The organism is Parafannyhessea umbonata (assembly GCF_900111255.1).
Lineage (GTDB): Bacteria > Actinomycetota > Coriobacteriia > Coriobacteriales > Atopobiaceae > Olsenella_J > Olsenella_J umbonata_A.
On record NZ_FOGP01000002.1, the window covers coordinates 287,731 to 345,401 of the forward strand.

Below are 57,671 nucleotides of genomic sequence, written 5' to 3' on the forward strand. Positions count from 1 at the left end.
AACCTGCGCATGAACGCCCTGCACAACCAGCTGGTCGCCTCGGCCAAGCTCGTCAAGTACGCGCACGAGGCGCACCCCGGCACCATGATGGGCAACATGGACTGCTTCATCCTGAGCTACCCCGAGACCTGCGACCCGGCCGACCAGTGGGCCAACCTCGAGGGCATGCGCTACTTCAACTGGTACTCCTCCGACGTCCAGGCGCGCGGCGCCTACCCCACGTGGGCGAGGCGCATGTGGGCCGAGCGCGGCATCGAGATCGAGATGCAGCCCGGCGACGAGGAGCTGCTGCGCGAGGGCACGATCGACTTCTACACGCTCTCGTACTACATGAGCAACGTCGTGGGCACTCACGACACGCTTGAGGAGTCGGCCGGCAACATGACCCAGGGTGGCAAGAACCCCTACCTCGAGAGCTCCGAGTGGGGTTGGCAGATCGACCCGACGGGCCTGCGCATCGCCCTCAACGAGATCTGGGACCGCTACCAGCTGCCGATCATGGTGGTGGAGAACGGCTTCGGCGCCAAGGACGAGGTCGAGCCCGACGGCTCGATCCACGACGACTACCGCATCAGCTACCTGCGCAAGCACGTGGCCGCCATGCACGAGGCCGTCGACGACGGCGTGGGGCTCATCGGCTACACCTGGTGGGGCCCGATCGACGTGGTGAGCGCAGGAACCGGCGAGATGCGCAAGCGCTACGGCTTCATCTACGTCGACAAGCACGACGACGGCACGGGCACGCTGGCCCGCAGCCGCAAGGATAGCTTCTTCTACTACCAGAAGGTCATCGCGCGCAACGGCGAGGACCTGGACTAGCGTCGCCGAGAAGAGCGCGCGCCCATGCTGGGGGCCGGCCCGTGGGTCGGCCCCCTATCTCATGCGTCAAGCGCATTAGACCGTGACGTGTGCAAATAAGCTCGAGTTATTTGGCAATTCAGCCCTTGCTTCTCAAATGAAACAAATGCATTACTGATATCATCAAAGATGACACGATTCGCTGAGACAAAGCAGTGATGGAGGCTCCAGAATCAGCAATAATGCTCACATCCACAGACTGAAATGGTCAAGCTGATCGACCAATGAGATGTAACGATTTCTTCTGAGGCTATTCTTAGCTCTCAATCTCATGGATAGATGAAAGGCTCAACATGTGTTCTCTGGATAAGTCTTACATGGGCAATCGAATCTATCCGAAGCAACTCATTAAGCTTGATGAATTGCAGGGCAACGAGAATGCATTCTGCACCAAGCTCTTTGAGACACTAAAGAATGACGTTGATGTAAGCGATATCGCAATTGAACAGCGATGTGCTGACTATCGCACCGTTGTCTATGGGGACTGGAACAACGATTTCTTACGATATCACTTCGGAGATGACGGCTTTTGGATCTCCGTGAGGATGTATCCCGGCATTATTGCTGACTACGAATTCAGTCCGCTGTTCCGAGCCCAGGCAAATAAGCGCCAATTACACTGGAGAGCGTCGATCGAGCCAAATGAAATCGGCAAGCTCCATGATGCGCTGGTTAGATCCTGTAAAGCATTCTTTGGTGGGCCCGATTGTAAAAAGCAAAAGTCATCAACCGATGCGGAACTGCCGAAGCGCAGGATGACCATGCGAATTAAAGAACTTGCCGAGACGTCAAGCGATCTCACTGAGGTTCTTAAAGATCGATATACCCTGCTTTCGCAACGAGATGTCATACTAGCTGGCTCAAATTACCATCCTGCTTCGGAAAAGCTACGGGATGGCAGCGTGCTGACATGCGTGCATGAGAAAGACAATCCATATGACGCAGATGCTGTCGCTTTATTCGATATGAATCAGGAAATAGTTGGCTATCTACCCAAAAACAATAAGTCAAAGAATGCGGTATTGAAGGCCGTTGACAGTGGCATGCCAGTGAAAGCAGTAGTCATTAATAATGGAACCGATGGAGGCACGAGACGAAAGCGCAAACGAATACATCTGGCTTTAGTTTGCCGCGAGCCCAACAAATAGAGTGTGACAATAGCACCACGGAAAAAAGGAGCGAATTATGGGAACGTGTGAAGACTGCATCTTTTGGAAGAAACACCACACCATCGAGATAACGTCTAACGGCTGTTGCATTTGGCACTTTATCCAGAATGAAAATAGTGTCCCTGAAGGCTACGAATTTGGCTCCAAGGGCAACAGTTGCAGTCACTATGTATTCGATGACGGAAGTCACGCCCACTCTCCGCGGTGCTTTGACTGCACAAACTGGGAAGGAGACAGGTCAACGATCCTGGTCGATTGTGGTTGCGGCTGTTGGAGTAGCGTCGAAGCGTTGCTAGAGCGAATCGATTCTTTGGACAAACTGCTGCAGCACCATACATTTAGCGGCAACAGTCTTGCCAACGAAGAAAACGAAGTATGCCCACTGTTCAAATATGCAGACTAATCACTGAGAGAAAGCTCGCATAACGCCTTCCTAAAAGAGGACGGCGGCGCCACCGGGAGGAAGGTGGCGCCGCCGAGAGGTGGAGGGCGATATTGTGAGCGCGGTCGTGCCAGACGCTATGGTCGCTACTGCGACCTGCGCTGGAGGCCGCACCACTGCCAGACGGTGACGGGGCGACCGTCGACCATGACGCGCGAGCCGTCGAGTTCGGTCTTGGGATAGTCGTCGTAGAGCGGAACCCAGACCATGTGCCCCATATGGCGCAGGTGGCAGCCGTCGTCGTCGGTGTAGCGGCCGGAGAGGTCCTCGACGTGGTCGTAGTAGGTGAGGTGGACGTCAGTCGCGCCGGCGGCCTTGAGGCGGTGGTAGATGGGAAGGGCCGTCTGCGTGGGATCGACGATCTCGTCGTCGTCGCTGTGGACGAACCAGATGTGCTGGCCCTTGAGGCGGTCGAGGTACTCGTCGGTGACGTTGCGGCTGTAGAACGGCGAGCACGCGGGCACGGCCGCGGCGTAGAAGTCCGGGTAGTCGATGATCTGGCGCATGGTCATGAAGCCGCCGTTGGAGTCGCCGCCGACGTAGATGCGGTCGGGGTCGATGTCGTGCGAGGCCACCACCGCGTCGACGCAGGCCTTGACCGCCTTGGTGTAGATGGAAACGTTCGTCTGGGCGATGGGCGTCACGCCGTCGTCCATCCAGTACGTGGGACAGGTCGGCGCCAGCACGTAGGCGGCCCCGCCCATGACGTCCTGCACGTGCTCGGACGAGAGGCCCGTGACCTTGTTGCCGCAGATGGTGACGAACGGGTCGTCGCCACCCTCCCCCGCGCCGTGAAGCCACACGATGAGCGGGAGCTTCTGGGGAAGCGGCTCCTTGGCGCCGAAGGGCGAGGCCGTGCGACGCGCGTTGACCTTCTGCACGTCGGGCGAGAAGAGCGCGTAGTGCATGTCGATGCCGTCGAAGGTGCCGAAGCCGGTGGTATCCCAGCCTTCGAGCTCGGGGAAGATGTCGCCCGCGCACTCGTCGAACACGAGACCGACGACCTTCTCGCCGGGCTCGCTTCCCGGCAGGGCCTTGAGCTGCGTGATGCGGTAGTTGGCAATCCTGCGCTTGGTGCCCATCACGTTGCCGTCGAAGCGCTTGGAGAGGCGCTCCTCGATCAGGTCGAAGGCCACGTGCGAACCCCTGTCCGCGGGCCTTCCCGCCTCGTCGCACACGTAGGCGGCCTCGACGGTGGGATATCCCTTGGAGGGTCGGGCCACCGGGTCGCCGTGATGCTCCCTCGAGAGGGCGACCTCGCCGGTCTCGGGGTCGATGCGCTCCACGTAGACCCCGAAGCTCGCGTCGTCGACGTCGTTCGCGCCGACCTCGACGGGCAGGTCGACGATGACCTTCCTGATCCACGCACCCATGTCTCCCGCAACGCTCAGCGTCTTGTATGTCGCGCCCATGCATGCCTCCGTATCCGCGCGCCTTGGCGGCGCCCGCTCGATGTGACCCTTTAGGAACAGCCCCTACACTACGGGAAGGAAAGCCCTTCTCAAGCGTCTGCTTAAGTTAAGACTGCATTTTAGTAAACGTCGTAGTGACACGTGCGGGATGTTCGGCGCAGTATCGCGTGCGCGGGGTGCGAGCCACCGGAAGTGCCCTAAACTGTTGTCCCTAAGACAACACCGGCCTTACGGCCGCACACGATAGGACCAGCATGAACCTCGCACAGGCACTCGAACACGCAAACGCCCTCGCCTTCCCCGGCTTCCTCATGGATGACGGCGCGCTCACCGACGAGCGCAGGAAGAACGAAGAGGCCATCACCGCGCTTCTGGACGCCTGGTGGAGCGCGCCAGCGGGACAGGAGCCCTTCTCGTTCGACATCGTCCAGAACCTCGCAGACCAGAACCGCATCATCTGCGACAAGTACGGCGCCAGCCGCCTGCGTGACACCAACGGCTCGAACCTCGCCCGCAAGCTCTCCGACGAGGACCTCATCCGCTCCGTGGCGACCATGCAGCACCGCAGCATGGATGAGGTCGCCGCGACCGCCGGCCCCATGGTGCAGGACCTCGGCATCGCCTACACCGAGGCGCCCGTCTCGGGAACCATCATGGGCATCGACATCGAGACCACCGACCGCTACCCCGACCGCGGCTACATCATCAACCTGGGCATGGAGTTCATGGACCTCACCCCCAAGGCAAAGCCGCACGACGGCCACACGGCCTACTTCGGCATTCCCGCCCAGTACGAGCAGGAGGGCGTGCCCCTGTCCGACATCCACCAGATCACCTGGTCGGACCTCAAGGGCAAGCGGCCCTTCCGCGAAGCCAAGCGCGAGCAGGAGGCGCTTCTCACCGCGTTCAAGGCGTTCCCCATCATGGCGCACAACGCCGCGTTCGAGGACTCCTGGCTCTGCATGCACCTCAACGGCTACGCAGAGGCGCGCAAGTCCGGCCAGATCGTGATCATCGACTCACGTGACATCTGCCGCCGCTGCGACCCCGAGTACAAGACCCTGCCTCACGACTCCCGACCGGCGGCGCTCGAGAGCTGGGCCAAGAGGCGCGGCGTCCTGGGAGCCGACGAGGCCGAGCGCCACTTGGGCCTTGACGACGTCGACCTCATGTTCAAGACGGTACAGGCCGAGTTCAAGGAGAGGAACATGTTCCTCTAGGGTCAGGCATCCTCCGATACCAGAGAGAACCGCAGCTTGAGGGCGATTATGCGGCGCACGGACTCGTCCAGGCGCTCCTGCGAGAGCTCGCCCGAGTCAAGAGCGTCGAGCACGCCCCGGTAGGCCTCGTCGAAGTCGACAGGGGTCAGGATGAGGTCACATCCCGCCGCCAGCGCGGCTACGCCCTGGCAGTCCTTCCTGACCCACGTCGCAACGGCACCCATGTCGAGCGAGTCGGTAATGACGACGCCCTCGTATCCCATCTGGGACCTCAGGAGGCCCTGCACCATGACCGAAGAGAGCGATGCGGGCGTCTTGTCCCCCACGACCGCGGGACAGCTGAGGTGGCCCACCATCACCATGGGGACGTCGCTCTCGATGGCGGCGGCGAACGGCCTCAGCTCGAGCGCCTTGAGCTCGTCGAGGTCCTTGTCCAAGGAGATCATCTGCTCGTGGGAGTCGCCCTGGGCGTTGCCGATGCCGGGAAAGTGCTTGGCGCAGCAGCAGATGCCACCCTCGCAGAAGGCCTCGATCTGCGCCGAGGCCATCGCCGACACCACGTCCGGGTCCGACCCGAAGGAGCGCAGCGCCATGCTCGAGTTCGCCGGGTCACTCACCACGTCACACACCGGGGCGAAGTCGACCCCGAAGCCGTAGCCGCCCAGGTAGGCGGCGATCGTGGCCGCCGCGTCGCGCGCGCGGGCGGGATCTCCCGTCTGCCCGACGTCGCTCATGTTGCCGACGTTGGCGATGTCGAAGGCCGGGTTCGAGGCAACGCGTGAGACCGTGCCTCCCTCCTCGTCCACGGCGACGAGCGGCACCAGACCGGCGGCAGCCTCGCGCCCCAGGGACTTGAGGCGCGCGACCAACTCCTCGGTCTGTGCGGGATCGACAAGGTTCGAGGCCGAGAGAATCAGGCCTCCCACGGGATGGGCGCCCAGTGCCTCGCGCGTCGCGTCGCCGGCGGAGGTCTGCGTGCCCACGCCCGTGAGCGCCTCGGGATGGACCACGAACAGCTGCGCGACCTTCTGCTCGCGCGAGAGAGAAGAGAGGAGCCGCCCGACCTTCTGGTCGAGAGGCTCCCCCACCTCGCCGCCCTCACGGGCGTCCTCGGCGTCATTCGCATTCTGTCCGCAGGCGCTCAGACCGCAGGTCGCAGCCGTGGACGCAGCAAGCGCGGATGCCGCCACGAAGCTCCTGCGGGATAGTGACCATGACGTGGCGCTGTACTGCATGACCTGCCTCCTGACGGACGCGGCGGCCCGTCCGGCCGCCACGACCACCAGTCTAGCAAACGATCTTCGCCCTACATGAGCTCGCTGACCTCGCGCGCGAACTCGACGGGGTCGTCAATCGGCATGCCCTCGACCAGCAGCGCCTGGTTGTAGAGGATGTCGCCGTAGAGCTTGAGGCGGTTCTCGTCGCCCGCGTCCTTGGCGGCGACGAGCTTGCCGAAGACGGGGTGAGCGGCGTTGAGCTCGAGCACGCGCTGGGCCTTGGGAGCCTTGCCGGCATCGGGACCCTGCTCGAGGACGCGCTCCATCTCGAGCGAGACGGGGCCCTCGGACGAGATGCGGGCGGGCGCGTCGCCCAGCTGGGCGGCAACCTTGACGCTGGAGACCTTGTCCCCCAGGTCCTTGGCCATCTGCTCGAAGAGGTCCTTGTTCTTCTCGCTGGCCTCCTCGGCCTCCTTCTTCTCCTCGTCGGTCGCGAGGTCGAGGTCCGCGGCGCTCACGTTGGCGAACTCGACGTCACGGGCGTCGGTGCCCTTGTTCTCGGAGTCGCCGGCGACGGCGTCCACGTGGTAGCTGCGCATGAACTGGAACATGAACTCGTCCACGTCCTGTGTGCACAGCAGGACGTCGTAGCCGTGGTCGAGCGCGGTCTTGACGATGGGCATCTTCGAGAGGCGCTCGCGGTCGTCGCCGGCGGCGTAGTAGACCTTGTCCTGGCCGTCTGCCATGGCGGCGGCGTACTCCTTGAGCGTCACCATCTTCTGCTTGCGCGCGGACCAGAAGAGAAGCAGGTCGGCAAGGTCAGACGCCTTCGAGCCGTAGCTGCTGTAGATGCCGAACTTGAGGCCGCGACCGAAGTTGTCAAAGAACTTCTCGTATGCCTCGCGGTCGTTGTCGCGCATGGACTCGAGCTCGGAGTGGATCTTCTTCTCGACGCGACGGGCGATGGCACGCAGCTGGGAGTTCTGCTGCAGGGTCTCGCGGCTGATGTTGAGGGTCACGTCGGGGCTGTCAACGATGCCGCGGACGAAGTTGTAGTAGTCGGGCAGGAGGTCTGCGCACCTCTCCTGGATCAGGACGTTGGAGGTGTAGAGCGCCAGGCCCTTCTCGTAGTCCTTGCTGTAGAGGTCGAACGGGGCCTCGGACGGGATGAAGAGCAGCGCGTCATAGCTCAGCGCGCCCTCGGCGTGGAACGAGACCGTGCGCGCGGGGTCGCTCCACTCGTGGAAGGTCGACTTGTAGAACTCGTTGTAGTCCTTCTGCTCGACGTCGGAGGAGCGCTTCTTCCAGATCGGGGTCATCGAGTTGATGGTCTCGAGTTCCTCGTAGCTCTCGTACTGGGGCTTGTAGTCGTCGCCGGCATCCTCGGGCTTGGGCAGCTCGCGGGACTTCTGGACCATCATCTGGACCGGGTAGCGCACGTAGTTGGAGTACTGCTTGACCAGCTCGCGGAGCTTCCACTCGCTCAGGTACTGGTCGGTGTCGTCCTCGTCGGTCGACAGACGCAGATACAGGGTGATGACGGTGCCGTGGGCACCCTCGCCGGAGAGGTCCTCGGGCAGCTGGTCGGCAGCAACCTCCTCGATGGTGTAGCCCTTCACGCCGTCAGACTCCCAAGCGTGGGCGACGTCCTCGCCATAGGCGCGGCTGACGACGCGCACCTTGTCGGCGACCATGAAGCTGGAGTAGAAGCCGACGCCGAACTGGCCGATGATGTCGACGTCCTCGCCCTGGTGGTCGGAGTTCTCCTCCTTGAACTGCTCAGATCCGGAGTGCGCGATGGTGCCCAGGTTCTTGTCGAGCTCGGCCTCGGTCATGCCGATGCCGTTGTCGCTCACGCTGATGGTGCGGGCGTCCTTGTCAAACGCCAGGCGCACGGCCAGCTCACCCTCGACGTTGACGTCCTTCTGGGTGAGGCTCTCGAACGAGAGCTTGTCCAGCGCGTCGGACGCGTTGGAGATGAGCTCCCTCAGGAAGATCTCCTTGTTGGTGTAGATCGAGTTGATCATGAGGTCGAGGAGCTTCTTGCTCTCGGTCTTGAACTGCTTCATGCCGCACTACTTCCCTTCAACAGCGATTCCAAGTACGCGCAGCCCCTGGCATGGGCGGCGCGAGGCGTATACGCAATGACAAATACCCCACTTGGAAAATCGTATACAGAGGAGAAGATAAAATCTATGTCACTTGCACTTAGGTCTGCAACGCGCGAGCGTCGGGCACGCGGTCGCGAGGCGCGGGCTGCGACCTAGCGCGGCAGGACGGGAGGACGACGCAGATCCTCGGGGGCAAGCCCGATCATCTTGAGGAAGGCCGCGCCGCTGACGATGGCGGTGCCGTACTGGCGCGCCTTGCGGACCTTCGCGCTCTCGCGGCCCTCGAGGTCAACCAGGAGGGTCACGCGCTTGGTCACGCCGTTGTGCAGCTTGCCGCCGTGCTCGAGGGCCAATATCTCGCAGTCGCGCTTGGGAAACTCGAAGGTGTTGCCCGTGAAGCAGAGCAGCTGCCCGTCGAGCTCGTGGGCTATGGGCTCGGCCGAGAGGTCGCGCGCGTCGACGGAGCGCGAGGCCGCGTCGCGGATGATTGCCTGGTAGCAGTCGCTGGTGGCGCGGGCGTCGGCCCACGCGCGGTGCGCCTCCTCGTTCTGGATGCCGTAGTACGCGCAGATGGCGTTGAGGTTTGAGGGCCGTCCCACGAGCCTTCGGTAGAGCACCATGGTGTCATGCGAGCCGTTCTGGGTCACGCGCGGCATGCCCAGGCGCTCGGCCGCGCGGTCCATGAACGGGTTGTCGAACGAGACGATGTTCTGCCCCACGAGAGGAAGCTCGCCCACGAAGTCCAGAAACGCCGCGTACACCTCGGCTTCCGTCGGGGCGCCCACGAGCATCTGGTCCGAGATGTGGTTGACGGCGTAGGCGCCCGGGGATACGCACATGCCCTCGGGCAGCGCCACGAAGCTCGAGAAGACCTCGTCCTCGTAGCCGTCGATCACGCGGACCGCGCCGACCTCGATGATGCGGCAGTCCGAGCCGAGTCCCGTGGTCTCGAGGTCATAGCAGACGTACGAGCGCGGAAGCGAGCGCGCGTTGACGGTCTCGTACCGTCGGATGCTGTAGGGCATGGGACTCCTCCTGTCGTCTTCTGGGCACATTCTGCCACAAGGGGCCGACATAAAAGGAGTGCGCCCGTGCGGGGTGTTGGCACGGGCGCAAGCGATGCTAGTTTACGGCGCGCTTCAACGACGGAATCGGACAATTCCTTTAGGCGGCAGAACATGCCCCTTACGCGGCAACGTGACGCGGCGAGTGGCAGGCCCCTATAATGCAACAGGAACCACGACCCGAAAGGACATTAATATGGCAACCATCGAAGACGTATACGACTTCCTCAGGAACGAGTCCCCCACCTACTTCCTGGCAACCGCCGACGGCTCGCAGCCGCGCGTGCGTCCCTTTGGCACGGTCGACCTGTTTGAGGGGCACCTGTACATCCAGACCGGCAAGTCCAAGGACGTCTACAAGCAGATCCTCGCGAACCCCAAGGTCGAGCTCTGCGCCTGGAAGGGCCCCAAGTGGCTGCGCGTCTCGGGCGAGCTCGTGCCCGACGACCGCGTAGCGGCCAAGCGCCACATGCTCGACGCCTACCCCAGCCTGCGCGACATGTACGACGAGAACGACGAGAACACCATCGTCCTGTACTTCAAGGACGCGTGTGCGACTTTCAGCACGTTCGGCCCCGAGCCGAACGAGGTCGCAAGGTTCTAGCCTCGCGATCCACGGACGCGAACGGACGACGGGGGCGGCTCTCGCAAGGAGCCGTCCCCGTCTTGCTTGCACGGGGCATGCGAGGGGATGCTTCCCCAAGAGGCGCGACCGTCCTGGCCCGCGCTAGGCGACGCCCTCCACGCAGATCCAGTCGGTCCCGGGCCTCACGTGTACAGTGACGTCGGAGAACCCGGCGGCCACGAACAGGTCGCGATACTCCTGAGGCGTCAGCACGGTAAGGTGGTACTTCTCGATGTTGTCGAGCACCTGGCGGGACAGGCCCTCCTTGCGGTAGACGTCCGCGACCAGCATGAAGCTTCCCTCCCGCTTGAGCACGCGGCGCACCTCGCGGAGGCTCTCGAGGGGGTCAGGCCAGAAATAGAAGCTCTCGACGGTCGTGATGAGGTCGAAGCTCGCGTCGTCGAATGGCAGGTCCTCGACGGAGGCCTGGACCACGCGCATGCTGCCCGCCTCGATCATGTCCGCGTTGAGGCGGCGGGACTCCTCGCAGGAGACCTCGCTGTAGTCGACGCCCACGACGACCCCGCTGCCCGGCCCCATCCTGTCGAGGATGCGGCGCATGGTGGCGCCACCGCCGCAGCCGATGTCCAGGGCGGTCGCGCTCGAGTCGAAGTCGAGGTAGTCAAGGGCCCAGTTGGTCACGTCCGCATGGCTCCTGTTCATGCGCTGGAGCATCATCGAGCCGCTCTCCCCCGTGGGGCGGGCGGGGTTGCCCTCGTCGGTAACGCGACGTTCCTCGGCGGTGCGAAGCGCGTCGAGCTCGGCGGATCCCGCCCGCTTGCGGGCCTCGGGTTCCTGTGAAGTCATCTGGGTCATGCCACTCCTTTCAGGGTAGACAACGTGATTCTATACGACGCGCCATCCCAAGTCGCCAGCATTCGCAGGGAAGGCGCGAAGCCGCCGAGGTCCACGACGGAACCCGCGTCGCCTTGCAGGCAGCCCTCCGCGACGGCCTCGCGCCAGACTGGCGCCCCAGTTTTGAGAGCAACCCACAAGGTCACCGTGCAAGAATCACCTCTCCGCAACGACGAAGGGAGCAGAGATGATTCTGTACAAGAGCGAGCAGCGAGTGCTGGGCAGGAGCGACTGCCTGCAAATTCTTTCGCAAGCCGAGAAGGACCATCCCGACGCCTTCGAGCGTGCTCGTGACCACTTCGTGGCCTTCGTCGACCCCGCGGCGTACTACAAGCCCTACCCCACCGTCGCGGAGATAAACGCCGTGAACTCCGCCTTCACCGAATGGGTTCTGTTCGACTTCGACTTCGCGCAGGCCACAGCCGCTGAGCGCGCGGGCGAGCCTCTCCCGGAGGCGCCCCAGACGCTCGTCGAGGCGTACGCGCAGGGCGACGCCACGGTGGAGGAGCTGGCCAGGACGCAGTTCTTCTCGACGTTCTGGGTCATCGCCCAAGACCCCAAGCGCAAGCTGAGCGTCATGAGGGAGACGCGGACCTGCCGCGACTTCGAGGTCTCGTGCGACCTGATCTCGACGAGGCGCAACTGGACCTCGGGGACGGTCAACGCCCGCATCGCCAGCGTGGGAGGGCGCTGGGTCTCGTGCGGGCGCTGCCTCTCGCACGACAGCGCCCCCTCCGAGCCGCAGCCGGCGTGCATGACGCAGACCGATCCCGAGCGCGAAAGCTCGCGCTTCATCGAGCTCGTGCGGGAGCTCGAGGGCGTGAACGGCCGATTCGTGGCAACGGCGCGCGCAGAGTCCTTCTGGCCCGCTTAACGCGCGGCACGAAAGGGCCCGGCGGCCGCCGCGGGGCGTACCGTCGGGCCTGGGACCCTGCCTATGTCAGCGTGTCCGCCTGGGGACGCCCCTACAGGTTGCCCGCGTTCACCACGGGCTGAGCCTCGGACTCGCCGCAGAGGACGACCATGAGGTTGGTCACGAACTGCGCCCTGCGCTCGTTGTCGAGCTCGACGACGCTCTCCTCAGACAGCCTCTCGATGGCCATGTCGACCATGGAGACGGCGCCCTCGACAATCTTCTTGCGCGCGGCGATGACGGCCTCGGCCTGCTGGCGGCGCAGCATGGCCTGGGCGATCTCGGGCGCGTAGGCAAGGTGCGTCAGGCGGGCGTCGTCGACGGCGACGCCCGCGGGGGCGAAGCGGATGCTCAGCTCCTCCTTGAGTGCGGCGGAGACCTCCTCGATGTTGCTCCTCAGCGTGATGGAGTCGGCGTTCTCGTCGTCGTCCTCCATGTGGTCGTAGGCGTACACGCTGGCGACGTGGCGAAGGGCCGTCTCGGTCTGCATCGCAACGAAGCTCTCGTAGTCGTCGACGTCGAACAGGGCCTTGGCAGTGTCCTGGACGCGCCAGACCACGACGGTCGCGATCTCGATGGGGTTGCCCATCTTGTCGTTTACCTTGAGGGGCTCGCCGTTGAGCGTGCGGGCGCGCGTCGAGACCTTGGAGCTCCCGTTTGCGCCCAGGCTCTTGGCGTAGAACGGGTTGGCCCAGCGCAAGCCCTCGTCACGCACGGTGCCCACGTACTCGCCAAACAGGACGCAGGCGCGCGCCTGGCCAGGCTGCAGCGTGAAGAAGCCGTTCGACACCAGGAAGGACGCAACGAGGAACGCCAGGAATAACAGGAGGTAGAGGAAGTCGTCCCCGTCCGAGGCGATGAACCTGAGGAAGCTCACCACCGTCGCGAGGAACAGGACGACGTTCGCGAAGAGCATGAGCCATCCGCTCTCGCTGTCGAGGTGCCTTTCATTACTCATGTCAAATCACTCCTTTTGGCCGGCTCCCGAACCGCCTCGTGCGGAGGGGCGACCGGCTTAGGTCAGACAAGGATTCTAGCGAAGCGGCAATCCGCGCGCCATATGACTTTTGTCACAGAAGCCTTCCGGGCTCCCGCACGCCCACCGGCTCGCCCGTGTTAGTCGGCGGGAAAGACGATACCGGCCGACTGGCGCGCCCTGGTCTGCACCCTGCTGACCGCAAGCGAGAGCTCAAGAGCCTCGCGCGAGCGAGAAAGGCCCGCATTCCCGGCCGCGTAGTCTTCCGCGAATTCGAGGAACTCCGACTCCCACTGGATCTGGGGGTTGCGGTCGACGGTCTCCTCGCGGCCGTCGTTGAGGCGCAGCGTCACGGGGCCCACCTGGCTGGGAGGCGTCCGGAGGCTCAGGTAGCCGTCGTCGCCCTGGATGGTCTGGACGAGCGGGGCGGCGCTGTCCTTCGCGCAGGCGCAGACCGCCTTGAAATCACCGTAGTCGAGCAGCGCAACGCCCGAGGTGTCTATCCCCCGCTGGACGTTGGCTTCGTAGCAAACGCCAGATGGCTCGCCGAACAGCCCTACGGCAAACGCGAGGCAGTACAGTCCCAGGTCCATCAGCGCACCGCCGGACTTCTTCGGGTCGAAGACGGGAAGCACTTCTCCCCTGCGGAAGGCGTCGTAGCGGCTGGAGTACTGGCTGTAGTTCAGGAGGGCCAGGCGCACGCTGCCGATGCGTGGGAGCAGCTCGCGCAGCGCCTTGAAGTTGGGCTGGTGGTAGACGGTGGTCGCCTCCCACAGGAAGAGCCCGCGCTCGCGGGCCTCGCGGGCGAGGTCCTCGGCCTCCCGGGCGTTGGACGCGAGAGGCTTCTCGACGATGACGCTCTTGCCAGCGCGCAGGCAGCGAAGGACGTGCTCGTGGTGAAGGTGGTTGGGCGTGGCCACGTAGACGACCTCGGCGCAGGTCAGCGCGAGCATCCGTCCGAGGTCGACGTGCGGCTCTCCCCCGAGCTCCTGGGTGACCGCCTGCGCCTTTTGGAGGGACGTGCCCGCGACGTCGGACACCTCCCATCCCCACGAGGCCAGGTGCGGCCCGACCATGCGGACGATCATTCCCGTTCCTACGACGGCGACCTTCATGGGGACTCCTCTCGACTGAGCTGCGTGGTGATCATGCGACGATTATCCCATGGCCGGCGGCGCGACAAAGCAAGAAGGACACGGAAGAGCGGCCCCGGCGGCAACTGGAATGAATTCGCCGCCGGGGCCGTGGATGCCTCGCGCCGAGCTGCGGCACGAGGCGAAGAAAGAGGGGGCTCTCTCTAGAACTCCAGGTTTGTTCCGCTTTGCTTGTCGAAGAGGTGAATGGCGTTGCCGGAGAACGCGTAGTTGACGGACTCGCCCACGTTGTGGCGATGCGCGACGGTGGGGTCGGTCGCGTCCATGGTGTTGACCACGGCGACGACGTCCTGTCCGAGCGAGGACATGTGCAGGTGCACCGAGGAGCCCATCATCTCGGACACGTCGACGGTACCGGTGAGCGAGGGCATGTCGGGCGTGGCGAGCGTGATGTGCTCGGGACGCACGCCCAGGGTAACCTTCTGGGAGCCGACGCCCTTGGCCCTGAGATTGCCCTGCTTCTCCTCGCTGGGCGCGACCTCGAAGCCACCGAGCCTGACGACATAGGAGTCGCCCGTGCGGACCAGGTCCGCGTCGAAGAAGTTCATCTGCGGGACGCCGATAAAGCCTGCGACGAAGAGGTTCGCGGGGTGGTCGAACACCTCGTGCGGGGTGCCGATCTGCTGGGCAATGCCGTCCTTCATGATGACGATGCGGTCGCCCAGGGTCATGGCCTCGGTCTGGTCGTGCGTGACGTAGATGAAGGTGGTGTCGATCTTCTGGCGCAGCTTGATGATCTCGGCGCGCATCTGGTTGCGCAGCTTGGCGTCGAGGTTCGAGAGCGGCTCGTCCATCAGCAGGACCTTGGGCTCGCGGACGATGGCGCGGCCGATGGCGACGCGCTGGCGCTGGCCGCCCGAGAGCGCCTTGGGCTTGCGATCGAGGTACTCGGTGATGCCCAGGGTCTCCGCCGCCTCGCGCACCTTGCGGTCGATCTCGTCCTTGGGGAGCTTGCGCAGCTTGAGTGGGAACGCCATGTTCTCGTAGACGGACATGTGGGGATAGAGGGCATAGCTCTGGAAGACCATGGCAATGTCGCGGTCCTTGGGGGCGATGTCGTTCACGACCTTGCCGCCAATGGCGATCTCGCCCGCCGTGATGTCCTCCAGGCCGGCGATCATGCGCAGCGTGGTCGACTTGCCGCAGCCGGAAGGTCCGACCAGCACGATGAACTCGCGGTCGGCGACGTCCAGGTTGAAGTCCTTGACGACCAGGACGCCCTCGTCGGTGACGTTCGCGGGCCTCTCGGCCTTGGCGCCCCTGCCCTTGCGGCTCTTGCGCTCGTTGTTCGGATAGACCTTCTTGATGTGCTTGAAGCTCACCTCTGCCATGGCTAGCTCGCGCTCCTTCCATACATGCGAGTCATCGAGGCAATGCGCTCGCTGAGCTCTGACGTTATCTGACCCGGCAGCAGTCTCCACTGCCAGTTTCCCCCAAGCGTGCCGGGGGTGTTGGTTCTGGCCTCGGTGCCAAGACCGAGGTAGTCCTGCATCTGCGCGACGAAGAGCGTGGCGACGCTCGACATGCCGCCCCTCACGAAGCCCCAGACAAAGCCCTCTTCGGCGTTGAGCCCCAGATACCTCTGGGCACGCTCGACGTCGGCGGGGTCGGCCTCCTCCCTCCAGCCCATGAGCGTCTGGTTGTCGTGCGTGCCGACATAGCAGGTGCTGTTGCGCTCGTAGCTGTGGGGAAGAAAGAGGCTCTGGTCGCGCGAGTCGAAGGCGAACTCGAGCACCTTCATGCCGGGGAAGCCGGAGTCCTCCAGAAGTCGCTCGACCTCGGGCGTGTGGTAACCCAGGTCCTCGGCGATGAACTCGACCTTGGGAAACGCCCTCTTGAGCGTCCCGACCAGGCCCATTCCGGGCCCCTTCACCCAACGGCCCCCGCGCGCCGTCTTCTGGCCGTAGGGCACGGCGTAGTACGACTCGAAGCCGCGGAAGTGGTCGATGCGGATCACGTCGTAGAGCCTGGAGGCACCTTCGATGCGACGCTTCCACCAGCCGTAGCCGTCGGCCTCCATCGCGTCGTAGTCGTACAGCGGGTTGCCCCAGAGTTGCCCGTCGGCGCTGAAGCTGTCGGGCGGCACGCCCGCGACCTCCACGGGGATGTTCTTCCGGTCGAGCTGGAACCACTGGGGCTCGGCCCAGACGTCGGAGGAGTCAAGCGCCACGTAGATGGGAAGGTCGCCGATGATGCCGACGCCCTTCTCGCCCGCGTAGGAGCGCAGCGCCTCCCACTGGCGGAAAAACAGGTACTGGACGTACACGTTGAAGTCCACCTGGTCGGCGAGCTTCGCGCGGTAGCCCGCGACGGCCTCGGGCTCGCGCATGCGGATGGCCTCGTCGGGCCACTCGAGCCACGAGACCATGCCGAAGTGGCGCTTGATGGCCATGAACAGGGCGTAGTCCTCGAGCCACGACACGTTCTTCGAGCGGAAGCGCGTCACGTCCCCCCGGTCACGCTCGAAGCCGCGCTCGAAGGCAAGCCTCAGGACGGAGGCGCGGCTCTTGTAGAGAAGGGCGTAGTCGACGCTGCTGGGGTCGTCTCCCCAGTCGGGGGCGTCTGCCTCCTGCCGGGTCAGCAGGCCGTCCTCCACGAGCATGTCAAGGTCGATGAGGTAGGGGTTTCCCGCGAAGGCCGAGGGGCTCTGGTAGGGGGAGTCGCCGAAGCTCGTGGGGCCAACCGGAAGCAGCTGCCACCAGGCCTGGTGTGCGTCGGACAGGAAGTCCACGAAGTCGTAGGCGGCCCGACCCAGGGTGCCGATGCCGTGGGGAGACGGCAGGGCGTAGATTGGCAGGATGATTGCGCTGGATCTTCTCATCTCTACCCCTTAACTGCGCCGGCGGCGACACCCTTGATGATGTGCTTTTGGCAGGCCAGATAGAAGATGATGACAGGGATGATGCTCATCAGGATGAGCGCCATGGTCGCCCCGAGGTCGACGGTGCCGTACGAGCCCTTGAGGTACTGGATGTGGATGGGGATGGTGCGGTACTCGTTGATGTCGAGCACGAGGTACGGCAGGAGGTAGTCATTCCAGACCCACATGATCTCGAGGATGCCGACGGAGATGAGCGTGGGCTTGAGCATAGGAAGCACGACGCAGAAGAAGGTGCGGACGGGCCCGCAGCCGTCGATTGCGGCAGCCTCCTCTATCTCGAGGGGGATGGACTTCACGAAGCCCACGAACATGAAGATTGCGAGCCCGGCGCCGAATCCAAGGTACACGATGGGAATCGTCCACGGGGTGTTGAGGTCGAGCGTGTCGGCGGTCTTCGAGAGCGTGAACATGACCATCTGGAAGGGCACAACCATCGAGAACACGCAGAGGAAGTAGACGACCTTGCAGAACTTGGAGTTCACGCGGGCGATGTACCACGCCGCCATGGAGCAGCACAGCAGAATCAGGAAGGTCGAGGAGACCGTGATGATGACGCTGTAGAGGGCGGACTTCCAGAACGGGTAGTTGCCGAAGGTCATGCCGTTGACAAAGTTGTCCCAGCCGGCGAAGCTCTCGCTCGTGGGGAGCGCGAAAGTGTCGGTCTTGACGAAGGTGTTCAGCTTGAACGAGTTGATGACGACCGCGACGACCGGCAGGACGTAGATGACGCAGATGACGGCCAGCACGACGGACATGATGGTCTTGCGACGCTTCTCGGAGGCGAGCGTCTCTTCCTTGGTTGCCATTACTGCTGCACCTCCCTCTTGCGGGTGTAGGCGAGCTGCGCAAGGCCGAGACCGGCGACGAGGATGAAGAACAGGACCGCCTTGGCCTGGGCGACGCCGCGCACGGCCGCACCCGTGGTGTAGAACGTGTTGTAGATGTTGAGGGCGAGCATCTCGGTCGTGTTGATGGTGCTGCCGTTGGGCTGGATGATGTAGGGCAGGCCTCCCGTAAGCGCCAGGTTCTGGTCAAACAGCTTGAAGCCGTTGGTGAGCGAGAGGAACGTGCAGATGGTAATCGAGGGCATGACGTTCGGGATGATCACCTTGAACAGGACCTGCCACTTGTTCGCGCCGTCGATCTTGGCGGCCTCGATCATGTCCTCGGGCACGGCCTGGAGGCCGGCGATGTAGATGATCATCATGTAGCCGATCTGCTGCCAGCACATAAGGATGATCAGGCCCCAGAAGCCGAGCGTGGTGTCAAGCAGAATCGAGGTGCTGTAGGCCTGGAGGATGCCGTCAAAGATCATCGACCAGATGTATCCCAGGACGATGCCGCCGATGAGGTTCGGCATGAAGAACACGGTGCGGAAGATATGCGAGCCCTTGATGTTCTGGGTGAGGACGTAGGCGACGGAGAACGCGATCACGTTGATAAGGACCAGGCTGACGATCGTGGTGGCCGCCGTGTACCAGAACGAGTGGGCGAAGCTTGCATCTGAGAGGGCCGCGACGTAGTTGTCGAGCCCGACGAACGTGGCCTTGGAGACCAGCTTGAAGTTGCAGAACGAGAGATAGATTCCCTGGATGAAGGGCCAGACGAAGCCGATGCAGAACGCCACGAAGACCGGGCAGATGAACAGGCCCGCCCATCTGCGGATGGAGTTCTGCCGGATGCTGCCTCCCTTTGCTTTCTTACTCATGGTTGCCCCTAACGAGCCTTTTGAAAGGAGGCCGGGAGGGCGGACGCCCACCCGGCCTCTCCTGCGTGCGAAGGTACTGCAAAAGTGCGAGGTAGTACGAATGGTTTGAAAGGAAGCCGGCGCGCGCTACTCGCTGGACTTGCCGTAGTTCTGGGCCCAGCCGTCGACAAAGGCCGTCTTGAAGGCATCCCAGTTCGCGTCAGAGGGATCGGCGGTGTAGGAGTTGAGGGCGGAGACCAGGGCGGCGCGGTAGGTGTTGACGTTGGGCTGGTAGTTGGTGGCCCAATCCATCGTGTAGCAGCCGTTCTTCTCGTACTCCGCGGCGTCGTTCAGGTACGGGTTCGAGCCCTCGGGTGCGTCGTTGAAGGGAAGGATGCCGAGCTCGTCGACCATGGTCTTGGAGGCCTCGGGGTCGGTGACGAGCCAGAGCGCGAAGTCCAGGGTCGCCTGCTTGTCCTCGTCGGAGGCATTGTCGTTGACGGCCCAGCAGTTCTCGGTGCCGCAGTTGAGGCCGGCCTTCTCCTCGCCGTCGACGCCGCAGTAGTACGGGATGCAGGAGGTCTTGGAGACGCCGTCCTTCACGTCGGCGTAGCCGAAGGAGCCCGAGAAGATGAACGCGGCCTTGCCGGTGGAGAACTCAGTGACGGGGTCGTGGCCGCCGGTCGCGAGCGTGTTGGGAGCGACGGTGCTGTTGTTGATAGCGAGGTCGAGCAGGTTCTTGTACTGCGGCAGGAACTCGCCGGTGATGGTCTTGGGGCACTCGTCCCAGGCGCTGCCGGACTTCTTCTCCTCATAGAAGTACTCAAGGTTGGCAAGGTGGCCGGTGACGCGCCAGGAGGAAGCGTCGTCGAGGTCGGTCGCGACGAAGGCGTCGAAGCCGAGCTCGGAGGCGCGGCTGTGGATGTCCTCGACAACGGACTTGAGGGACGCGAAGTCCTTGATGTCGTCCTTGCTGTGGCCGGCCTTCTCGAGCAGCTCGTCGTTCACGCAGATGCCATAGCACTCGTAGCAGTAGCCTGCCGCGACGACCTTGTCTCCGTCCTTCAGGTTGTACTCGTCGGTGCTCTGGGCCTTGACGAGGTCTGTGTCCTTGAGGTCCATGGCGTAGCTGCCCCACTCCTTCACGGCAGCCTTGTTGCCGATGACGAACAGCGTCGGGGCGGCGTCCTTGTCCATCTCGGAGGTGAGCGTCTGCTCGTAGGTGCCCGAGGCGGCGGTGACGACCTTCACCTTGACGTCGGGGTACTTCTCGGTGTACTTCTTGCCGAGCTCCTGGGCGGCCTCGTCCAGCTCAGGCTTGAAGTTGAGCCAGTAAACGCTGCCCTTGCGAGAGTCGCCAGAAGAAGCCTGGCTGCCAGAGCCGCCGCTGCATGCGGTGAGACCGGCAATGGCGGCCGCAGAGGCGGCGCCACCGAGGAAAGACCTACGCGTAATTGCCTTCATAATCAAAACCTCTTCTCTTTCTTCGCTTACCTTCAGCGAAACCGCTACCTACTCCCTACGGTCCCTCCGACACGCAGGGTAGTTTCCAACCTGAGGTGCTCGTTTTGGGCACCGTCGTTCAAGACGCCCATCAGCACCTGAACCGCAGTCTTTCCGAAGGTCTGCTGCGGCTGGCAGAGCGTGGTGAGCGTTGGAACCGTGTAGAGAGAAGACTCGATGCCGTCGATGGCGATGACCGAGACGTCCTCGGGCACGCGGCGGCCAAGGTCAGAGATGGCCTTCATCGCGGCGACGGCCATGGAGTCGGAGATCGAGAAGATCGCGCTCACGTCCGGACGCCTGCCCAGGAGCGCGAGGGTCTCGTCGTAGGCGGAGGACATGGAGAACCCGCCCGTCTGGACCACAAGGTCGCAGTCGACGGGGACGCCCGCATCCTTGAGGGCGGCGCAGTAGCCGCTGTAGCGCAGCGCGCCGACGGAGTTGGAGTCGACGGAGTCCAGCAGGATGGCAATCTTGCGGTGCCCGTGCTCCAAAAGGAACTCGGTTGCCTTGAGGGCCTCCGCCGCATCGTCGATGGAAACCGACGAGAAGGACGACTCGTCCAGGTCGCCGAACTGGTTGTCGAAGGTGCAGCAGACGAAGGGGACGCCGATGCTGGCGACCTCGTCTTGTGTGTAGTCGAAGCGACCGCCCAGGAAGATGATGCCCTTGAGGCGCTTGGAGCGCACGAACTCCGCCGCGGCCGATATCTCGTTGTCGCGGTCGGAGATGAGCTCGGAGATCAGGGTGCAGTCGTGCTTGTCAGCCTCCTCGTCCATCGCGTTGATGATGGGGGTGAAGAAGGGGTTGCCGCTGCCGCGGATGACGACGCCGATGGCGTTCATGGGGGCGGCGACGAGGTCGCGGGCGCTCTTGTTGGGAACGTAGTGCAGGGTCGCGATGGCCTCCTGGACCCTGGCGCGAACCTCCTTGCTCACGTCCGGGTGGTTGTTGAGGACGCGGGAGACCGTGCTGACGGAAACGCCACAGTAGCGAGCGACATCCTTGATGGTCATCCCGTCTCCCCTTTCGTTATTGAAATTGGCTATAGCGGCGAAAACGATTCTGGAAACGTTACTGGAAACGTTTCCGGCTTCCCGCTGACATCGTTATAGCCCGCCTCGGAATCGTCTGGAAACGTTTCCGAGACTTTTTGCCGTGAGCGAAGCGAATTTGGCCGCGAGCGGTATCTCGCCGACGGGATGCGTTGCCAAGGTGCTCGGCTATGCGATAAAACCGCCGCGGACACCACCCCGCACGCCGGGGCACGCCAACCGTCAAGAAAGGACTGTCATGCCGCATACCTGCAGAGATACAATATCGAGCCAGGTCATCTACTCTGTCTTCGTGCGAAACCACACGCAGGAGGGAACCTTCCGCGCACTCGAGGGCGACCTTGGGCGCATACGCTCGCTCGGCGCCGACTGGGTCTGGCTCATGCCGATCCACCCCATCGGAGAGGTGAGCCGGAAGGGGACGCTTGGCAGCCCGTACGCCATTCGCGACTACCGCGCCGTCAACCCCGAGTACGGCGACCTCGACGACCTCAGGCACCTCGTGAACGCGATTCATCAGGCTGGAATGCGCTGCATGATAGACGTTGTCTATAACCACACCAGCCCCGATTCTGTCCTCTTCGAGGAGCACCCGGGCTTCTTCTGGCACACCGCCACGGGCAAGCCGGGCAACCACGTGGGCGACTGGACCGACATAATCGACCTCGACTACAACGTCGGTGCCCTGTGGGACTACCAAGTCGAGACGCTCTGCTCGTGGGCCCGCATCGTCGACGGCTTCCGCTGCGACGTCGCCTCGTTCGTGCCCGTCGACTTCTGGAGGCGCGCCCGCACGGAGGTTGAGCGCGTCCACCCCGGCTTCGTCTGGCTGGCCGAAACCGTGCATCGCTCGTTCGCCCAGGCCGCGCGTGCCCGGGGCATGTACTGCGCGCGCGACAGCGAGATGTTCGACGCCTTCGACATCGAGTACTCCTACGACGTTCAGGAGGCCTTCGACGACTACCTGGACGGCAAGGCGACCCTCGCGCACTTTCTTGACCTCTTGGACTACCAGGACTTCGTCTTCCCCGAGGGCGCGAGCAAGATGCGCTACCTCGAGAACCACGACCTGCCGCGCATCGCCTCGCGCCTTGGCGGCCACTCGCTGGGCAACCTGACGGCGCTCGCCTTCGTGCTGAAGGGCACGACCCTGCTCTACGCCGGACAAGAGCTCTGCGCGACCCACCAGCCCAGCCTCTTCGACAAGGACCCGATCGACTGGGAAGCGAAAGACGACATCTCAGGCCTGCTCGCGCTTCTCGCCCGCATAAAGCACGAGACGCTCGCGGGCCTCGAGACGCAGACGCTTTCGGCCGAGAAGGACGTGGCCGTCGTGGGTCGCGGCCGCGTCGGGGACCAGCATCCCTCGGTGGTGGCGGTCCTCTCGCTCACGGGCGAGGCGGCGGAGGTCAAGGTCAGCCTTCCCGACGGACGCTACCGCGACCTGGTCTCGGGAGGGCGAGCCGAGGTAAGTGACGGCGTCGTGCGCAGCGCGGGCGAGCCGCTCATCCTCCAGGCGCAGCCTTAGGCGCGGGTTCGGCCGCGGCTGCCGCCCACCTCTTGCGGTAGGCGAGCGGCGCGCAGCCGTAGGCGGCCCTGAAGCTGCGGGTGAAGTACGGCACGCTGTCGAACCCGCAGCCCTCGGCCACCGCCGAGATCGGCTCGGAGGTGCGGCGCAACATGGCCTCGGCCTCCGACAGGCGGTATGCCCTGAGGTAGCTCACGAAGGTCTGGCCCGTCTCGCGACGGAAGACCCGCATGAAGTGCGCGGCGCTGTAGCCGGCGAGCCCCGCCGCTTCGCGCACGCTGATGGGCTTGTCAAAATGGAGCTTGACCTCGCGCAGCACCGGCTTCAGGCGCTCGGCCACCGCGTTGGGCGCAACAGCGGCGCCACGCTCCGCGTGCGCGTAGAGCGCACGAAAGAACAGGTAGACGCTCCCCTTGACCGCAAGGGTGTAGCCCGGCCCGCGCTCGGCGGATGCGGCATCGGCCGCGTCCAGGGCACGGGCCGCCTCGTCGTGCAGGGCGCCGCCGGGCCTGAGCACGCAGTCGAACGAGAGCGTCCCCTCGCGCAGGGGCACCAGGACGTTGTCGCGGCACCAGTCGTCCTCCATGCGCGAGTCGAAGGCCTCCAGCGAGAAGATGATGTTCTCGTACTCCATGCGCTCGCCGGGGACGCCCTCGATCGCGTGGACGCGCCCGGGGCACACCACCACGATGGTCCCGGCCCCCACCTCATGGCGCTCGAAGTCCAGCGAGACCACGCCGCGGCCCGCCTTGACGTAGATGACCTCCATCTGGTCGTGCCAGTGCTCGGGCACGCGGTCGAAGTCGAGGGGGATGGTGCAGAGGTAGGTGACGTAGGCGAAGCCGGGGCGCTCGTGCAGCTTGCGTTCGCGAAAGCGCTCGTAGTCGGTCCCGGCGGCAAGCCTGGCGGACCTCGCGGGACCCTCGATCGCGGCGGATTCGGCCACGTGCGGCCTCCCCTTCCGGGCGAGCGGACGGCGCGAACGCCGCGCACTTCTCCCCTTTTTCTGCTTGTAGCTGCGAAATGATAGCTTAGTGCAAATTCTTGCTGCTATCTGGCAGCATAATAGCGCTTCGACGCAACTATAGTGCCATTAGTTCCGACGAGCGAAAGGAAGAACCATGGCAGATGCAGTAACCCAGACGCGGGACGCCGGCACGGGCATCGCGCGCTACGCGGGCAAGCCCATCGCGAACTGCACGAACCTCGAGCTGTTCAACGCGCTGCTGCGCATGGTGCGCGACGCTGCCCAGGCGCGAGGAACGAACCAGGGCAAGAAGCGCCTGTACTACGTCTCGGCGGAGTTCCTCATTGGCAAGCTGCTCAGCAACAACCTTATCAACCTGGGCCTCTACGAGCAGGTTCGCGCAGAGCTCGCGGCGGCGGGGCGCAGCCTGGCGGAGCTCGAGGAGCTCGAGAGCGAGCCCTCCCTGGGCAACGGTGGCCTGGGCCGTCTGGCCGCATGCTTCCTGGACTCGTGCGCAACGCTCGGCCTTCCCGCCGACGGGATCGGCCTTGCCTACCACTGCGGCCTGTTCAGGCAGAGCTTCCTGGGCAACAAGCAGTGCGAGACGCCCGATGGCTGGCTTACCTGGGGTCAGGAGAGTTGGATGAGAAGGGCATCGCTCCACCAGACCGTGAGCTTCGGCGACTTCGACGTCACCAGCACCCTGTACGACATCGACGTCACCGGCTACGGCAGCAAGTGCGCGCGCCTTCGCCTGTTCGACGTCGACAGTGCGGACGAGCGCCTGATCAAGGACGGCATCGCCTTCGACAAGAGGCGCGTCGCCCAGGGCCTGACCCTCTTCCTCTACCCCGACGACTCAGACGACGAAGGCCGCATCCTGCGCGTCTACCAGGAGTACTTCATGTGCAGCAACGCGGCCCAGCTGATTCTGGCCGAGTGCGAGGAGCGCGGCAGCAACCTGCGCGACCTGGCCGATTACGCGGCGGTCCAGATCAACGACACGCATCCCTCGATGATCATCCCCGAGCTCATCAGGCTCCTGGTCCAGAGGGGCATCGCGTTCGACGAGGCCAGAGGCATCGTACGCGACGTCTGCGCCTACACCAACCACACCATCCTGGCAGAGGCCCTCGAGTGCTGGCCCAAGTCCTTCCTGCAGAGGGTGGCGCCGCAGATCGTTCCGATCATCGAGCGCCTCGACGCGGACGTGCGCAAGTCCTGCAAGGAGCCCTTCGTGCAGATCGTGGACGAGCACGACAACGTGCACATGGCCAACATGGACATCCACCTGTCGCACTCCACCAACGGCGTCGCGGCCCTGCACACCAAGATCCTCGAGGACGTCGAGCTCGCACCCTTCCGCAGGCTCTACCCCGAGCGTTTCAACAACAAGACCAACGGCATCACCTTCCGTCGCTGGTGCATCGCCTGCAACCCCGAGCTCGCGGCGCTTGTCGACAGGACCATCGGCGACGGCTGGAGGCACGACGCCACGCAGCTGGAGCGCCTCCTCGAGCACGAGGACGACGCCCTCCTGGGCGAGCTTGCGGCCATCAAGCGCCGCAACAAGGAGCGCTTCGCGACGTGGATCGAGCGGCACCAGGGCGCCAAGGTCGACCCCGAATCCGTCTTCGACGTGCAGTCCAAGCGACTGCACGAGTACAAGCGCCAGCAGCTCAACCTGCTCTGGGCCATTGACGCCTACCTGGGCATCAAGGCCGGCAAGCTACCCCGCCGCAAGGTGACGGTCATCTTCGGCGCCAAGGCCGCGCCCGCCTACACCATCGCGAAGGACGTCATCCACGCCATACTCTGCCTGAGCCAGGTCGTCGCGGCGGACCCCGTCGCCAACAAGTGGCTGCAGATCGTCATGATAGAGAACTACAACGTGACCGCGGCCGAGAGGCTCATCCCCGCAGCCGACATCTCGGAGCAGATCTCGCTCGCCTCGAAGGAGGCCTCGGGCACGGGCAACATGAAGTTCATGCTCAACGGCGCGCTCACGCTCGGCACCATGGACGGCGCGAACGTCGAGATCGCAGGCCTTGTCGGCGCGGACAACATCTTCACCTTCGGCGAGAGCTCCGACGAGGTCATCGCCCGCTACCAGCGCGGAGACTACGACCCGATGTCCTACTACCAGGACGACGAGCGCATCAAGGCCGCGGTCGACTTCCTGCTGAGCCACGACATGCTCGCGGCCGGCGACGGCCACAGTCTGGACCGCCTGGCCCACGAGCTGATGTGCAAGGACTGGTTCATGACGTTCCCGGACTTCGACGCCTACCTCGCCGAGAAGGACCGCATGCTCGAGGCGGCGGAGGACGAGGCTACTTGGCAGTCCAAGTGCCTCGTCAACATCGCGAAGGCCGGGTTCTTCTCGTCCGACAGGACCATTGCCGAGTACAACCGTGACATCTGGCATCTGACTCCCGACGCAGACTAGCACGATCGGCGTCACTGCACCCCCGCCGATCCCCCTAGTCGACTCCCCTTAGGTGGCGCCGCCCTCATCCGCCCGGACGGCGCCACCGCCCCACATGCAGAGGCGCCTCGCCTTCAGGCGGGGCGCCTCGTTTACATATCGGCTGAAGCGCGGTCGGCTGCCGTGGGATATCCTCTTGGACAGACAACCGATGCGGCGAAGCGCAGGGTAAAGGGACTCCGCGGGCATGCCGCACAACCGAGGGAGGACCCATGGACATCCAGATGCAGCTCGAAGACGGTTACCTTTCCGAGCGCTACGCCAAGCGCAGCGACGTAATGGACCGCGAGGGCTGGGCCTGCCGCAGATCGTTCCCGTTCGCAGTCACCGGCATCCCCGAGGGCACGAGGGCCCTAGGCATCCTCTACATGGACTGGGACTCCATTCCCGTGTGTGGCTTCCCCTGGATCCACTGGTGCGCCGTCGCGACGCCCGCGCACGCGGACTTCGACGGCACCTGGGAGGCGCCCGACGACCTGAGCCGCGGCTGCGCCGCCCGCATCAAGCAGGGCTACAACTCTGCCTGCAAGTCCGAGCCGGAGATCGGTGTTGGCTACGTGGGCCCATGCCCGCCCGACGCGGACCACGGATATACCCTGACAATCTTCGCGCTCGACGAGGACCCGCAGCTGGGCGAGCCGTTCTGGGCCAGCGAGCTGGTCGACCTCGCCCGCGAGCACGCGCTCGAGGAAGTCAGTCTTACCATGATGGCCTCCTGCTAGAGACGTAGAAGATTGAGTGCGAGCCGCCGGCGACATCAGTCACATCGGCAGAGGCCAGGACATCCCGGCTGGGGATGAAAGCGATCCAAGAGCCGTCATCAAGCACGTACCACGTCAGGGGACGAGCCTCGCGCACATTAGAGGTCCCTTTTGTCACGGACTCGTTCCCGTATGCCACGTCGACCCCATAGAGTTGCGTCATCGCCTCCCCACAGGCAGGCAGCCGATTCCGAGAGGAGCAATTCCCGACGGCTGCGACAAGAACGCCTGAGGAAGCGGATCCTCCAGAAACGCGAAGGCTGGTTCGTACGCCAGATTCGACGATGAGGCAAATGGCATCGGAAAGAAAAAGGAGAAGCAGCAAGAGCGTTGCAAGAACGGCCATGCGTGGCATGGGAAGCGAGCCATCTGCGAAGATGTGTCTTTTCATCAGCAACCTCAACCCCACGCCAATTCCCCAGAGCGAATACTCCTGAAGAGGTGCGGGCCTTTAATAAACCGTGAGCGCGGGGTTCAACCGTTTCGCCACGATGGTCGAAAGAATAGGCAAACTGACTGGCGGGAAACTACTTGCGGCGACGCCTCCTCAAGACAAGAGCAACGTAGACCAGGAGAAGAGCGGATGCGGAAGCGCCGAGGGTCAAAACGGTAGAGGATGAATAATCGCCAGCCACATTTGGCTCTTCCGGTAACGCAATGCTGTCATCCACAGCGTTATCAACGGACGACACCAAAGTGGCGGAATCCACATCGTCCGCCTCAGCAATTGCTCGGACCGGAACTCCCGTGAGAATCAAGGACATCGAAACCGCCAACGAAGTCACCTTTGTAAACGTTCTTCCCAGAACGCCATCGTGCCTAGCGTCAAGTCCCATGGCCAACCCTTTCCCTTCGCAGCAATCCATATTGCATGCGGCTATTCGCAGCCTTCTTTGCCATGAGCTATATAAAACAAGGAAAGAGGTCACAGGAAAGAGTCGTTGTCACTATTTGAGAGTGTTATAGTTACATATATTCACTTCCAGCACGTACCAAAGAACGCATCGAGCCGCCTTCGGCCCGCGGCGTCGATGGCGTAGGTCTCCCTGACCGCGCCGCGCTCCATGCGCATGACATGGGAGCAGCACGCCTGCACAAAGTCGCGGTCGTGCGTCACCACGAAGACGCTCGCGCGGTCCTCGAGCGAGCGGATCAGGCGGGCCGTCGCCAGCATGTTGCGCAGGTCCTGCCCGCTCGTTGGCTCGTCGAACACCAGGATGTCCTTTCCGGCCAGAAGTGCCGAGGCGATGGCGACGCGCTGCCTCTGGCCGCCCGAGAGGCTCAGGGGATGGCGCTCCTCCAGTCCGCGCAGCCCCAGCTCGCCCAGGATGCGGCTCACGTCCGCTTCGCGCGAGGGGTCCATGCCCAGGCGGACCTCCTCCTCCACGCTCTCGCAGAACAGCTGGTGGTTAACGTCCTGCATAACAAGGTAGCAGCGCTTGAGCAGCTGGCGGGAACGCAGTCGCTCGCCGCCAAGGAGCACTTCTCCGCCAAAGCGGCGCATGAGCCCGCAGAGGCAGGCCGAGAAGGTCGACTTTCCCGCCCCGTTCTCGCCAATCACGGCAACAACCCGCCGTGCCGGGAGGCTCAGGTAGGGCACGTCGAGGGCTGGGCACGCATGGCCATAGGAGTACCTGAAGTTCCGCAGCTCGAGCGCGTCGCTGCCGGCCGTGGGCGGAGGGCACGGCCGCTCGCCCCCGTCGAGGGCGTCGGGCGAAAGCGGCCTCAGCCCGTGCGCGATCCTGAAGCCATCACCCAACGCGACGAAGTCATCCATTGGGCCGTCCCATGCTATGCGCCCGCCGTCCACGACAACCACGCGGTCGCAGACGTCCCGAAGCCACGCGAGCCTGTGCTCGGCCACCACGACGGACCGGCCCATCTGGCGCCAGCGCTCAATCACCTGACGGAGCATGCCTATGGTCGGCGGGTCGAAGTTCGAGCTCGGCTCGTCGAGCACGAAGACCCTGGACCCCATTGCGTCCACCGACGCGCAGGCCACCCTCTGCTTCTGGCCGCCGGAGAGCCCGAAGATGCTCTTGCCCATGATGTCGCCAAGCGCCATCTGGCGAGCGGTCCGCTCGACGCGGCGTCTGACCTCGTCGGCGGGCATGCCCATGTTCTCGCAGCCGAACGCCACCTCGCTTTCCACGTCCACGCAGAAGAACTGGCTGCGCGGGTTCTGGAAGACGTTCCCCACCACGCGGCCCGTCTGGCAGAGGGGTGCAATAAGGACGTCGGATCCGTCGACCGCAACGCTGCCTTGGACCGTGGCCTGGTCGAAGTGCGTGGCCAGCCCATTTATCAGGCGCGTGAGCGTGGTCTTGCCAGCTCCGGAGGCACCGCAGACCAGAACGGCCTGGCCATCGGGGATGGTCAGGCTGATGCCCTTGAGAACGGGGCTCGCGGCCCCCTTGTACGTAAGCGTAACGTTGTCGAAGACGATCACTTGAGCGCTCCCAGGAGCTCTGCGGCAGTCAGGACATAGGGTGTCGCGCACATCAGGAGCACCGCGGCGTCAAATGCCCCGAAACCGATCTGGCACACGTTGGTCCTCTTGGCCTCGCCTCCCAGGCCACGCGTCAGGGCCGCGGCGGAAAGCTCTTCTCCGATGCGGGCCGTGCACACGAGCAGAGGGACGAGGCGGTATTCCACGATGCGCGAGGGCCTGCCGCCGCCCAGGGCGACGCCCCTCATGCGCATCGCGGCGCTTATAGAACGGCGCTCGTCGGCGATGGTGGGAAACATGCGGAACATGACCGAGAGCGGAATCACGATCTTGTCGGTGACGTGCACGCGGCGCATGGCCGCGCAGAACTCGCTGACGCGCGTCGTGGACGTGAGGTAGGCTGCCGCGAAGGCGCTGGGCACCAGGCGCGCCGCGATGCCCCCAAACATGAGGGCGAAGAAGTAGGGTGCCCCGTCCAGGACGGGGACGAGGGCGAAGAGCGTCACACAGGCCAGCAGGTAGGCCAGGGCGTAGGCCACCACGCGGCGCCAGTTGCGCTGACTCAGCATGAGTACAAGCACGATAAGCGCCATACCGTGCTGCACGACGGGCTCGGGAGAGGCGCCCCCGAGCAGGAAGACGCTGAGCGTGAGCATCACGGCCATCTTCGTCCGGGGGTCAAGCGAGAGGGCGCGGGACTCGCTCCGCTCGGCCATGGCGCCCCCTGCCGCCGCGCACGTCGCCATGTTACAGAATCCCGGCCTTCTGGAAGTGCCTCCTGAGCACGGACCTGCCAATCAGGCCACCGACCAGGCCGGAGACGAAGCACGAGACGGCCTCGGCAGGAATCAGCCAGCCCTGGAGAAAGGGCCTGATGGCCTCGACGTAGCCCTGGCCGATCTTCTGGCCGGTGGAGCTCAGGTAGCTGGGATCCAGGAAGAACGGCAGGTAGTTGCCGACGATGAACACGCTGAGGACTGCGTAGGCCAGAACGGCTGCGACGGAGCTCCTGTAGCCGCCGGCGCGCCACACGAGCTCGGCTGCGATGCCAGTGGCGACGCTCACCAGGGGCGTGTAGAAGCCCATGCCGGTCAGCCACATGAAGAGGCCGGCGAGCACGTTGAAGATCAAGATCATGCCGGGTTTCTTGGCCCTCGTCATGAACATCATGAACGGGATGCCGCAGATCAGGGGACACAGGACGCTCAGCAGGAACATGACGATGGGAATGTAGCCGAATATGCCAACCACGGTCATCGCGACGCAGTAGAGAGCGGCGTAGATGCCGATGTTGATGAGGTCGCGACCACCCAACCTGCCGCCAGTCGCGGGAGCGGACCCCGTGGTCATCTGAGAGCCAGCCATTGCTTCACCTTTCGACTTCGCCCAATGCGGATCATTTTGTTAGCTTTGGTGAACAATAAGCATGGCCCGGCAGGCGGTCAAGCAGAGCAGCGAATAAGTCAAGAAACGCGCAACGCCCGACAAACAAACTTTGCCTAGCGTAGCGCCCGCACAAGGGAGAAGGGCAACCGCCCCAAGGCCGCCGCCCTTCTCGCATGCGCTCTGTGAATCTCGCTTGGAGGCAGAGGCCACGCGCCTCCCGCCCTAAGCCGTCTGGCGACTAGTCGTCGCGGCGACGGTTGCCGCCGCGAAAGCCGCCGCGGTCGTCGCGCCCGCCACGGTTGCCGCCGCGAAAGCCGCCGCGGTCGTCGCGCCCGCCACGGTCCTCGCGGAAGCCCCTGCCGCCGCGGTCGTCGCGCCCGCCACGGAACCCGCGGCCACCACGGTCGCGGTCGTCTCGGCCGCCACGGAACCCGCGGCCACCGCGGTCGCGGTCGTCTCGGCCGCCACGGAACCCGCGGCCACCGCGGTCGTCACGGCCACCGCGGTCGAAGCCCTTCTTCTGGAACTTCTTGGCCTTGCGCTCCTCCTCGCGCTCGCGCCAGTCGGCGCCGATCTCGCCGGTGAGCGACGTCTCGATGCGCTCGAGCAGCCCCATCAGGGCATCGACGTCCTCGTCGCCGAAGCCGTCCAGCGCCACATCGGAGAGCTCCTTGGCCTCGGCTTGGTAGTCGCGGCCCTTCTCGGTCAGCGTGACGGACTTGGGGCCCTCTCCCTCGGCCGCGGAGAGCTCGACCAGGCCGGAGGCGACCATGGACTCGAGCGTCGTGCCCATGGCCTCGCTGTCGACGCCCAGGACCATGCCCATCTCGCGCGTGGAGATGCCGTCCTTGATGCGCAGCATCGCCAGGATGCGGCCGACGTTCGCGTCAGCCGCGGCCTCCTGCTCGCGGCGCATGTGGCGGGCGATGCCCACCATGTGGTTGACGACGCCGATCTTCTCGACGACTTCCCTCTTGCTTGCCATGTGCACTCCTGTCTCTGCAGCCGAAGCCCGACCGACTCGATCGCCGCCACCTGCGGCCCAAACGGCCTTGTCCCCGACACGAATACCCTGTCTTGATAGCTGCGCAAGTATGTCATGCGTGCGTGTAGAAGCTGTCGGCTATCCGCACGTGCGCAATATGACCATCATTGCGCGCGGGCGCTACAGCCCCTTGGCCCACCCGATCACGCGGCGGGTGACCAGCGGGTAGCAGACGCACTCGACGGCGACCTTCACGACGGAGGCCACGACGATCATCTGGAAGATGACGTCCCAGGGCAGCACGCCGGCAAACGCCATGAGCGAGAAGACCGTCATGTCCAGGGTCTCGCCCACCACCGTGGACGCGATGCAGCGAAGCGCCAGCCTGCCCTCGCCATCGCGCACGTGCATGAGCTCCATCACCTTGGCGTTCGAAAGGCTGCCCACGACGTAGGCCGTGAAGCTTGCCACCAGGATGCGTGGGGTCGAGCCGAGCACCGTCTGGAAGGCGTCCTGGGCCGTGAAGGTCGCAAACTGGGGCGCGGCAAGCGTGAGAGTGAAGAAGGCCACGCACAGCAGGTCGCACAGAAACGCGATGATAGTCACGCGACGCGCCTCGCGGTAGCCGTACACCTCGGCCAGCACGTCCGAGACGATGTAGTCGATGGGGATGGTGAAGCTCCCACAGGTGATGGCGAAGCCCAGGATGTCGGTCTGCTTGTTGGTGATGATGTTGGACGCGACGAGCGAGGCAACCGAGAGCGCGGTGAGCGCCTGCAGAAGGTGGAAGCGCCTGCCGACGGCCTTGCCGTCGTCGGCGATGCCGTTGGCATCAGTCTGGTTGTTCATGCATTTCTCCTAGTTTTGTTTGGTTGAGGCTGGTTCTCTAGGACAGCCGTCTTGCTGGTATATCCGCTCGAAAGTCGGCGGGCGCGGGACGAGCGGACAGTCGGCGCGCTAGACGCGGTAGGGCACGGGGTCCTCGACGCCGTTTGCCGCAAAGGCCGCCTTGCGGTCCAGGCAGGTGCCGCACTCGCCGCACTGGACGTCTCCGCCCTCGTAGCAGCTCCAGGTGAGCTCGTAGGGAACGCCCAGTCTGAGGCCCCACTCGACGACGCCCGCCTTGGTGAGCTCGACGAAGGGCGCCCTCACGTGCACGAGCCCGCCGGTCCCCGCCTCGATGGCCTCGTACATGGCATCGGTGAAGCGCTTGGTGCAGTCGGGATAGGCGTCGCCGGCCGCATCGTCGGCGTGGGCGCCCAGGTACAGCTCGACCTCCTGGCCGGGATACTCCGACAGCGCCACGGCCGCGACGGACGAGAGCAGAAGGCCGTTGCGGAAGGGCACGTAGGTGTCGACCATGCCGCCGTGCTTCTCGTCCTTCTGACGCGCGTAGCTGCCATGCCGAATCTCGCCGTTGCCCTCGAGCAGCGTGCAGTTGGAGCCATCGAAGATGCGCGATGCCTCGAGGTCGATGACGCGGTGCCTCACGCCGTAGTACTGGGCTATCTTCTGCGCGCAGACGAGCTCCTTCTTGTGCTTCTGCCCGTACCACGCGCTCACGGTGGTGACGTTCTGAGCGCCGTACTTGTCGACGGCGATGCCGACGCAGGTGGTCGAGTCGACGCCGCCGCTGCTCAGGATGACGGCCCTCATTACTCGTGGCCCCCAAGCTGCTCGAACTGACGGCGCGTGACCAGGTCACCGTAGCCGAACTCGGGGTTCGCCCAGTTGGCGAACGGCAGGATCGAGATGCCGCCGCGCGGGCGGAACTTGCCGAACACCTCGATGTAGCGGGGCTCCATCAGCCTGACGAGGTCATCCATGATGATGTTGACGACGTCCTCGTGGAAGTCGCCGTGGTTGCGGAAGCTGAACAGGTACAGCTTGAGCGACTTGCTCTCGACCATGCGGACGTTGGGGATGTAGTTGATGTAGATGGTGCCGAAGTCGGGCTGGCCCGTCTTGGGGCACAGCGTGGTGAACTCCGGGCACTCGAAGGTGACCATGTAGTCGCGGTCCTGATGCTTGTTGACGAAGGTCTCCAGCACCTCGGGCGCATAGTCGTCGCGATACGTGGTGTTCTGGTTGCCCAGCAGCGTGACGCCATCGAGCTCGGTCTCGCTTCTTCCTGCCTCAGACATGGAGGTCCCTCCCCTTACTAAGATTTAACAGGAGAAAGCATACCGCCTAATAGAGGCACGTGCGAAGCTTCGCAATAGAACCACGATGCAAGAAGTTCATGCCGTCGCGACTGCAGGCTCACCTAGACCGGAATGGAACCCGAGTCGACGGCCATTCCCTTCCATCCGTGGCAGCCTTTCGCATACGGAGATACAAACACGACCCCGTCGGGTAGTTGGGGTATGCCGTCCGGCGTCAGCAACCTGCCTCCTTGGCCGCCCCTTCTCTGCGCGGCACCTACATAAAGGAGGAGATTGCCATGCGGAAGACCAGGGCATCCTCCACCCTAGCCGTCTGCCACAACGGCCGGCTTTGCGTGGGGACGTTCGAGCGCGTCGAGGACGGGCGGCTTTCGGCATGCCGAGCCGTCGAACGAGGAGGTTCAAGGGCTCATGCGCACAAGCTGGGACAAGCTAACGTTTACCCAGCCGATTGCCCACGAAGTGGCCCCGAATCGCTGCATAGGGCTAGTAGGGACTATGGCTATACGAAAAAACAGACCAGTAAGTGAAAGTTACTGGTCTGCATCAGGTCTATGGTCGCGGGGGCTGGATTTGAACCAACGACCTCCGGGTTATGAGCCCGGCGAGCTACCAGACTGCTCCACCCCGCAATGTCTGGGCGCACCCTGTGCGCAAGGAAGTAATATAGCGGCATGTCCAACATGAGTCAACGCAGAGATTGCCAGTTGTGAATTCTTCTTCACAATGCCAGTTGGATGCCGCGATCGCGGAACCAGGCACTTCTCGGCTGACTACGCCTCATCCACCGTTGAGTGCGCCGATGCCTCCGTTGCCGTCCCGGTCACCCCCCCTCTTGGGCTTCTCTCGGACTGCACTAGCCCCCCTGCCCCTCCCACCTTCCCTTATTTGGTGAACCGGCTCTCGCTGTTCCCAACCGTCCCATTTCTGGGCATAGTTAAGGGCAGACAGACACTGGGCGCGGCGGATGCGCGGCGGCCGACGAACAACCATGGGAGCGAAATGGCAGCAGACAGCGACGACCCCACCTTCATCGAGGAACAGAGACACCTGAGCGAGATCTACGCTCAGCTACGCGACATCTACGACGAGCTGACCGAAGAGATCGAGGTCAAGCACAAGAGCGCCGCTCAGGACCTGAGGGACCTCTCGGAGGAGGTCCGCATCGACTTTGGCGGCGCGGACGAGACGATGGAGACCCTCGCGGCCATCGAGACTCTCAACTCCGTCATCGACACCTACAACCAACACCACGACTTTGCCGTCGAGAAGCTGGGCCGCGTCATTATGCTGATGGGCCAGCCCTACTTTGCCAAGGTGCGCCTGAAGATGCGCCCCGGTCGCCCCGCACGCGACGTCTACATTGGCTCGGCGGGCATCACCGACAAGAACAAGATTCCCCTGATCGTCGACTGGCGCAACCCCGTGGCCGAGACCTACTACAACCAGGAGATGGGCCCGACCTCCTACACCGTGGACGGGCGCGTGCGCACCGTCAACCTTGAGCTGCGCCGCCAGTACGACATCGTGCGCGACAAGCTGAACGCCTACTTCGACACGACCATCGCCATCGAGGACTCGCTGCTGCTCAACGCCCTCAAGCGCCACCACACCGAGAAGCTCCAGGCCATCACCGCGACCATCCAGAAGGAGCAGAACCAGGTCGTGCGCCACGAGGACGTGCCCGTGATGCTGGTCAACGGCATCGCGGGGTCGGGCAAGACCTCGGTCCTTTTGCAGCGAATCGCCTTCCTCTTCTACCGCAACCGCGAGACGCTCAGCCCCGAGCAGGTCTACCTCTTCACCCCCAACCAGGTGTTCCAGAAGTACATCGACACGGTCCTGCCCACGCTGGGCGAGTCGAACCCGCAGACCTTCACCTGGAAGGAGTTCCTGGCGGGCCTGGGCCTGGGTGACCGCGGGACCGGCGCCGAGGAGGACCCGGCGGTTCTCGACGAGCTGGACGCGGCCTTCGGCGACGTGCAGGTCAAGATGGAGGACCTCCGCGACATCCGCGTGGGCGAGACCGCGCTCATCAAGGCCTCGCAGATCAAGAGCGCATTGGAGAAGTTCTCGCAGTTCCCCGTCGGGCCCCGCCTCATGGCGCTGGTGCGCGACGAGCTGCACGACCGCCTGGACAGGCGCATTGCCCAGATGGCCCACGGCGAGGAGGTGCTCGAGGAGGTGCTCGCGCTCGACGTGGACGAGCAGATGGAGCTCTTCGGCGAGGTGGCCAGCCCCTCCAACGACGACGATGCCTTCCGTTACGCCAAGAAGCTGCTCAAGAGCCGCTACGATTGCGCCCACGAGGACATCGAGAACCTGACGTGGCTGCGCCTTGACCGCATAGGCTGCCGCATGACCGGGAGGAAGGCCATCAGCGCGGCCGAGTGGCTCTACCTGAAGCTTCTGGTGACCGGCCATGGCGCCGACGACGCCCGCTTCGTCATGATCGACGAGGTACAGGACTACACGCTCACGCAGCTGACGGTTCTGGCCAAGTACTTCCCCCGCGCCCACTTCCTGCTTTTGGGCGACTCGCACCAGGCCATCCACGAGGGGACGGCTACCTTCGAACAGATTCGCGAGCTGTTCGCGCGCACCCACGGCAACGTGGAGGAATGCCGCCTGATGACCAGCTACCGCTCGAGCCCCGAGATCACCAGGCTGTTCGCGAGCCTGCTGCCCGAGGAGGAGCGCATCAACCTGAGCTCGGTGCACCGTCCCGGCATCGCCCCGCGCGTCGTCGAGGTGGCCGACGGCGAGACCAACACCCAGGCCTGGCTCGACGAGCTCCGCTCGGCCATCGACGCCGCGGCCCAGGACGAGGGCCTCACCGCGGTGGTCGCCGCGGACAAGCGCCGCGTGAGCTGGCTCTCGAAGCAGCTGGGGGAGCGTGTCGTCACCGTCAGGAACGGCAAGAAGCTGCCGGCCGAAGGCGTGGTCCTGATGGACCTCCCGCTGGCGAAGGGTCTCGAGTTCGACCACGTGATCGTCCCGGACGCACAGGAGACCGTCTACCCTGACACGCCGCTCGCGCGCCGCAGGCTCTACACCGCGATATCGCGCGCCATGCACAAGGTGGACCTCATCTCGCAGGGAGGCATTTCTCCCCTGCTTGCAGACTGGAAGTAGCGGCCACCGCATGCGCGGGCCGTCGTCCGTTCGGGCGGCGGCCCTTTCTTTTCCGACGCAAAGCTTGCTATTGTGGAACCGATTTCACAACGAACGGCATCTGGCGGCGGTGGCGGTCACGCCCAACGGCAGACGCCTCGCGCACGATTACGCACGATTGGGAGCTTCGACATGGACATCAACGAGATTGCCCGCATGGCCGGCGTTTCTCGCGCGACGGTTTCGCGCTACCTCAACGACGGCTACGTGTCGGAGGAGAAGCGCCACATGATCAAGAAGGTCATCGACGAGACCGGCTACGTCCCCTCTCAGCGTGCCCAGACCCTGCGCACCGGCAAGACCAAGCTCGTGGGCGTGATCATCCCCAAGATCAGCTCCGACTCGGTCAGCCGCATGGTGCAGGGCATGACCAAGCTCTTCCGCGAGAACGGCTACCAGATCATCCTGGCCAACACCGACAACGACGCGAAGGCCGAGGTCGACTACATCAAGCTGTTCTCGGGCCGCAACAAGGTGGACGGCATCATCCTGATAGCCACGGTCTTCTCGGCGGCGCACATTCGCGCGCTCGAGGCATGCAGCATCCCCACGGTGGTGCTCGGGCAGAAGCTCGAGGGGCAGTCGTGCGTCTTCCAGGACGACTTCCACGCGCTGTACGAGATCACGCTTTCGGCGCTCCAGCACGGCAGCAAGCCGGCGTTCCTGGGCGTGCGCGAGGACGACGTGTCCGCCGGCCACCAGAGGCACGAGGGCTTCATGGCGGCCTGCAAGGAGCTGGACATTAGGATCCCCCAGAAGAACGTCATCCTGGGCGGCAAGTTCAGCGTCGACGCGGGCTACAACATGACTGAGGAGCTCATCGAGTCGGGGGCCGACGTGGACACCATCGTCTGCGCGACCGACAACATCGCCTTCGGCGCGATCACCTGCCTGCGCGAGTACGGACGGCGCGTCCCGGAGGACGTCCAGGTGACCGGCGTCGGCGACGGCACGCTCTCGCAGGTGGTCAGCCCTACGCTCACCACCGTCCACCACTACTACCGCGAATCCGGCCTGGAGGCGGCAAAGATCCTGGTTGACGCCATGAACGGCGGCACCACCATCGCGCGCGAGGTGCGCATGGGCTACGAGGTCCGCAGGAGGCGCTCGACCCGCTAGGCGGCGCACGGACGCACGCGCACTCGGCACTCGGTATCGCCGGGGGCCTTTTTGCGCCGCGCGCCGCATGGCGTCGGGCACTGGCCGACGCCGCAGAATCCCCCATGGCCGCAGCTCGGTCGGCGAAACCTCCCGGCATCGAAGGCGACATCTGTCGGATACCGTTCGCCGTCCTATTCATACCGTTTGCCGCGAGCATAGTAAGGAAGTCGCGATTCTCCACAAACGGAGAGTATTTCTATTGTTGTGAGAACGATTTCACATCGTTTCACACTTGTTTATAATGCGTTTGTTAGTTTTGTTCTGCGTTTGTTTGTGAGAACGATTTCATTCTGCCTACGTTCTCACTGCCATCCGAAAAAGGGGGAAACATGGCACTAGACCACAAGCAGGCGGCTGAGGAGATCCTCAAGGCCGTCGGCGGCAAGGAGAACATCGTGTCCGCAGCCCACTGCGCCACGCGTCTCCGCCTTGTCATCGCCGACGACAGCAAGGTCGACAAGGACGCCGTCGACAACGCCACGGGCGCCAAGGGCAACTTCTCTGCCTCGGGCCAGCTCCAGGTCATCTACGGCACCGGCACCGTCGACAAGGTGTACGACGAGTTCGTCAAGATCGCCGGCGTCGAGGCCGCGACCAAGGACGAGGTCAAGCAGGCGGCTGCCGCCAAGGGCAACGCCTTCCAGCGTGCCATCAAGGTCCTGGCAGACGTCTTCGTCCCCATCATCCCGGCAATCGTCGCCTCCGGTATGCTCATGGGCATCATGGGCGCCCTCAGCTTCATGGGCACGCCCGTCGCAGACGGCGGCGCAGGCTTCTTCGCCCTTGACCAGACGACCGTCTGGTGGCGCATTGCCGCGCTGATCAACGCCTGCGCGCTCGCCAACCTCCAGATTCTCCTGGGCTTCTCGGCGGCCAAGGTCTTCGGCGGCAACCCCTACCTGGGTGCATCGCTCGGCGCGCTCCTGATCAGCGGTGACTTCATCAACGCCTACAGCGCCTCCGCCGCGATCGCCGACGGCTCCATGATCACCCTCCCGGTCATCCCGGGCGTCTACAGCATCGACTGGATCGGCTACCAGGGCCACGTCATCCCCATCCTCGTAGGTGTCTGGATCCTCTGCTTCTTTGAGAAGCGCCTCCACAAGATCGTCCCCGAGATGCTCGACCTGTTCCTCACTCCCCTTCTGTCCGTCTCGCTCGCTGCCTACATCACGATCCTGTTCATCGGCCCGGTCTTCGTCTGGCTCGAGAACAGCATCCTCAGCGTGCTCATGTTCCTGCTCACCGTGCCCCTGGGCCTTGGCTACATCGCAATCGGCCTGATCTACTCGCCTTCCGTCGTCACCGGCCTGCACCAGATGTACACCGCCATCGACGTCTCGATGCTCGCCCAGTACGGCGTCACCTACTGGCTGCCCATCGCCAGCGCCGCGAACATCGCCCAGGGCGGCGCCTGCCTCGCGGTCGCGCTCAAGACCAAGAGCGACAAGACCAAGGCGCTCGCGGTTCCCGCCGGCATCTCCTGCCTGCTGGGCATCACCGAGCCCGCAATCTTCGGCGTCAACCTGCCTAACCTCAAGCCCTTCGCCTGCGGCATGGCCGGCTCCGCCTGCGGCGCCCTGATGTGCTTCATCTTCCACCTCGCCGCCAGCGGCACCGGCGTCACGGGCATCTTCGGCATCCTGCTCTGCATTGCCCAGCCCGTCCAGTACGCCATCATGTTCGCCGTCGCCTTCGGCGTGGCATTCGGCCTCTCCATGGTCCTCTACAAGGACAAGGTCGCCGAATAAGGCTTCACCCCGAAACGCCAGGGGGAGCGGCCGCGGTCGCTCCCCCCTTTCGCGTTTCGCGCGCCCATCGGCTCACCAGCGCAGGCGCTGGGCGCACGCAACGCGAAGGCTTCGCGGGAACGCACGGGCGCCTCGCAGCCCTCCGCGAGATTCGAGATCACCAACACAGGAAGCAGGTAAACATGACCGACAAGACGTGGCGCATGGGCTTTCACCTTATGCCTCCCTCCGGCTGGATCAACGACCCCAACGGTCTGTGCCAGTTCAGGGGCGTCTACCACGCCTTCTTCCAGTACAGCCCCGACTGGCCCAACGGCGGAGAGCGCTGTTGGGGACACGCCACGAGCACCAACCTCGTGAGCTGGGACTACCACGACGTCGCGATCCACCAGGACACCCCCGAGGACGCCAACGGCGCCTACTCGGGCTCGACCTTCGTCGAGCGCGGCGCGGCAGCGGACGGCGGCGACCGCATGCGCATCTACTACACGGGCAACGTGAAGCACCCGGGCGACTACGACTACATCAACGAGGGTCGCGGCGCGAACGAGATCACCGTCACCAGCGACGACGGCATGCACTTCTCGCCCAAGCAGGTGCTGCTCAGGAATGCCGACTACCCCGCCTACTGCTCGTGCCACGTGCGCGACCCCAAGCTGTGGGAGCAGCGCGGCGAGCTCCACATGGCCCTGGGCGCGCGCGACCGCGACAGTCACGGCCTGGCGCTCATCTACAGCTCCACCGATGGCATCGACTGGCGGCTTCGAACCGCCATCCGCCCCACAGATGACTTCGGCTTCATGTGGGAGTGCCCCGACGTGATCCGCCTGGTTGAGGGTGTAGACGGCCAGAGGCACGAGTTCCTGGGCTTCTGCCCGCAAGGGATGCCCGCGAAGGACGACGACGGCAGGGGCACCTCGTGGGCCGGTTACCTGCCGCTCTCCGGCACCGCCATCGACGCCACGACGGCCGACCCCGCGCTCTGGCGCGAGTGGGACGGCGGCTTTGACTTCTATGCGCCCCAGACCTTCGTCGACGACGCAGGCCGCACTCTGCTGATTGCCTGGGTCGGCATGCCCGACGAGGACTTTATGGGCCAGCCGGAGCAGCTCGACTGGATCCACAGCCTGAGCGTCCCGCGCACGCTGGAGGTGGACCCCAAGGACCCCACCCGCATCATGCAGTGGCCCGTGGGCGAGGTCGACGCGCTGCGCCAGGAGGCCACCGAGGCCCAGGACGGGCAGCTCTCGCTCCCCTGTCACCGCGCGGACATAGAGGTCGAGGGCGTGCAGGGCGACTTCGCCCTCACGCTGGACGGAGCACTCGCCATCAGTGGCAGCGGGGACAGCGTCACGCTGTCGCTCGACGCGGCGACCGGCTGTGGCCGCGGCGCCCGCTCGATCGCCTGCGGCGGCATCGAGTCGCTGCGCGTGCTGGTTGACGAGTCCATCGTCGAGGTGTTCGTCAACGGCGGCCGCGCGACCTTCACCACGCGCTGGTTCCCCACGGCCGACAAGCTCGATGTGAGGCTCGAGGGCTCGTGCGCCTCGGCCCGCGCGTGGACCATGGCGAAGGCGGGTACAGACCCGTACGAGGGTTAGGCCTCACTGCCCGCCGGCCCGGCTCCTTGCATCCAGCTGGACCGGCGGACGCGAGATATGAGACCATGTGTCTCGACCAAGGCTGGGTCCGGCGCGCTCGCGTCGGACCCTTCTTGCGAAGAAGGGCGCGCCGCCTTGCCGGGTGAAGCGCCATGGGAGGAACGGAACTATGCTCATCGCCTGCCTGCTCGTCGGATACCTGCTGGGAAGCTTTCTGACCGCCGAGGTCGTCTGCCGCGTCGTCGCGCACCGAAGCGCGTTCGAAGTCGGCGAGGGCAACCCCGGCATGGCCAGCGTCGGCCGCGAGCTGGGCGCCAAGGCGGGAGCCTGCGTGCTTGCGGGAGACATCCTCAAGACCGTGGCCGCCTGGGCCGCGGCGCAGCTGCTGTGTCCCGCAGACGCGCAGATGGCCGGGCTGCTCGCGACGCTGGGTGCGACCGTGGGCCACAACCACCCCTTCTGGCACCGCTTCCGCGGCGGCAAGGGCGTGGCGACCACCTGCTCGGCCATCATCCTGGCCTCTCCCGCCCTGGGAGTCGCGGCAAGCCTTGCGGGCCTGGCGGTCGTGGTCCTCTCGGGCTACCTCTGCTGGGGCGCCTTGGCCATACCCGTGGCGTTCACGCTGCTGACGCTCGCGACCGGAGCCGCACCCGCGGTCGTGGTGGCGTCTGCGATACTCGCGGCGCTCATGGCAAAGGCGCACGCCAACGCCATGAGCGAGGCCCTGGCGGGCACGCGCCGCAGGGCCAGCATATCGACTAAGTTTTGGGACAGGGTCAGGCGCCGCTAGTTGCTGCCGCATGCGGGCGGCAGCGGGGTCGGGCGAGGTCGCCGCCGGCGGCGGGGCTAGTTCTCGAGCACCTCGAAGCGGTTGATGCGCATGAGGATCTGCTCGACGTCGAGGGTTCCCAGGATGGTGACGGGCTTCTTCTCGCCCACGTAGAACACCCTGACACTCTGGTAGCCCGCGGCGTTGCTGGGGCGAGCCCACTCCATGCGCAGGATGTTCTCGTAGCGGATGGTGCGCTCGGGACCCACGAACGGCGTGATCGTCATGTAGTCCTCGTAGGTGATCACGCGGTAGCGGCACATGGCCGCCCACAGCAGGAACGTCACGAGGACGAAGGTGCAGAAGAACGCCAGAACCACGACGGGATTGGCGCTGTAGACTCCCAGCTCGCACAGCCACGAGAGCAGAAGTCCCAGAAGCGACATGAAGACAATCACAAGAAGCAGCGCGCGGGTGAGCGCGATGGACACCAGGTAGGTGTCGTGGTGGCGATGGTGGCGCTCCGACATGCCCGTTCCCATCGAGAACTGCATGAACAGGGCAAGCAGGGGCACCATCGTCGTCACCGCGGCCAGGATGTTGTGGAGCATGTCGGCGTCACCTCCCCAGAGGAGCTCGTCGCCGCAGGGGCGAACCATATAAAAGCTTGGCTGATTTGAATATAGGGTACCGCGCACGGCCGGCCCGGAGCCCTGCAGCCCCCGCGCGCGGGGGCCATGCATCCGCAAGCGAGAAGGGCCTGCGGCCAAGGGTTGATTTTGCTACGCGAGCGGTAGCAGATTGGCCGGTCGCCGGCACGGCAGCCTCCCTACGCGACGGCGAACTTGGCCACGAGCCTCACCAGCATTTCGACGGTCAGCTCCATGCTGCGCACGGGAATGAACTCGCGTACGCTGTGGGCGTTGTAGCCGCCGGTCGCCAGGTTGGGGCAGGGCAGGCCGCGCAGCGAGAGCTGGGAGCCGTCGGTGCCGCCACGGACCGCGATAACGAACGGCTCGATGCCCGCCTCGCGATTCGCCTCGAGCGCGCGGTCAATCAGGAAGGGGCAGTCGTCGAAGGCCTCGACCATGTTGCGGTACTGCTCACGCAGCTCGACCTCGACGGTCCCCTCGCCGTAGAGAGCGTTGAGGAACGCGGCGATGTCGCGCAGCACCTGCTGGCGCGCCTCGAATTTGGCGGAGTCGTGGTCGCGGACGATGTAGCACAGCTCCACCTCGGACGCCGAGCCCTTGATCGAGATGGGGTGGTAGAAGCCCTCGCGGCCCTCGGTGTGCTCCGGGCGCTCGAAGGCCGGCACAAGGCTCTGGAACTCGCCGGCGACGGTGATAGCGTTGACCATGATGTCCTTCGCGGTGCCCGGGTGGACCATCATGCCGCGCACGCGGACCTTCGCCTCAGCCGCGTTGAAGGTCTCGTAGCAGAACTCGCCCAGGGCCTCGCCGTCAACGGTGTAGCACCAGGTGGCGCCGAACTCCTTCAGGTCCAGGAGCGACGCGCCGTGGCCGATTTCCTCGTCAGGCACGAAGGCAATCTTGAGCGCGGGATGGGGCAGACTGGGGTCGTCCCTCAGACGCTTGACGAGGGCGCAGATCTCGGCCACGCCGGCCTTGTCGTCAGCCGAGAGGAGCGTGCTGCCGTCGCTGCAGATGATGTCCTGGCCCTCGAGCTTCTTCAGGTCGGGAACCTGCTCGGGCGTGGTCGCGACGGTCACGCCGTCCACGACGCCAGCCACCAGGTCACCGCCCTCGTAGTGGACGATGTGCGGCTTCACGCCGGATGCGGGCGCGTCGACGACGGAGTCCAGATGCGCGCAGAGGCCCAGTGCGGGAAGTCCCTCGGCCCCCTCGGAGGCCGCGACGCTCGCGGTGACGTAGGCGTGCTCGTCGACGCGGACGTCGTCGCAGCCCAGGACGCGAAGCTCTTCTCCAAGGTAGGCGGCCATCTTGTGCTGCTCGGGCGTGGAGGGAGTCTGGTCCTCGTTGTCGGGGTTGGACTGGGAGTCAATCTGAACGTAGCGCATGAAGCGCTCGACGACGTCGGAAAGCTCGGCGTTTTCAGCCATGCGGTGCTCCTTTCGGACGGTTGCCCGTCCTCGCGTGATTTCTAGCGAACGATGGTAGCACGCAGCCGGCGCCGCACGGGCGCTTATGCCGAATGCACAGACAACGCAAGCGGGGTCGCCGCCCGAAGGCAACGACCCCGCGCAATGGCACTCACATGGCTTGCGCCTGCCTGGCGACTACCTCACGCCGGCCTTGCGCTTGGCCTCCTCGATGGCGTCCAGCTGCTCGGCAGACAGGTGGATCCTGCCCTCGCCGCGGCCGACCGTGACGCCGCCGTCCTCGTCGACCGGCGTGCCATAGGCGGCGTAGCCGCCCGAGACGGACGCGCCCTCGTTCACGACGTGGTCGTCGAGCTCTCCCTTGCGGCGCAGGTGCGCGCCGCGCGCGGTGGAGGAAAACGACGGCCTCTGCAGGTCATCGCCCTTGAGCGTGAAGGACCCTCCCCTCTTGTAGTTCTCCTTGGCAACCGAGATCATTAGCTTGATGCGATTGAGCTGGTTGACCTCCGAGGCGCCGGGGTCGTAGTCGACGGCGACGATGTTGCTCTCGGGGTGCATCTGGCGCAGGCGCTTGATGACCGACTTGCCCACGACGTGGTTGGGCAGGCAAGCAAACGGCGACGCGCAGACGATGTTGGGCGTGCCGCTCTCGATTAGCTCGACCATCTCGGCAGTCAGCAGCCAGCCCTCTCCCATGGTGTTGCACAGCGACAGGATGCTCTCGGCCTTCTTGCCCAGGTCCATGATGCCGCCGTAGGGCTCAAAGCGATCGGACTTCCTGAGCATCTTGTTGATGGGCTCTCGCATGCCTTCGATCAGCTTGATGCCGGCGGCGTGCGTCAGGCGGCTCGAGGCCTTGGTGCCCAGCTCGTCCTTCATGTTAATCTGGTTGGAGGTGCCGAAGAGGAAGAAGTCCACCAGACCGGGGACGTCGGCCTCGCAGCCCTCGCCCTCGATGACCTTGACGACCTCATTGTTGGCCGTCGGGTGGAACTTGACCAGGATCTCGCCGACGACGCCGACGCGCGGCTTGGTGCGGTCGGCCTCGAGCGGCAGCTGGTCGAAGCGGCGGACGGTATCCTCGCACAGCTCGTAGAACGACCTGCGGCTGGCGCGCGGGATCAGCGTCTTGGCGCGGCTCATGAGACTGTCGTACAGCCGGTCCGCCGAGCCCTTCTCGGCCTCGTAGGGACGCACGCGGTACAGGCACTTCATGATGAGGTCGCCGTACAGAAGCGCGTAGATCGCGCGCTTGACGAGCTTGGGCTGCAGGATGTTGAAGCCGGGGTTGTCCTCGTCCAGGCCGCCGGCGACCGACAGCGAGATGACGGGCACGTTCTCGTGGCCGGAGTCCTTCAGGGCCTTGCGGATGAGCGCGATGTAGTTGGTCGCGCGGCAGCCGCCGCCGGTTTGCGAGATCAGGACCGCGGTTCGGCTCAGGTCGTACTTACCCGAGAGGATGGCCTCCATGATCTGGCCGGTGACCAGAATCGACGGGTAGCAGATGTCGTTGTTCACGTACTTCAGGCCCGTGTCGACCGCGGCGTGGTCGACGGAGGGCAGCAGCACCACATTGTAGCCCGAGGACTTCAGGAGCGCCTCGACGATCTCGAAGTGGATGGGGCTCATCTGCGGCGCGAGGATGGTGTAGCCCTCGGCCTGCATCTCCTTGGTGTAGCGCACCTTCTTGAAGGCAGCGCTGGCGGCCTCACGGTAGACAGGCACGCGGCGGCTCAGATCGGTGCGGCGGGCCTTCTCGAGCGAGCCGTCAGCCATGCGCACATCGACCGGGATAGCCTCGACGGCGGTGCCCGCGGCGGTCTTGCGCTCGAGCTCGGCGCGCTCCTCCTTGAGAGCGGCCATCAGCGAGCGCACGCGGATGCGGGCGGCGCCAAGGTTGGACACCTCGTCGATCTTGAGGACGGTGTAGATCTTGCCGGACCCCTCGAGGATCTCCTGCACCTGGTCGGTGGTGAGAGCGTCCAGGCCACAGCCGAAGGACTGGAGCTGGATCAGGTCGAGGTCATTGCGGGCCGCGACGAAGCGGGCCGCGCGGTACAGGCGGCTGTGGTACATCCACTGGTCGACCACGCGGATGGGGCGCTCGGGCCCCATCTTGTGGGCGACGGAGTCCTCGGTCAGGACCGCGAAGCCGAACCCCTGCAGCATCTCGGGGATGGCGTGGTTGATCTCGCCGTCGTTGTGGTACGGGCGGCCTGCGAGCACGATGCCGTGGGCGTCGTTGTCCTCGATCCACTCCAGAACCTCGTCGCCCTTGCGGTGCATCTGGTCCTTGAACGCGAGGTCCTCCTCCCAGGCGGCGTTAACGGCGGCGTCAACCTCGGCGCGGGTGATGTCGCTTCCGGTGAAGCGTCCCTTGCCGTTTGCGGCGTCAGCCTTGCGCTGCACCTGGACGAGCTCGTACAGGCGACGCTTGAGCTCGCTCTTCTTGTCGTACGGGATGAAGGGGTCCATGTACTCGACGGCAGGATCGCTCAGCTCGTCGACGTTGAGGCCCAGCGCCTGAGGGTAGCTCATGACGATCGGGCAGTTGTAGTGGTTGCCCGCCGTCTTGTCCTCCTGGCGCTCCCAGCGGATGCAGGGCATCCAGATGAAGTCGGGGTCCTTCTCCAGAAGGTTCATGATGTGGCCGTGGCTGAGCTTGGCCGGGTAGCAGACGGACTCGGAGGGCATCGACTCGGTGCCGGCCTCGTAGGTCTTGCGCGTGGTGGGGTCGCTCAGCACGACCGAGAAGCCCAGCTTGGTGAAGAACGTGTGCCAGAAGGGGTAGTTCTCGTACATGTTGAGGGCGCGAGGGATGCCCACGGTGCCGCGCGGAGCGCTGTCCGCGGGAAGGCTCTCGCGGTCGAACAGCAGCTTGTTCTTGAAGGCGAACAGGTTCGGGGCCTTGGACTGCTGGCTCTTGGGCTTGCCCGAGCCCTTCTCGCAGCGGTTGCCCGTGACGAAGCGGCGGCCGTTGCCGAAGGAATTGATGGTGAGCAGGCAGTTGTTGGAGCAGCGACCGCAGTGGGCGTTGGTGTGCTTCACCTGCAGGTTGTCGATCTGCTCGCGTGAGAGCAGCTCCGAGGTGCCTGCCGCGCCCGCGCGGTCGCGGGCCAGGAGCGCCGCGCCGTAGGCACCCATGACGCCGGCGATGTCGGGGCGGATGACCTCGCGGCCGGTCAAGAGCTCGAAGGCGCGCAGGGTGGCGTCGCTCATGAAGGTGCCGCCCTGGACGACCACGTACCTGCCGATCTCGTCGTAGTCACGCAGCTTGATGACCTTGAAGAGCGCGTTCTTGATGACGGAGTAGGAAAGGCCCGCGGCGACGTCGCCGATGGTCGCGCCCTCCTTCTGCGCCTGCTTGACGCGGGAGTTCATGAAGACGGTGCAGCGGCTGCCCAGGTCGACGGGCCTCTCGCCGCCCACGGCCGCGCGGGCGAACTCGCGAACGTCCATGCCCATCGAGTCCGCGAAGTTCGCAATGAACGAGCCGCAGCCCGACGAGCATGCCTCGTTGAGGCTGATGTGCTCGATGATGCCGTTCTTGACCTGCAGGCACTTCATGTCCTGGCCGCCGATGTCCAGGATGAAGTTGACGTCGGGCACGAAGGCCTTGGCGCCACGCAGGTGCGCGACGGTCTCAATCTCGCCGGAGTCCGCACCGAGGGCCTCGATCAGGATGCCCTCGCCGTAGCCGGTGGTCGTGACGTGGCCGATCACGCAGTCGTCGCTCAGGTGGTCGTAGATGTCGTCCATGATCTTGCGGGCGGTGCCCAGGACGTCGCCGTTGTTGTTGTCGTACCAGGTGTAGAGAAGTTCGCCCTCCTCGCCCACGACGGCGGCCTTCATCGTGGTGGAGCCTGCGTCGAGGCCGATGAACACGCGGCCGTGGTAGCCGTCGAGCGTGCCCTTGGGAACGACCTCCTTGTCGTGGCGCTCCTTGAAGGCGGCATAGTCCGCCTCGGTGGCGAACAGCGGGTCGAGGCGCTCGACCTCGGAGCCCTGGGTGTCGCCCAGGTTCTTGAGGTCCTCGATGACCTCCGAGAAAGTCACGTACTTATTGGACTCGCCGGCAAGCGCTGCGCCCGTCGCGACGAACAGATGGGCGTTCTGCGGGATGACGCGGTGCTCCTCATCCAGGTTGAGGGTCAGGTAGAAGCGGTGGCGCAGCTCCGAGAGGTACTGAAGCGGGCCGCCCAGGAAGGCGACATAGCCGCGGATGGGGTGGCCGCAGGCGAGGCCCGAGATGGTCTGGTTGGCAACCGCCTGGAAGATGGAGGCGGCCACGTCCTCGCGCGCCGCGCCCTCGTTGAGCAGCGGCTGGACGTCAGACTTGGCGAACACGCCGCAGCGCGACGCTATGGGATAGATGTGCTGCGCGCCCTTGGCCAGCTCGTTGAGGCCGGAGGCGTCGGTCTCCATAAGCGAGGCCATCTGGTCGATGAACGCACCGGTGCCGCCGGCGCAGGTGCCGTTCATGCGCTGCTCGATGCCGTTGTCGAAGTAGATGATCTTGGCGTCCTCGCCGCCCAGCTCGATGGCGCAGTCGGTCTGCGGGATGAGCGCCTCGACCGCGTGCTTGGACGCGATGACCTCCTGCACGAACTCCACGTCGAGCCACTGGGCCAGCAGCATGCCGCCGGAGCCTGTGATGGAGACGCGCATGGGGGCGTCGCCCAGCACGGCGCGGGCCTTCTCGAACACCTGCGCGGCCGTGGCCTTGACGTCGGTGTGGTGGCGCTCGTAGTTGGCGTAGACCAGGTTGTCGTTGTCGTCGATAACGGCGAGCTTGACCGTGGTGGAGCCGACGTCGATGCCCAGGCGCAGGTTCGCATGGGTCAGGTCGATGCGCCTCTTGGGCCTCAGCTCGGCCTCGAACTGCTCGAGCTCGATCGGCTGCTTGCTCTCGACCTGGGCCTTCGTGGAGTCAGAGTGGTTAGTCATCAAGGATCCCCTTCATCTTGAGTGCCGCGACCGCGATGGTCGGGATGTTGAACTCGATGGTCTTGCCGTAGAGGTCGCCGGGGCGGACGAACATGAGCGCCGTCATGACGCGGGCCATGACCTCGACGTTCTCGCGCATGCCACTGGTGAGCCAGCGCACGAGCACGCCGACCTCGGCGGATATCGCATAGGTGAGGTAGTAGTCGAAGAACGCCCCCACGGCCAGCGAGTCGATGCCCTCGGAGGCGCGGCTCTCGACCGTCTCACGCACCATCTGCTCAAGGCGCTTGGCGAACGCGGGGTCGCCGCCGTTTCCCAGAAGCGCCGCAAGGTAGCTGCCGCGCTTCTTGAAGTAGTTGAGCAGCTCGATGGAGCCGGGGCAGGGCTCGAAGCGCCCGATGGACTCCTGGAGGTCGTCCAGATGGGTCGCCGCGATCTTCTCGACCAGCCCGCGCGCCTCGCAGATCGTCTCGTGCTCGATGGCGAAGACCAGATCGGGAATGTCGCGGAAGTGCGAGTAGAACGTGCGACGGGTGACGCCGGCCCGGTCGCTCACGGCGGTCACCGTGACCTGCGAGAGGTCGCCGGTCTCCTCGATCTCGCGCGCCAGGGCGTCGCGCAGGGCACGCCGGGTGCGCGTCGTGCGCCTGTCGGGCGCCGACGCGGCCGCGTCCGGAAGCGGCGAGCCGCCTTGCATGGGCCATTGCATCTTGTGGTGCTCCGTTCCTTCACAGGCTGTGCAGTTTTACACAGCCTGTGAAGTATTGCACAGGGTGAGAAGGAACGCTGCCCCGCTCGGACGACTTCCACAGACGAACCATGATGGCGGACATGGCCCCACAACATGCAGAATCACTCTTTTGTTATGCGTAACAGTGCTGTTTTGAAACATCGACTTTCGGTATGTTTGCATTTCTCATACCTGTTTATAACGCCTTTGTTACGGCTTTGCGATTGATTGCGCGGGACGCGCACGGCGGGCGCAAACTTTCCTGCAACGCACGGAGCAACCCCCGGGCGCAGGCAGGCGACCGAACGGCCGCGAAAGCAAATAGGGACGGAGACCCACATGGCTGACATCACACGCAAGAACCACCCGCTCGACGCCCTCGTCTCGCGACGAAACTTTGTCGCCCTCTGCGGAGCGGGAGCAGCCGGACTGGGCCTCGCCGCATGCGGCGCGCAGCCGTCCGGCGACGGGTCCGCGGACTCCGCCAAGAGCGAGAGCGGCTACACCCTCGTCGAGGGGGGCAAGCTCATCGGCGTCTCCGACATGGCCTATCCCCCGCTGGAGTCCATTCCCGACGGCGGCAGCGAGCCCGAAGGTTTCGAGATCGACATGATGGACGCCCTCGCAAAGAAGCTCGGCCTCCAGATGAAGTGGCTGCCAGCGACTAAGTTCGACACGATAATCCCGCTGATCAAGCAGGGCGGGAAGGCCGACGTGGGCGTCTCGGCGTTCACGATCACCGACGAGCGCAGGCAGGAGATCGACTTCACCGACTCCTACCTCGACTCCAACCAGGGCCTGGTGGCCCCCAAGGCCGCCGGCGAGCTGAGCGAGGAGAAGCTCAACGTCGCGGGCACCCAGATTGCGGTCCAGTCCGGCACTACCGGCGAGGCCTGGGTGAAGGAGAACCTCCCCGAGGCCACCTGCGTGCCCCTGGACGACGCCATCCAGGCGATGACCGGCGTCCAGACGGGGCTCTACGCAGCCTGCGTAGCGGACCTGCCCGTCATGTCCTACTTGTGCAAGGAGTCCTACACCGACCTGCAGGTCGCCATCGAGATCCCCACGGGCGAGCAGTACGGCATCGTAGTGAGCAAGGACAACCAGCAGCTGACCAAGGACCTCGACAAGGCCATCGCCGAGATGCAGAGCGACGGCACCATGGACGAGCTCCAGCAAAAGTGGTTCGGCACCACGCTCTAGCGCAGGGCCGCCCCAGACACCGGCGCGTCCGGCGCCGACAGCCAAACAGCCAATCAACTACCAGAGCCCGCCGCGCGCGGGGTTGGGAGAAACAGCAACATGAACTCGAACGCACTTTCCCGCAGGAACTTCGTCCAGCTCGTCGGCCTCGGCCTCGCCGGCATGGGGGCCGCCGGCCTGGCGGGCTGCGCCGGCCAGAGCGCCCCGGCGGACTCGTCCGCCAAGGACGACGACGGCTTCAAGCTGGTCGAAGACGGCAAGCTCACGCTCGTCTCCAACTTCTACTTCCCGCCCTTCGTCTCGATGAACGAGAAGACCGGTGACTACGAGGGCTTCGACGTCGACCTCTACAAGGCCATCTGCGAGAAGCTCTCGCTCGAGCCCAACATCCTGCCGACGGTTCAGTTCGACACCATCATCCCGACCATCAAACAGGGCGGCAAGGCCGACGTCTCGCTGGGCGCGATCACCATCACCGACGCCCGCGAGCAGGAGATCGACTTCAGCGACCCATACCTCGACTCCAACCAGTCCATCGTCGTGCGCAAGGACGCGACCGCGACGACCACCGAGCAGCTCAATGCCGACGGCATGCAGATCGCCGTCCAGGGCGGCACCTCCGGCGAGGGGTGGGCGAAGGAGAACCTTCCCAAGGCGACCATCGTCCCTCTGGACGACATCATCCAGGCGCTGACCGGCGTACAGTCCAACCTGTACGCGGCCTGCATCACCGACCTGCCCGTCTCGAGCTACGAGATCAAGATTGCCTACAGCGACCTCATGATTCCCGAAGGCGGCGAGATTCCCACCGGCGAGCAGTACGGCGTCGTCATCAGCAAGGACCAGCCCGGCCTTACCAAGGCAATCAACAAGGCCCTCGCCGACATCCAGAGCGACGGCACCATGGACTCCCTGCAGCAGAAGTGGTTCGGCCAGACCCTCTAGCGCAGACGCCCCGGCGGCGCCAGCGGCTCGGCAGCGCCGCCCGCAGGCGACCATAGGCACAAGCAGCACCCCGGGCCCGTCCAGATGGACGGGCCCGGGGTGCCTTGGTTGCAGAGGCCTTCAATTGCGGAGAAGCGCCCCCTCTCGGCATCACGACCTTCGCTACAGCAGGCCGAGCGCCGTCATCACGGGAACGAGCGCGATGGGCATGAAGGCCGCGGGCAGCATGTTGGCGACCTTGAGGTCGGTCAGCTTCAGCAGGTTCAGGCCGACAGCGAGCAGCAGGAGCGAGCCGGTGACGGCAATCTCGGTGATGACCGCCTGGGTCAGGAGACCGCCGAGCGCTGCCGCAAGGAGGCTGAGCACGCCCTGGTAGACGAAGACGCTCACTGCGACAAAGGGCACGCCGATGCCCATGGTGGCCGCGAAGGGGATGCAGACGACGAGGTCGATCAGGCCCTTGGCGATCAGGGTGGCGTGATCGAGCTGGATGCCGGACTGCAGCGAGCCCACGATGCCCATGGCGCCGGTGCAGCAGAACAGCGTCGCGTTGACGAAGCCCTGCGAGAAGCTGCCCAGGCGCTTGCTGCCCGCGAACGCCGCGTTCAGGCGGCGCTGTGCCCAGTCGCCCAGGCGGTTGACGGCGCCGTCGAGGTCGATGAGGTAGCCGACGAGGCTTCCCAGCGCGACGGCCAGGGTGACCACGACGATGCTGCCGCCCGAGGCCATGCCCTGCACGCCGACGAGCACGACGCAGAGGCCCTGCCCCTTCAGGAGGAAGTCTCCCAGGTCGTCGGAAACGTGACTCTTGAACACGAGGCCAATCAGGCCGCCGACGGCAGCCTCCACGGCGTTGATGAGGGCACCAAGCAGAACCACGGGCACTTCTCCCCTTCTGAATATTGGATAGGATGTCGCCTGCAGACGAGATAGCTGTGCAGAGACTGTCTGAGGATACGCCCCGGGCGGCCCCGCGGGGAGGGCGGCGGGGCACTTCACCGTCAGAACAGACGGGCGGGCGGCCCGCGTGGGGCCGGCCGCCGAGAGCGGCTCGCGTCGCCCCGACCAGTCACCGGGACCAGTAGCCCAGATCAGTCGCCGGGACCAGCTGCCGGGACTGGCCGCAGGGGTCGCTCGGGCTAGTCGCCCAGAAGCTCGATGAGGTCCTCCTTGCGAAGCGAGCCCAGCGAGCTGCCGCCGCCCTCGCCGACCACCTGCTCGGCCAGGTCGGACTTGGCCTCCTGCAGCGCCAGGATGCGGTCCTCGATGGTGTCGCGGGCGATGACCTTGTAGACCGTAACGTCCTTGGTCTGGCCGATGCGGTGGGCGCGGTCGGTCGCCTGGTTTTGCGCGGCCGCGTTCCACCAGGGGTCCGCGTGCACGACGACGTTCGCGCCCGTCAGGTTGAGGCCGGTGCCACCCGCCTTGAGCGAGATCAGGAACACGGGCGTGTCGTCCTTGTTGAAAGCGTTGACCAGCTTTATGCGGCGCTTCTTGGGCGTGGCGCCGGTGAGGACGTAGTAGCTCACGCGACTCTCGTCGAGCTTCCGCGCGATGACGTCCAGGTAGCTCGTGAACTGCGAGAAGACAAGCATCTTCTGCTGCGCGTCGACCGACGCCGAGACGAGGTCCATGATCGCGTCGAGCTTCGCGGAGCCGCCCTCGTAGTCCTCGTAGACCAGGGCGGGGTCGCAGCAGATCTGCCTGAGCCTCATGAGCTCGGCGAGGATCTCCATGCGGTCCTTGCCGAACACGTTGTCGCGGCTCTTGGACAGCGCCACGCGAAGCGCCTGCTCGTGGGCGTGGTAGAGCTTGCGCTGCTCGCCATCGAGCTCCGCGTAGACCACCTGTTCCAGCTTGTCGGGGAGGTCGGTCAGGACCTCGTCCTTGCGGCGGCGCAGCACGAAGGGCGCGACGGTCTCGGAAAGAAGGCGGGCCGCGCTCTCGTCGCCGTCCAGGATGGGCTGCTCGTAGCGCTCGCGGAAGCGGTCATAGGAGGCCAGGAAGCCAGGCATGAGGTAGTCGAAGATGCTCCAGAGCTCGCTCACACGGTTCTCGATGGGCGTGCCCGTGAGCGCAAAGCGGTTCCTGGCGGGGACCAGCTTCACGGTCCTCGCGATGAGGGTGTCGCGATTCTTTATGTACTGCGCCTCGTCGAGCACCTCGCACCAGAAGTCCATCTTCGAGTAGTCCTCGATGTCGCGGCGCAGAAGCTCGTAGGAGGTGATGTAGACGTCGTACCAGTTTTCCTGCCGCAGCTCGGCGCGCTCCTCGGCGCCGCCGGCCACCAGGGCCACGTTCAGCGAGGGCGCGAACTTCTTGATCTCGGAGCGCCAGTTGTAGACCAGGGACGCAGGGCAGACGATGAGCGCAGGCCCCTCCTCCCTTCGGGCCAGCAGCAGCGAGATCATCTGCAGCGACTTGCCCAGGCCCATCTCGTCGGCCAAGATGCCGCCGAAGCCCATGTCACAAAGGGCGCTCAGCCACTGGAAGCCCGCCTTCTGGTATGGGCGCAGGATAGGCGCGACGGATGCGGGCGGCTCGTAGACCGAGGGGTCCACCGCATGGAAGTTATCGATGTAGGTCGAGAAGGACAGGTCCTTCTGGGCGTCCGGGACCATCGAGTCGAGGATGAACGCCTTGTAGGAGGGGATCTCGACCGAGCCGCGGGCAAGGTCCTCGGAGGTGAGACCCAGCTCGTCGGCCAGCTCGGCAGCCTCGCTCAGGTCGACACGCGAGAGGTCGACGAAGGAGCCGTCCGCAAGGCGGTGGAAGCGACGGTGCTGGCGGTAGCTGTCCAGCAGCGCGTAGAGCTCGTTGAGCGGGAGGTCCTCCGCCGAGACCGTGAGGTTGATGAGCTTGGCGCGCACCGAGAGGCCCATGGTGATGCGGGGCGTGGCGGTGGCGGCGAGGCGGTCGTAGGACTCGGTCGTGATGACCGTACCCACCTTCCGAAGCTCGGCCATGCCCTCGAAGACGAAGCGCGCCATGGCGTCGGGGTCGTCGTCGGGAATGCGCGCTACGGAGCTCGTGGCGCCCAGCGTGAAGAAGCGGCCCACGAGAGCGCGGGCGTCAGCCTCGCCCACGACGTCGCGACCGGACTCGATGCTCTCCCCCACCTCGCGTCGGGCGATGTGGTAGCTTGACTCGCCATAGATTGCCAGCACGTCGCAGGTGATTCCCCCGCGCGCGTGGCCGATGCGGAACTCGAGCTCAAGGGGGTCGGGGCGCAGGTCGTCGAGCTCGTCGGGAACATGCACCTTGAAAGTGCGCTCGAGCGAGGGCAGCACGGCCTCCGCGAAGCGGGGCGCGTCGCCGCGAGAGAGCATGAGGTGGCTTGCCACGTTGCCGTAGACGTTGGTCATGAAGTTCGCCACGTCGTTCAGGCGGGACGTGCAGCGGAAGAGCCTGTCGTCCTGCACGGCGTAGAGAAGGCCATCGGACGTGAAGAAGTCGGCCTCGCCCTCGCGGACGATCTCGAAGGCGCCGTCGTCTTTCGTCTCGAAGCCGATGCCCACGTCGGGGTCGCCCTGGCAGACGGTCACGGCGCGCTTTCGCACGACCGCGCCGGAGGGGCTCGTGCCGTCGATGATGACCCGGCGCCCCATCATGAAGTCCACCAGCTCGTCGATCTCGGGCCCGGTGAGGCGCATCTGGCGCCCGATCTTGACCTTGCCGCTGCCCGGCCCGCCGTTGCGGCCGTGGCCGCCGGAGCGCTCGGCCGCAAACGCGCGGCGGTTCTGAACCGCGCGCAGGACGAACGAGGCGATCTTGGCACTGGTGGGCTCGAACATGTCGAGCGTGTGGGTAAAGGCGAGGCAGGTGCCATACGTGTGGTAGCTCCCCCTGGCCAGGTGGTCGGCGAACTCGCTCACGCTGGTGATGACGTAGGACCCCGAGGCCCCGATGATGCGCAGCCGCAGGCAGACGTCGCCATCGCAGTACAGCGTGGGCTCAAGCACGATGCTGCCCGAGGCCGGCTTCTTGCGCGGCACCCTGAGCCGCGGCTTGCGAATGCTGGACTCGATGTAGGAGCTCAGGGCCGACGAGGTGTAGACCTGGTCGACGTGGCCAAAGCCCTCATAGTCATGGGCATGCTCGTTGAAGTCGAGCGCCAGGGCGACGCAATGCTTGCACGCCCCCTTGAAGCGTCCGGACCAGGAGCAGTTGCAGGTGCACTCGACCACCGAGTCGGCCGACTCGTCGAGTACGACGCACGCCTCGTAGTGGTCCTGGTCGTCGACGGAGCCGTCGACGTTCGCGGTCAGGACCGTGTTGCCGCCCTCGTAGGCGCAGGTGCGGTGCCATATTGCTCCCCGCCGTTCGGCAAGGGTCTCGGCGCGGTTCAAAACTGAGTTGCGAGTCACGCGCGCAAGAGCTTCCCTAGAGATCACCGAAGCTGCCTCCAAACGATAAACATACATGTTGTGCAGGCAATTCATGCGTCACCCACACAGAGGGGAGAAGACCTGGGCAAGACGTCCGGACCCTTCCCTCACATAACTTGTGCATCTGTCTAGACTAGCGCGTTTTGGGGTGTCGGCCGGTCTCTTTTTGATTGAGCGGCCAGGGCCGCAAGCCGCGACGCGGGGGCGCTTCTCGGCGGCGCTCTCTATGCAAATGACTACATAGCGTTGTCCATTTACGCGTGGGAATGTCTTTTTTGCCCCATCTGAGCCGTCAACCGTCGATTTGCTGCCGTCTGGAATAAAATATTCTCTGTCTGCCATAAGGTCAGACAACACCGGACAGATGCGCTCGGGGAAGGGCCCAGGGCGCTTTATGTGGTGGAGAGGAGAACCATGCAGTATTCCGCAGAAGTGGAGAAGATGTGCCCCGTCACCAAGGGCGCATACCACGGACCTGCACCCATCCCCGAGGAGGGCAAGTGGGTTCAGGCGAAGCAGATCAGCGACATTGCCGGCTACACGCACGGCATTGGCTGGTGCGCACCCCAGCAGGGCGCCTGCAAGCTCAGCCTCAACGTTAAGGAAGGTGTCATCGAGGAGGCCCTGGTCGAGACCATCGGCTGCTCCGGCATGACGCACTCCGCAGCAATGGCCGCAGAGATCCTCCCGGGAAAGACCATCCTCGAGGCTCTGAACACCGACCTTGTCTGCGACGCCATCAACGTTGCAATGCGCGAGCTCTTCCTGCAGATCGTCTACGGCCGCACGCAGACCGCCTTCTCTGAGGACGGCCTCCCCGTCGGCGCTGGCCTCGACGACCTCGGCAAGGGCCTCCGCTCCATGGTGGGCACCACCTACGGCACCAAGGCCAAGGGCGCTCGTTACCTCGAGCTGGCTCAGGGCTACGTCACGCACCTCGCCCTCAACGAGAACAACGAGATCATCGGCTTCGAGTTCCTCAACCTCGGCAAGTTCACCGATGCCATCAAGTCTGGCACCGATGCCAAGCAGGCCGTCGAGGACGCTA

Annotated in this window: 43 protein-coding genes and 1 tRNA gene (2 of these 44 only partly in view); 16 read left to right on the forward strand and 28 right to left on the reverse strand. The window is 64.7% G+C overall.

Features of this window, described 5'->3' with window-relative positions:
• Together BMY31_RS04000 and BMY31_RS04005 are read left to right on the forward strand one after the other, a co-directional pair.
• Nucleotides 1–819 carry the 3' portion of a glycoside hydrolase family 1 protein gene (locus BMY31_RS04000; protein ID WP_091008487.1) on the forward strand. It extends 618 nt beyond the left edge of the window, so 819 of the gene's 1,437 nt are visible here — the last part of the coding sequence; its start codon lies off the left edge, out of view; it ends in the stop codon at nt 817–819.
• 356 nt (nt 820–1,175) lie between these two features.
• A complete protein-coding gene (locus tag BMY31_RS04005; protein WP_180371354.1) occupies nt 1,176–2,006 on the forward strand; it encodes an HIRAN domain-containing protein in 831 nt (276 codons plus the stop codon).
• Between the two features lie 549 nt (nt 2,007–2,555).
• Here the strand turns inward: BMY31_RS04005 and BMY31_RS04010 are convergent.
• Nucleotides 2,556–3,881 (reverse strand): carboxylesterase family protein, encoded by a 1,326-nt coding sequence (locus BMY31_RS04010; RefSeq protein WP_091008493.1) that lies wholly within the window; start codon nt 3,879–3,881, stop codon nt 2,556–2,558.
• A 254-nt stretch (nt 3,882–4,135) separates the two neighbouring features.
• Between BMY31_RS04010 and BMY31_RS04015 the strand changes: the two genes are divergently transcribed.
• Entirely contained in the window at nt 4,136–5,101 is a 966-nt protein-coding gene (locus BMY31_RS04015; protein WP_091008495.1) for a 3'-5' exonuclease, read from the forward strand.
• A 2-nt stretch (nt 5,102–5,103) separates the two neighbouring features.
• Here the strand turns inward: BMY31_RS04015 and BMY31_RS04020 are convergent, their stop codons facing one another.
• The 3 genes from BMY31_RS04020 to BMY31_RS04030 all read right to left on the reverse strand — a co-directional run bounded on the left by BMY31_RS04020 (nt 5,104) and on the right by BMY31_RS04030 (nt 9,454).
• Nucleotides 5,104–6,336, reverse strand: a complete 1,233-nt coding sequence (locus BMY31_RS04020) for a glycoside hydrolase family 3 protein (RefSeq protein WP_091008498.1) — start codon at nt 6,334–6,336, stop codon at nt 5,104–5,106.
• A 71-nt stretch (nt 6,337–6,407) separates the two neighbouring features.
• Nucleotides 6,408–8,387, reverse strand: a complete 1,980-nt coding sequence (gene htpG, locus BMY31_RS04025; protein WP_091008500.1) for a molecular chaperone HtpG — start codon at nt 8,385–8,387, stop codon at nt 6,408–6,410.
• A gap of 194 nt (nt 8,388–8,581) precedes the next feature.
• Complete coding sequence (locus BMY31_RS04030; protein ID WP_159443984.1) at nt 8,582–9,454, reverse strand: exonuclease domain-containing protein; 873 nt, start codon at nt 9,452–9,454, stop codon at nt 8,582–8,584.
• Between the two features lie 235 nt (nt 9,455–9,689).
• On the opposite strand from BMY31_RS04030, the gene BMY31_RS04035 reads away from it, so the two are divergent.
• A complete protein-coding gene (locus BMY31_RS04035; protein WP_219334853.1) occupies nt 9,690–10,097 on the forward strand; it encodes a pyridoxamine 5'-phosphate oxidase family protein in 408 nt (135 codons plus the stop codon).
• A 123-nt stretch (nt 10,098–10,220) separates the two neighbouring features.
• Here BMY31_RS04035 and BMY31_RS04040 read toward each other — a convergent pair whose 3' ends face one another.
• The gene (locus BMY31_RS04040; RefSeq protein ID WP_200802604.1) at nt 10,221–10,934 is read right to left on the reverse strand and encodes a class I SAM-dependent methyltransferase; all 714 of its coding nucleotides are present in this window, start codon (nt 10,932–10,934) and stop codon (nt 10,221–10,223) included.
• A gap of 226 nt (nt 10,935–11,160) precedes the next feature.
• Here BMY31_RS04040 and BMY31_RS04045 point away from each other — a divergent pair, with 226 nt between their 5' ends.
• Nucleotides 11,161–11,847 carry a hypothetical protein gene (locus BMY31_RS04045; protein ID WP_091008503.1) on the forward strand — a complete coding sequence of 229 codons (687 nt, stop codon included), beginning with the start codon at nt 11,161–11,163 and terminating at the stop codon, nt 11,845–11,847.
• 91 nt (nt 11,848–11,938) lie between these two features.
• On the opposite strand, the gene BMY31_RS04050 is transcribed toward BMY31_RS04045, so the two are convergent.
• The 8 genes from BMY31_RS04050 to BMY31_RS04085 form a co-directional block, all read right to left on the reverse strand.
• A complete protein-coding gene (locus BMY31_RS04050) occupies nt 11,939–12,844 on the reverse strand; it encodes an SPFH domain-containing protein (protein ID WP_091008505.1) in 906 nt (301 codons plus the stop codon).
• Nucleotides 12,845–13,002: 158 nt separating this feature from the next.
• Nucleotides 13,003–13,977 carry a Gfo/Idh/MocA family protein gene (locus tag BMY31_RS04055; protein ID WP_091008508.1) on the reverse strand — a complete coding sequence of 325 codons (975 nt, stop codon included), beginning with the start codon at nt 13,975–13,977 and terminating at the stop codon, nt 13,003–13,005.
• Between the two features lie 182 nt (nt 13,978–14,159).
• On the reverse strand, nt 14,160–15,347 hold the full coding sequence (locus tag BMY31_RS04060; RefSeq protein ID WP_078686983.1) for an ABC transporter ATP-binding protein: 1,188 nt from the start codon (nt 15,345–15,347) through the stop codon (nt 14,160–14,162).
• Nucleotides 15,348–15,349: 2 nt separating this feature from the next.
• Nucleotides 15,350–16,837 (reverse strand): 4-alpha-glucanotransferase, encoded by a 1,488-nt coding sequence (gene malQ, locus BMY31_RS04065; protein WP_091008511.1) that lies wholly within the window; start codon nt 16,835–16,837, stop codon nt 15,350–15,352.
• Nucleotides 16,838–16,839: 2 nt separating this feature from the next.
• Nucleotides 16,840–17,703, reverse strand: coding sequence for a carbohydrate ABC transporter permease (locus BMY31_RS04070; protein WP_078686985.1), 864 nt, complete (start codon nt 17,701–17,703; stop codon nt 16,840–16,842).
• Entirely contained in the window at nt 17,703–18,605 is a 903-nt protein-coding gene (locus BMY31_RS04075) for a carbohydrate ABC transporter permease (protein ID WP_078686986.1), read from the reverse strand. Before BMY31_RS04075 ends, BMY31_RS04070 begins: the two co-directional genes overlap by 1 nt.
• Nucleotides 18,606–18,731: 126 nt before the next feature.
• Complete coding sequence (locus BMY31_RS04080; RefSeq protein ID WP_078686987.1) at nt 18,732–20,048, reverse strand: ABC transporter substrate-binding protein; 1,317 nt, start codon at nt 20,046–20,048, stop codon at nt 18,732–18,734.
• A gap of 44 nt (nt 20,049–20,092) precedes the next feature.
• On the reverse strand, nt 20,093–21,103 hold the full coding sequence (locus tag BMY31_RS04085; RefSeq protein ID WP_091008514.1) for a LacI family DNA-binding transcriptional regulator: 1,011 nt from the start codon (nt 21,101–21,103) through the stop codon (nt 20,093–20,095).
• Nucleotides 21,104–21,380: 277 nt separating this feature from the next.
• Between BMY31_RS04085 and BMY31_RS04090 the strand changes: the two genes are divergently transcribed.
• Nucleotides 21,381–22,670: an alpha-amylase family glycosyl hydrolase gene (locus BMY31_RS04090; RefSeq protein WP_091008516.1), complete on the forward strand. Its 1,290-nt coding sequence runs from the start codon at nt 21,381–21,383 to the stop codon at nt 22,668–22,670.
• Here the strand turns inward: BMY31_RS04090 and BMY31_RS04095 are convergent.
• A complete protein-coding gene (locus BMY31_RS04095; protein WP_234970673.1) occupies nt 22,648–23,616 on the reverse strand; it encodes a helix-turn-helix transcriptional regulator in 969 nt (322 codons plus the stop codon). The genes BMY31_RS04090 and BMY31_RS04095 overlap by 23 nt on opposite strands.
• A 175-nt stretch (nt 23,617–23,791) precedes the next feature.
• Between BMY31_RS04095 and BMY31_RS04100 the strand changes: the two genes are divergently transcribed.
• Nucleotides 23,792–26,086 carry a glycogen/starch/alpha-glucan phosphorylase gene (locus BMY31_RS04100; protein ID WP_091008519.1) on the forward strand — a complete coding sequence of 765 codons (2,295 nt, stop codon included), beginning with the start codon at nt 23,792–23,794 and terminating at the stop codon, nt 26,084–26,086.
• A gap of 251 nt (nt 26,087–26,337) precedes the next feature.
• Nucleotides 26,338–26,847 (forward strand): YbhB/YbcL family Raf kinase inhibitor-like protein, encoded by a 510-nt coding sequence (locus BMY31_RS04105; RefSeq protein WP_091008521.1) that lies wholly within the window; start codon nt 26,338–26,340, stop codon nt 26,845–26,847.
• Between the two features lie 1,015 nt (nt 26,848–27,862).
• Here BMY31_RS04105 and BMY31_RS08980 read toward each other — a convergent pair.
• The 8 genes from BMY31_RS08980 to BMY31_RS04150 all read right to left on the reverse strand — a co-directional run bounded on the left by BMY31_RS08980 (nt 27,863) and on the right by BMY31_RS04150 (nt 34,503).
• Nucleotides 27,863–29,335 (reverse strand): ABC transporter ATP-binding protein, encoded by a 1,473-nt coding sequence (locus tag BMY31_RS08980; protein ID WP_091008526.1) that lies wholly within the window; start codon nt 29,333–29,335, stop codon nt 27,863–27,865.
• A complete protein-coding gene (locus BMY31_RS04120) occupies nt 29,332–30,051 on the reverse strand; it encodes an energy-coupling factor transporter transmembrane component T (protein ID WP_180371355.1) in 720 nt (239 codons plus the stop codon). Before BMY31_RS04120 ends, BMY31_RS08980 begins: the two co-directional genes overlap by 4 nt.
• Nucleotides 30,052–30,082: 31 nt before the next feature.
• Nucleotides 30,083–30,700, reverse strand: coding sequence for an MptD family putative ECF transporter S component (locus BMY31_RS04125; RefSeq protein ID WP_091008531.1), 618 nt, complete (start codon nt 30,698–30,700; stop codon nt 30,083–30,085).
• Nucleotides 30,701–30,959: 259 nt separating this feature from the next.
• Nucleotides 30,960–31,706 carry a MarR family winged helix-turn-helix transcriptional regulator gene (locus BMY31_RS08860; protein ID WP_180371356.1) on the reverse strand — a complete coding sequence of 249 codons (747 nt, stop codon included), beginning with the start codon at nt 31,704–31,706 and terminating at the stop codon, nt 30,960–30,962.
• Nucleotides 31,707–31,886: 180 nt separating this feature from the next.
• Complete coding sequence (locus BMY31_RS04135; protein ID WP_091008534.1) at nt 31,887–32,555, reverse strand: queuosine precursor transporter; 669 nt, start codon at nt 32,553–32,555, stop codon at nt 31,887–31,889.
• Between the two features lie 108 nt (nt 32,556–32,663).
• Nucleotides 32,664–33,362: a 7-cyano-7-deazaguanine synthase QueC gene (gene queC / locus BMY31_RS04140; protein WP_091008537.1), complete on the reverse strand. Its 699-nt coding sequence runs from the start codon at nt 33,360–33,362 to the stop codon at nt 32,664–32,666.
• Nucleotides 33,362–33,850 carry a preQ(1) synthase gene (queF, locus tag BMY31_RS04145; RefSeq protein ID WP_078686998.1) on the reverse strand — a complete coding sequence of 163 codons (489 nt, stop codon included), beginning with the start codon at nt 33,848–33,850 and terminating at the stop codon, nt 33,362–33,364. The genes queC and queF overlap by 1 nt, the downstream gene beginning before the upstream one ends.
• 576 nt (nt 33,851–34,426) lie before the next feature.
• Nucleotides 34,427–34,503 (reverse strand) — tRNA-Met (locus BMY31_RS04150).
• Nucleotides 34,504–34,873: 370 nt separating this feature from the next.
• Between BMY31_RS04150 and BMY31_RS04155 the strand changes: the two genes are divergently transcribed.
• The 5 genes from BMY31_RS04155 to BMY31_RS04175 all read left to right on the forward strand — a co-directional run bounded on the left by BMY31_RS04155 (nt 34,874) and on the right by BMY31_RS04175 (nt 42,348).
• Nucleotides 34,874–37,006, forward strand: a complete 2,133-nt coding sequence (locus BMY31_RS04155; protein WP_091008540.1) for a HelD family protein — start codon at nt 34,874–34,876, stop codon at nt 37,004–37,006.
• A 171-nt stretch (nt 37,007–37,177) separates the two neighbouring features.
• Nucleotides 37,178–38,164 (forward strand): LacI family DNA-binding transcriptional regulator, encoded by a 987-nt coding sequence (locus BMY31_RS04160; protein ID WP_078687002.1) that lies wholly within the window; start codon nt 37,178–37,180, stop codon nt 38,162–38,164.
• Nucleotides 38,165–38,535: 371 nt separating this feature from the next.
• Nucleotides 38,536–39,957: a PTS transporter subunit EIIC gene (locus BMY31_RS04165; RefSeq protein ID WP_078687003.1), complete on the forward strand. Its 1,422-nt coding sequence runs from the start codon at nt 38,536–38,538 to the stop codon at nt 39,955–39,957.
• A 182-nt stretch (nt 39,958–40,139) separates the two neighbouring features.
• Nucleotides 40,140–41,558 carry a glycoside hydrolase family 32 protein gene (locus BMY31_RS04170; RefSeq protein WP_091008543.1) on the forward strand — a complete coding sequence of 473 codons (1,419 nt, stop codon included), beginning with the start codon at nt 40,140–40,142 and terminating at the stop codon, nt 41,556–41,558.
• A 169-nt stretch (nt 41,559–41,727) separates the two neighbouring features.
• On the forward strand, nt 41,728–42,348 hold the full coding sequence (locus BMY31_RS04175; protein WP_091008546.1) for a glycerol-3-phosphate acyltransferase: 621 nt from the start codon (nt 41,728–41,730) through the stop codon (nt 42,346–42,348).
• Between the two features lie 56 nt (nt 42,349–42,404).
• On the opposite strand, the gene BMY31_RS04180 is transcribed toward BMY31_RS04175, so the two are convergent.
• The 4 genes from BMY31_RS04180 to BMY31_RS04195 form a co-directional block, all read right to left on the reverse strand.
• Nucleotides 42,405–42,938 (reverse strand): hypothetical protein, encoded by a 534-nt coding sequence (locus BMY31_RS04180; protein WP_078687173.1) that lies wholly within the window; start codon nt 42,936–42,938, stop codon nt 42,405–42,407.
• 218 nt (nt 42,939–43,156) lie between these two features.
• A complete protein-coding gene (gene pepT, locus BMY31_RS04185; protein WP_091008549.1) occupies nt 43,157–44,410 on the reverse strand; it encodes a peptidase T in 1,254 nt (417 codons plus the stop codon).
• A 177-nt stretch (nt 44,411–44,587) separates the two neighbouring features.
• Nucleotides 44,588–49,357 (reverse strand): 2-hydroxyacyl-CoA dehydratase, encoded by a 4,770-nt coding sequence (locus BMY31_RS04190; protein WP_091008552.1) that lies wholly within the window; start codon nt 49,355–49,357, stop codon nt 44,588–44,590.
• Nucleotides 49,350–50,066: a TetR/AcrR family transcriptional regulator gene (locus tag BMY31_RS04195; protein WP_091008555.1), complete on the reverse strand. Its 717-nt coding sequence runs from the start codon at nt 50,064–50,066 to the stop codon at nt 49,350–49,352. The genes BMY31_RS04190 and BMY31_RS04195 overlap by 8 nt, the downstream gene beginning before the upstream one ends.
• 360 nt (nt 50,067–50,426) lie before the next feature.
• Between BMY31_RS04195 and BMY31_RS04200 the strand changes: the two genes are divergently transcribed.
• Together BMY31_RS04200 and BMY31_RS04205 are read left to right on the forward strand one after the other, a co-directional pair.
• Nucleotides 50,427–51,290, forward strand: a complete 864-nt coding sequence (locus BMY31_RS04200; protein ID WP_091008557.1) for an ABC transporter substrate-binding protein — start codon at nt 50,427–50,429, stop codon at nt 51,288–51,290.
• Nucleotides 51,291–51,389: 99 nt separating this feature from the next.
• Complete coding sequence (locus BMY31_RS04205) at nt 51,390–52,235, forward strand: ABC transporter substrate-binding protein (RefSeq protein ID WP_091008560.1); 846 nt, start codon at nt 51,390–51,392, stop codon at nt 52,233–52,235.
• 162 nt (nt 52,236–52,397) lie between these two features.
• Here BMY31_RS04205 and BMY31_RS04210 read toward each other — a convergent pair whose 3' ends face one another.
• The gene (locus tag BMY31_RS04210) at nt 52,398–53,120 is read right to left on the reverse strand and encodes a DUF554 domain-containing protein (protein ID WP_234970676.1); all 723 of its coding nucleotides are present in this window, start codon (nt 53,118–53,120) and stop codon (nt 52,398–52,400) included.
• 254 nt (nt 53,121–53,374) lie between these two features.
• Nucleotides 53,375–56,629, reverse strand: a complete 3,255-nt coding sequence (locus tag BMY31_RS04215; protein ID WP_091008562.1) for a DEAD/DEAH box helicase — start codon at nt 56,627–56,629, stop codon at nt 53,375–53,377.
• 408 nt (nt 56,630–57,037) lie between these two features.
• On the opposite strand from BMY31_RS04215, the gene BMY31_RS04220 reads away from it, so the two are divergent.
• Nucleotides 57,038–57,671 carry the 5' portion of an iron-sulfur cluster assembly scaffold protein gene (locus tag BMY31_RS04220; protein WP_078687013.1) on the forward strand. The gene runs 59 nt beyond the window's last position, so 634 of the gene's 693 nt are visible here — the first part of the coding sequence; it begins with the start codon at nt 57,038–57,040; its stop codon lies off the right edge, out of view.

Bases quoted from the DNA above. Each gene is read 5' to 3' on its own strand.
- BMY31_RS04160 (WP_078687002.1), top strand. From the start codon at position 37,178: ATGGACATCAACGAGATTGCCCGCATGGCCGGCGTTTCTCGCGCGACG.
- BMY31_RS04020 (WP_091008498.1), bottom strand. From the start codon at position 6,336: ATGCAGTACAGCGCCACGTCATGGTCACTATCCCGCAGGAGCTTCGTG.
- malQ (WP_091008511.1), bottom strand. From the start codon at position 16,837: ATGAGAAGATCCAGCGCAATCATCCTGCCAATCTACGCCCTGCCGTCT.
- BMY31_RS04085 (WP_091008514.1), bottom strand. From the start codon at position 21,103: ATGACCATCAAGGATGTCGCTCGCTACTGTGGCGTTTCCGTCAGCACG.
- BMY31_RS04005 (WP_180371354.1), top strand. From the start codon at position 1,176: ATGGGCAATCGAATCTATCCGAAGCAACTCATTAAGCTTGATGAATTG.
- BMY31_RS04175 (WP_091008546.1), top strand. From the start codon at position 41,728: ATGCTCATCGCCTGCCTGCTCGTCGGATACCTGCTGGGAAGCTTTCTG.
- BMY31_RS08860 (WP_180371356.1), bottom strand. From the start codon at position 31,706: ATGGCAAGCAAGAGGGAAGTCGTCGAGAAGATCGGCGTCGTCAACCAC.
- BMY31_RS04035 (WP_219334853.1), top strand. From the start codon at position 9,690: ATGGCAACCATCGAAGACGTATACGACTTCCTCAGGAACGAGTCCCCC.
- BMY31_RS04105 (WP_091008521.1), top strand. From the start codon at position 26,338: ATGGACATCCAGATGCAGCTCGAAGACGGTTACCTTTCCGAGCGCTAC.
- BMY31_RS04100 (WP_091008519.1), top strand. From the start codon at position 23,792: ATGGCAGATGCAGTAACCCAGACGCGGGACGCCGGCACGGGCATCGCG.
- BMY31_RS04030 (WP_159443984.1), bottom strand. From the start codon at position 9,454: ATGCCCTACAGCATCCGACGGTACGAGACCGTCAACGCGCGCTCGCTT.
- BMY31_RS04180 (WP_078687173.1), bottom strand. From the start codon at position 42,938: ATGCTCCACAACATCCTGGCCGCGGTGACGACGATGGTGCCCCTGCTT.
- BMY31_RS04010 (WP_091008493.1), bottom strand. From the start codon at position 3,881: ATGGGCGCGACATACAAGACGCTGAGCGTTGCGGGAGACATGGGTGCG.
- BMY31_RS04090 (WP_091008516.1), top strand. From the start codon at position 21,381: ATGCCGCATACCTGCAGAGATACAATATCGAGCCAGGTCATCTACTCT.
- queC (WP_091008537.1), bottom strand. From the start codon at position 33,362: ATGAGGGCCGTCATCCTGAGCAGCGGCGGCGTCGACTCGACCACCTGC.
- BMY31_RS04155 (WP_091008540.1), top strand. From the start codon at position 34,874: ATGGCAGCAGACAGCGACGACCCCACCTTCATCGAGGAACAGAGACAC.
- queF (WP_078686998.1), bottom strand. From the start codon at position 33,850: ATGTCTGAGGCAGGAAGAAGCGAGACCGAGCTCGATGGCGTCACGCTG.
- BMY31_RS04015 (WP_091008495.1), top strand. From the start codon at position 4,136: ATGAACCTCGCACAGGCACTCGAACACGCAAACGCCCTCGCCTTCCCC.
- BMY31_RS04050 (WP_091008505.1), bottom strand. From the start codon at position 12,844: ATGAGTAATGAAAGGCACCTCGACAGCGAGAGCGGATGGCTCATGCTC.
- BMY31_RS04045 (WP_091008503.1), top strand. From the start codon at position 11,161: ATGATTCTGTACAAGAGCGAGCAGCGAGTGCTGGGCAGGAGCGACTGC.
- BMY31_RS04205 (WP_091008560.1), top strand. From the start codon at position 51,390: ATGAACTCGAACGCACTTTCCCGCAGGAACTTCGTCCAGCTCGTCGGC.
- BMY31_RS04200 (WP_091008557.1), top strand. From the start codon at position 50,427: ATGGCTGACATCACACGCAAGAACCACCCGCTCGACGCCCTCGTCTCG.
- BMY31_RS04170 (WP_091008543.1), top strand. From the start codon at position 40,140: ATGACCGACAAGACGTGGCGCATGGGCTTTCACCTTATGCCTCCCTCC.
- BMY31_RS04125 (WP_091008531.1), bottom strand. From the start codon at position 30,700: ATGGCTGGCTCTCAGATGACCACGGGGTCCGCTCCCGCGACTGGCGGC.
- BMY31_RS04080 (WP_078686987.1), bottom strand. From the start codon at position 20,048: ATGAAGGCAATTACGCGTAGGTCTTTCCTCGGTGGCGCCGCCTCTGCG.
- htpG (WP_091008500.1), bottom strand. From the start codon at position 8,387: ATGAAGCAGTTCAAGACCGAGAGCAAGAAGCTCCTCGACCTCATGATC.
- BMY31_RS04060 (WP_078686983.1), bottom strand. From the start codon at position 15,347: ATGGCAGAGGTGAGCTTCAAGCACATCAAGAAGGTCTATCCGAACAAC.
- BMY31_RS04165 (WP_078687003.1), top strand. From the start codon at position 38,536: ATGGCACTAGACCACAAGCAGGCGGCTGAGGAGATCCTCAAGGCCGTC.
- BMY31_RS04055 (WP_091008508.1), bottom strand. From the start codon at position 13,977: ATGAAGGTCGCCGTCGTAGGAACGGGAATGATCGTCCGCATGGTCGGG.
- BMY31_RS04120 (WP_180371355.1), bottom strand. From the start codon at position 30,051: ATGGCCGAGCGGAGCGAGTCCCGCGCCCTCTCGCTTGACCCCCGGACG.
- pepT (WP_091008549.1), bottom strand. From the start codon at position 44,410: ATGGCTGAAAACGCCGAGCTTTCCGACGTCGTCGAGCGCTTCATGCGC.
- BMY31_RS04190 (WP_091008552.1), bottom strand. From the start codon at position 49,357: ATGACTAACCACTCTGACTCCACGAAGGCCCAGGTCGAGAGCAAGCAG.
- BMY31_RS04135 (WP_091008534.1), bottom strand. From the start codon at position 32,555: ATGAACAACCAGACTGATGCCAACGGCATCGCCGACGACGGCAAGGCC.
- BMY31_RS04195 (WP_091008555.1), bottom strand. From the start codon at position 50,066: ATGCAATGGCCCATGCAAGGCGGCTCGCCGCTTCCGGACGCGGCCGCG.
- BMY31_RS04040 (WP_200802604.1), bottom strand. From the start codon at position 10,934: ATGACCCAGATGACTTCACAGGAACCCGAGGCCCGCAAGCGGGCGGGA.
- BMY31_RS04075 (WP_078686986.1), bottom strand. From the start codon at position 18,605: ATGAGTAAGAAAGCAAAGGGAGGCAGCATCCGGCAGAACTCCATCCGC.
- BMY31_RS04070 (WP_078686985.1), bottom strand. From the start codon at position 17,703: ATGGCAACCAAGGAAGAGACGCTCGCCTCCGAGAAGCGTCGCAAGACC.